The 57,671-nt window shown below is 40.8% G+C and carries 61 protein-coding genes (1 of these 61 only partly in view); 13 read left to right on the top strand and 48 right to left on the bottom strand.

Annotation, left to right across the window (positions count from 1 at the left end; genetic code table 11):
* Window positions 1–253: the 3' end of a YhgE/Pip domain-containing protein gene (locus LS684_RS09930; protein ID WP_233811420.1), read on the top strand. Its footprint begins 947 nt before the window's first position; 253 of the gene's 1,200 nt are visible here — the last part of the coding sequence; its start codon lies off the left edge, out of view; it ends in the stop codon at window positions 251–253.
* A gap of 369 nt (window positions 254–622) precedes the next feature.
* On the opposite strand, the gene LS684_RS09925 is transcribed toward LS684_RS09930, so the two are convergent.
* The 6 genes from LS684_RS09925 to LS684_RS09900 form a co-directional block, all read right to left on the bottom strand.
* Window positions 623–1,366, bottom strand: coding sequence for an amidohydrolase family protein (locus LS684_RS09925; protein WP_233811419.1), 744 nt, complete (start codon window positions 1,364–1,366; stop codon window positions 623–625).
* Window positions 1,367–1,625: 259 nt separating this feature from the next.
* Window positions 1,626–2,705, bottom strand: a complete 1,080-nt coding sequence (locus LS684_RS09920) for a GerAB/ArcD/ProY family transporter (protein WP_233811418.1) — start codon at window positions 2,703–2,705, stop codon at window positions 1,626–1,628.
* Between the two features lie 25 nt (window positions 2,706–2,730).
* A complete protein-coding gene (locus LS684_RS09915) occupies window positions 2,731–3,834 on the bottom strand; it encodes a GerAB/ArcD/ProY family transporter (RefSeq protein WP_233811417.1) in 1,104 nt (367 codons plus the stop codon).
* A 57-nt stretch (window positions 3,835–3,891) separates the two neighbouring features.
* Window positions 3,892–4,113 carry a hypothetical protein gene (locus LS684_RS09910; RefSeq protein WP_233811416.1) on the bottom strand — a complete coding sequence of 74 codons (222 nt, stop codon included), beginning with the start codon at window positions 4,111–4,113 and terminating at the stop codon, window positions 3,892–3,894.
* Window positions 4,110–5,288, bottom strand: coding sequence for a Ger(x)C family spore germination protein (locus LS684_RS09905; RefSeq protein ID WP_233811415.1), 1,179 nt, complete (start codon window positions 5,286–5,288; stop codon window positions 4,110–4,112). Before LS684_RS09905 ends, LS684_RS09910 begins: the two co-directional genes overlap by 4 nt.
* Before the next feature lie 269 nt (window positions 5,289–5,557).
* Complete coding sequence (locus LS684_RS09900; RefSeq protein WP_432418808.1) at window positions 5,558–7,135, bottom strand: spore germination protein; 1,578 nt, start codon at window positions 7,133–7,135, stop codon at window positions 5,558–5,560.
* A 348-nt stretch (window positions 7,136–7,483) separates the two neighbouring features.
* On the opposite strand from LS684_RS09900, the gene LS684_RS09895 reads away from it, so the two are divergent.
* On the top strand, window positions 7,484–7,720 hold the full coding sequence (locus LS684_RS09895; protein ID WP_233811414.1) for a hypothetical protein: 237 nt from the start codon (window positions 7,484–7,486) through the stop codon (window positions 7,718–7,720).
* Between the two features lie 407 nt (window positions 7,721–8,127).
* Here LS684_RS09895 and LS684_RS09890 read toward each other — a convergent pair whose 3' ends face one another.
* The 28 genes from LS684_RS09890 to LS684_RS09755 all read right to left on the bottom strand — a co-directional run bounded on the left by LS684_RS09890 (window position 8,128) and on the right by LS684_RS09755 (window position 33,447).
* The gene (locus tag LS684_RS09890) at window positions 8,128–9,630 is read right to left on the bottom strand and encodes a multicopper oxidase family protein (RefSeq protein ID WP_432418821.1); all 1,503 of its coding nucleotides are present in this window, start codon (window positions 9,628–9,630) and stop codon (window positions 8,128–8,130) included.
* A gap of 146 nt (window positions 9,631–9,776) precedes the next feature.
* Window positions 9,777–10,292, bottom strand: a complete 516-nt coding sequence (locus tag LS684_RS09885; RefSeq protein ID WP_233811412.1) for a hypothetical protein — start codon at window positions 10,290–10,292, stop codon at window positions 9,777–9,779.
* A gap of 42 nt (window positions 10,293–10,334) precedes the next feature.
* Window positions 10,335–11,279 carry an anti sigma factor C-terminal domain-containing protein gene (locus tag LS684_RS09880; protein ID WP_233811411.1) on the bottom strand — a complete coding sequence of 315 codons (945 nt, stop codon included), beginning with the start codon at window positions 11,277–11,279 and terminating at the stop codon, window positions 10,335–10,337.
* Window positions 11,272–11,778 (bottom strand): RNA polymerase sigma factor, encoded by a 507-nt coding sequence (locus LS684_RS09875; protein ID WP_233811410.1) that lies wholly within the window; start codon window positions 11,776–11,778, stop codon window positions 11,272–11,274. The genes LS684_RS09880 and LS684_RS09875 overlap by 8 nt, the downstream gene beginning before the upstream one ends.
* A 257-nt stretch (window positions 11,779–12,035) precedes the next feature.
* A complete protein-coding gene (locus tag LS684_RS09870) occupies window positions 12,036–12,488 on the bottom strand; it encodes a GNAT family N-acetyltransferase (protein ID WP_233811409.1) in 453 nt (150 codons plus the stop codon).
* A gap of 89 nt (window positions 12,489–12,577) precedes the next feature.
* On the bottom strand, window positions 12,578–13,306 hold the full coding sequence (locus LS684_RS09865) for a YwaF family protein (RefSeq protein ID WP_233811408.1): 729 nt from the start codon (window positions 13,304–13,306) through the stop codon (window positions 12,578–12,580).
* Window positions 13,307–13,572: 266 nt separating this feature from the next.
* On the bottom strand, window positions 13,573–14,052 hold the full coding sequence (locus LS684_RS09860; protein WP_233811407.1) for a hypothetical protein: 480 nt from the start codon (window positions 14,050–14,052) through the stop codon (window positions 13,573–13,575).
* Window positions 14,053–14,460: 408 nt separating this feature from the next.
* Window positions 14,461–15,516, bottom strand: a complete 1,056-nt coding sequence (locus LS684_RS09855) for a PAS domain-containing sensor histidine kinase (protein WP_233811406.1) — start codon at window positions 15,514–15,516, stop codon at window positions 14,461–14,463.
* Between the two features lie 15 nt (window positions 15,517–15,531).
* Window positions 15,532–15,990 (bottom strand): GAF domain-containing protein, encoded by a 459-nt coding sequence (locus LS684_RS09850; protein WP_233811405.1) that lies wholly within the window; start codon window positions 15,988–15,990, stop codon window positions 15,532–15,534.
* A gap of 12 nt (window positions 15,991–16,002) precedes the next feature.
* Entirely contained in the window at window positions 16,003–16,653 is a 651-nt protein-coding gene (locus tag LS684_RS09845) for a response regulator (protein WP_284701589.1), read from the bottom strand.
* 95 nt (window positions 16,654–16,748) lie between these two features.
* The gene (locus tag LS684_RS09840) at window positions 16,749–17,396 is read right to left on the bottom strand and encodes a sensor histidine kinase (protein ID WP_233811404.1); all 648 of its coding nucleotides are present in this window, start codon (window positions 17,394–17,396) and stop codon (window positions 16,749–16,751) included.
* Between the two features lie 89 nt (window positions 17,397–17,485).
* Window positions 17,486–18,793, bottom strand: coding sequence for a NarK family nitrate/nitrite MFS transporter (locus tag LS684_RS09835; protein WP_233811403.1), 1,308 nt, complete (start codon window positions 18,791–18,793; stop codon window positions 17,486–17,488).
* Window positions 18,786–19,073 (bottom strand): hypothetical protein, encoded by a 288-nt coding sequence (locus LS684_RS09830; RefSeq protein WP_233811402.1) that lies wholly within the window; start codon window positions 19,071–19,073, stop codon window positions 18,786–18,788. The genes LS684_RS09835 and LS684_RS09830 overlap by 8 nt, the downstream gene beginning before the upstream one ends.
* The gene (locus LS684_RS09825; protein ID WP_233811401.1) at window positions 19,060–19,371 is read right to left on the bottom strand and encodes a hypothetical protein; all 312 of its coding nucleotides are present in this window, start codon (window positions 19,369–19,371) and stop codon (window positions 19,060–19,062) included. The genes LS684_RS09830 and LS684_RS09825 overlap by 14 nt, the downstream gene beginning before the upstream one ends.
* Complete coding sequence (locus LS684_RS09820; RefSeq protein ID WP_233811400.1) at window positions 19,368–19,571, bottom strand: hypothetical protein; 204 nt, start codon at window positions 19,569–19,571, stop codon at window positions 19,368–19,370. The genes LS684_RS09825 and LS684_RS09820 overlap by 4 nt, the downstream gene beginning before the upstream one ends.
* Window positions 19,561–20,085, bottom strand: coding sequence for a QcrA and Rieske domain-containing protein (locus LS684_RS09815; RefSeq protein ID WP_233811399.1), 525 nt, complete (start codon window positions 20,083–20,085; stop codon window positions 19,561–19,563). Before LS684_RS09815 ends, LS684_RS09820 begins: the two co-directional genes overlap by 11 nt.
* A gap of 11 nt (window positions 20,086–20,096) precedes the next feature.
* Window positions 20,097–20,657 (bottom strand): 4Fe-4S dicluster domain-containing protein, encoded by a 561-nt coding sequence (locus tag LS684_RS09810; RefSeq protein ID WP_233811398.1) that lies wholly within the window; start codon window positions 20,655–20,657, stop codon window positions 20,097–20,099.
* The gene (locus tag LS684_RS09805; protein ID WP_233811397.1) at window positions 20,658–22,826 is read right to left on the bottom strand and encodes a molybdopterin oxidoreductase family protein; all 2,169 of its coding nucleotides are present in this window, start codon (window positions 22,824–22,826) and stop codon (window positions 20,658–20,660) included.
* Window positions 22,813–23,892 (bottom strand): hypothetical protein, encoded by a 1,080-nt coding sequence (locus LS684_RS09800; protein WP_233811396.1) that lies wholly within the window; start codon window positions 23,890–23,892, stop codon window positions 22,813–22,815. Before LS684_RS09800 ends, LS684_RS09805 begins: the two co-directional genes overlap by 14 nt.
* A 573-nt stretch (window positions 23,893–24,465) precedes the next feature.
* Complete coding sequence (locus LS684_RS09795) at window positions 24,466–25,260, bottom strand: MBL fold metallo-hydrolase (RefSeq protein WP_233811395.1); 795 nt, start codon at window positions 25,258–25,260, stop codon at window positions 24,466–24,468.
* 80 nt (window positions 25,261–25,340) lie between these two features.
* Complete coding sequence (locus LS684_RS09790) at window positions 25,341–26,018, bottom strand: Dph6-related ATP pyrophosphatase (RefSeq protein WP_233811394.1); 678 nt, start codon at window positions 26,016–26,018, stop codon at window positions 25,341–25,343.
* Window positions 26,019–26,299: 281 nt separating this feature from the next.
* Window positions 26,300–26,596 (bottom strand): DNA-binding protein, encoded by a 297-nt coding sequence (locus tag LS684_RS09785; protein ID WP_233811393.1) that lies wholly within the window; start codon window positions 26,594–26,596, stop codon window positions 26,300–26,302.
* Window positions 26,597–26,822: 226 nt separating this feature from the next.
* Window positions 26,823–29,960, bottom strand: coding sequence for an AAA family ATPase (locus LS684_RS09780; protein WP_233811392.1), 3,138 nt, complete (start codon window positions 29,958–29,960; stop codon window positions 26,823–26,825).
* A complete protein-coding gene (locus LS684_RS09775; RefSeq protein WP_233811391.1) occupies window positions 29,957–31,102 on the bottom strand; it encodes an exonuclease SbcCD subunit D in 1,146 nt (381 codons plus the stop codon). The genes LS684_RS09780 and LS684_RS09775 overlap by 4 nt, the downstream gene beginning before the upstream one ends.
* Window positions 31,103–32,353: 1,251 nt before the next feature.
* Complete coding sequence (locus tag LS684_RS09770) at window positions 32,354–32,554, bottom strand: cold-shock protein (RefSeq protein WP_233811603.1); 201 nt, start codon at window positions 32,552–32,554, stop codon at window positions 32,354–32,356.
* Window positions 32,555–32,753: 199 nt separating this feature from the next.
* Window positions 32,754–32,897, bottom strand: coding sequence for a YvrJ family protein (locus LS684_RS09765; RefSeq protein WP_233811390.1), 144 nt, complete (start codon window positions 32,895–32,897; stop codon window positions 32,754–32,756).
* A gap of 81 nt (window positions 32,898–32,978) precedes the next feature.
* Window positions 32,979–33,197, bottom strand: coding sequence for a DUF2922 domain-containing protein (locus LS684_RS09760; RefSeq protein WP_233811389.1), 219 nt, complete (start codon window positions 33,195–33,197; stop codon window positions 32,979–32,981).
* 31 nt (window positions 33,198–33,228) lie between these two features.
* Complete coding sequence (locus LS684_RS09755) at window positions 33,229–33,447, bottom strand: DUF1659 domain-containing protein (RefSeq protein ID WP_233811388.1); 219 nt, start codon at window positions 33,445–33,447, stop codon at window positions 33,229–33,231.
* Window positions 33,448–33,656: 209 nt separating this feature from the next.
* On the opposite strand from LS684_RS09755, the gene LS684_RS09750 reads away from it, so the two are divergent.
* A complete protein-coding gene (locus tag LS684_RS09750; protein WP_233811387.1) occupies window positions 33,657–35,309 on the top strand; it encodes an L-lactate permease in 1,653 nt (550 codons plus the stop codon).
* 50 nt (window positions 35,310–35,359) lie between these two features.
* Here the strand turns inward: LS684_RS09750 and LS684_RS09745 are convergent, their stop codons facing one another.
* The 4 genes from LS684_RS09745 to LS684_RS09730 all read right to left on the bottom strand — a co-directional run bounded on the left by LS684_RS09745 (window position 35,360) and on the right by LS684_RS09730 (window position 39,412).
* Window positions 35,360–36,262, bottom strand: a complete 903-nt coding sequence (locus tag LS684_RS09745) for a CAP domain-containing protein (RefSeq protein WP_432418807.1) — start codon at window positions 36,260–36,262, stop codon at window positions 35,360–35,362.
* 111 nt (window positions 36,263–36,373) lie between these two features.
* Window positions 36,374–37,324, bottom strand: a complete 951-nt coding sequence (locus LS684_RS09740) for an ArsA family ATPase (RefSeq protein ID WP_233811386.1) — start codon at window positions 37,322–37,324, stop codon at window positions 36,374–36,376.
* Window positions 37,325–37,336: 12 nt separating this feature from the next.
* Window positions 37,337–37,600 carry a cory-CC-star protein gene (locus LS684_RS09735; protein ID WP_233811385.1) on the bottom strand — a complete coding sequence of 88 codons (264 nt, stop codon included), beginning with the start codon at window positions 37,598–37,600 and terminating at the stop codon, window positions 37,337–37,339.
* 69 nt (window positions 37,601–37,669) lie between these two features.
* Complete coding sequence (locus LS684_RS09730; protein WP_233811384.1) at window positions 37,670–39,412, bottom strand: carbon starvation CstA family protein; 1,743 nt, start codon at window positions 39,410–39,412, stop codon at window positions 37,670–37,672.
* Between the two features lie 204 nt (window positions 39,413–39,616).
* On the opposite strand from LS684_RS09730, the gene LS684_RS09725 reads away from it, so the two are divergent.
* The 3 genes from LS684_RS09725 to LS684_RS09715 all read left to right on the top strand — a co-directional run bounded on the left by LS684_RS09725 (window position 39,617) and on the right by LS684_RS09715 (window position 41,765).
* On the top strand, window positions 39,617–39,988 hold the full coding sequence (locus tag LS684_RS09725; protein ID WP_233811383.1) for a phage holin family protein: 372 nt from the start codon (window positions 39,617–39,619) through the stop codon (window positions 39,986–39,988).
* Between the two features lie 254 nt (window positions 39,989–40,242).
* The gene (locus tag LS684_RS09720) at window positions 40,243–41,130 is read left to right on the top strand and encodes a hypothetical protein (protein ID WP_233811382.1); all 888 of its coding nucleotides are present in this window, start codon (window positions 40,243–40,245) and stop codon (window positions 41,128–41,130) included.
* Between the two features lie 224 nt (window positions 41,131–41,354).
* The gene (locus tag LS684_RS09715) at window positions 41,355–41,765 is read left to right on the top strand and encodes a vWA domain-containing protein (protein ID WP_233811601.1); all 411 of its coding nucleotides are present in this window, start codon (window positions 41,355–41,357) and stop codon (window positions 41,763–41,765) included.
* A 78-nt stretch (window positions 41,766–41,843) separates the two neighbouring features.
* Here the strand turns inward: LS684_RS09715 and LS684_RS09710 are convergent, their stop codons facing one another.
* Window positions 41,844–42,002, bottom strand: coding sequence for a hypothetical protein (locus tag LS684_RS09710; RefSeq protein ID WP_233811381.1), 159 nt, complete (start codon window positions 42,000–42,002; stop codon window positions 41,844–41,846).
* A gap of 716 nt (window positions 42,003–42,718) precedes the next feature.
* Here LS684_RS09710 and LS684_RS09705 point away from each other — a divergent pair.
* A complete protein-coding gene (locus LS684_RS09705) occupies window positions 42,719–43,924 on the top strand; it encodes an IS256 family transposase (RefSeq protein ID WP_233806036.1) in 1,206 nt (401 codons plus the stop codon).
* Window positions 43,925–44,349: 425 nt separating this feature from the next.
* On the opposite strand, the gene LS684_RS09700 is transcribed toward LS684_RS09705, so the two are convergent.
* Window positions 44,350–44,850 carry a DUF3267 domain-containing protein gene (locus LS684_RS09700; protein WP_233811600.1) on the bottom strand — a complete coding sequence of 167 codons (501 nt, stop codon included), beginning with the start codon at window positions 44,848–44,850 and terminating at the stop codon, window positions 44,350–44,352.
* Between the two features lie 424 nt (window positions 44,851–45,274).
* Between LS684_RS09700 and LS684_RS09695 the strand changes: the two genes are divergently transcribed.
* Complete coding sequence (locus tag LS684_RS09695) at window positions 45,275–45,709, top strand: hypothetical protein (protein WP_233811380.1); 435 nt, start codon at window positions 45,275–45,277, stop codon at window positions 45,707–45,709.
* 231 nt (window positions 45,710–45,940) lie between these two features.
* On the opposite strand, the gene LS684_RS09690 is transcribed toward LS684_RS09695, so the two are convergent.
* Window positions 45,941–46,198 (bottom strand): hypothetical protein, encoded by a 258-nt coding sequence (locus tag LS684_RS09690; protein ID WP_233811379.1) that lies wholly within the window; start codon window positions 46,196–46,198, stop codon window positions 45,941–45,943.
* Window positions 46,199–46,370: 172 nt separating this feature from the next.
* Window positions 46,371–46,520, bottom strand: coding sequence for a hypothetical protein (locus LS684_RS09685; protein ID WP_233811378.1), 150 nt, complete (start codon window positions 46,518–46,520; stop codon window positions 46,371–46,373).
* An 86-nt stretch (window positions 46,521–46,606) separates the two neighbouring features.
* Between LS684_RS09685 and LS684_RS09680 the strand changes: the two genes are divergently transcribed.
* The 3 genes from LS684_RS09680 (at window position 46,607) to LS684_RS09670 (ending at window position 48,213) form a co-directional block, all read left to right on the top strand.
* Window positions 46,607–47,131 (top strand): NUDIX hydrolase, encoded by a 525-nt coding sequence (locus tag LS684_RS09680; protein ID WP_233811377.1) that lies wholly within the window; start codon window positions 46,607–46,609, stop codon window positions 47,129–47,131.
* Between the two features lie 38 nt (window positions 47,132–47,169).
* Complete coding sequence (locus LS684_RS09675) at window positions 47,170–47,337, top strand: hypothetical protein (RefSeq protein WP_233811376.1); 168 nt, start codon at window positions 47,170–47,172, stop codon at window positions 47,335–47,337.
* A gap of 537 nt (window positions 47,338–47,874) precedes the next feature.
* Window positions 47,875–48,213: a hypothetical protein gene (locus LS684_RS09670; protein WP_233811375.1), complete on the top strand. Its 339-nt coding sequence runs from the start codon at window positions 47,875–47,877 to the stop codon at window positions 48,211–48,213.
* 76 nt (window positions 48,214–48,289) lie between these two features.
* On the opposite strand, the gene LS684_RS09665 is transcribed toward LS684_RS09670, so the two are convergent.
* From LS684_RS09665 to LS684_RS09645, 5 genes are all read right to left on the bottom strand, one after another.
* Window positions 48,290–49,897 carry a ribonuclease J gene (locus LS684_RS09665; RefSeq protein ID WP_233811599.1) on the bottom strand — a complete coding sequence of 536 codons (1,608 nt, stop codon included), beginning with the start codon at window positions 49,895–49,897 and terminating at the stop codon, window positions 48,290–48,292.
* Window positions 49,898–50,023: 126 nt separating this feature from the next.
* Window positions 50,024–53,215, bottom strand: coding sequence for a DEAD/DEAH box helicase (locus tag LS684_RS09660; protein WP_233811374.1), 3,192 nt, complete (start codon window positions 53,213–53,215; stop codon window positions 50,024–50,026).
* A gap of 56 nt (window positions 53,216–53,271) precedes the next feature.
* Entirely contained in the window at window positions 53,272–53,598 is a 327-nt protein-coding gene (locus LS684_RS09655) for an MGMT family protein (protein ID WP_233811373.1), read from the bottom strand.
* A 114-nt stretch (window positions 53,599–53,712) separates the two neighbouring features.
* Window positions 53,713–54,039, bottom strand: coding sequence for a rhodanese-like domain-containing protein (locus LS684_RS09650; protein WP_233811372.1), 327 nt, complete (start codon window positions 54,037–54,039; stop codon window positions 53,713–53,715).
* A 16-nt stretch (window positions 54,040–54,055) separates the two neighbouring features.
* Complete coding sequence (locus LS684_RS09645; RefSeq protein WP_233811371.1) at window positions 54,056–54,604, bottom strand: hypothetical protein; 549 nt, start codon at window positions 54,602–54,604, stop codon at window positions 54,056–54,058.
* A gap of 293 nt (window positions 54,605–54,897) precedes the next feature.
* Between LS684_RS09645 and LS684_RS09640 the strand changes: the two genes are divergently transcribed.
* On the top strand, window positions 54,898–55,383 hold the full coding sequence (locus LS684_RS09640; RefSeq protein ID WP_233811370.1) for a sigma-70 family RNA polymerase sigma factor: 486 nt from the start codon (window positions 54,898–54,900) through the stop codon (window positions 55,381–55,383).
* Window positions 55,384–55,773: 390 nt separating this feature from the next.
* Here LS684_RS09640 and LS684_RS09635 read toward each other — a convergent pair whose 3' ends face one another.
* On the bottom strand, window positions 55,774–56,709 hold the full coding sequence (locus tag LS684_RS09635) for a DMT family transporter (RefSeq protein WP_233811369.1): 936 nt from the start codon (window positions 56,707–56,709) through the stop codon (window positions 55,774–55,776).
* Window positions 56,710–56,922: 213 nt separating this feature from the next.
* On the opposite strand from LS684_RS09635, the gene LS684_RS09630 reads away from it, so the two are divergent.
* Window positions 56,923–57,480, top strand: coding sequence for a helix-turn-helix domain-containing protein (locus tag LS684_RS09630; RefSeq protein ID WP_233811368.1), 558 nt, complete (start codon window positions 56,923–56,925; stop codon window positions 57,478–57,480).
* Window positions 57,481–57,671: the final 191 nt, after the last annotated feature.

Raw genomic sequence — 57,671 nt, 5'->3', positions numbered from 1 at the left:
CCCATTACTGGCAATGGCACCTGAAATGATGTCAGCTTTTTATAGAGATTGGATCTATTCTTGGTTACCTATGCGGTTTATGACAGAAGGTTTGCGAGAATTATTCTATTTTGAAAATAGTTTATCATGGAATTCTCAAGTGGCTAGCTTGGTTTGGATTGGAGTCGTAAGCATGATCATCCTCCTCCTCTCCTCATTAAAGGGGTCAAAAGACGCACTAACATCACAACCAGCTTTAAAAACGAATTCATAAAACGAGGCTGGAACATAACTAAATGACTCCTTCTCAAAGATAAACAATGACTCTAATAAAATAGTTAGGTTGTAAAAACAAGTTCGTTCCGCCTGCGCTGCAGACACTCGCTTTCCGCGGGGAGGAATCTAAGTCTCCTCTCTGCGCTATGGTGTCTTCAGCTCCATTCCACTTTTATAAAAAATTTGTTTTCCGAACATACAAAACAGCCGGACTAGTAAAGGGGATAACTCCTGATCGTTCGGATAGATCATTGACTGAAATACGTATGTCCCAGCCTCTAATTTTCTCCATTAAAAATCGCAAGCAGTCTTACAATTCTTCGTGTCACATCAATTCCTCCATACAAGATGCTTCCATTTGGTGAGATTATTTGAAATACCATCTTAAGGCATTTGAGTAAAGGATTTTATCGGCTGCCTTTTGATCAAATAAATGCTGAACAAGTTCAATATCTGAATACAAAAAGGGACGCTTGGCTCTAGTAGATGGCAAATCTGTACCAAACATCAATGCATCAGGGTTTGTTGCATAAATCTCTGTTAAAGCCGATTCCACATTCAAATTCACTCGACCAAACCCCGAAGCTTTAACGCGAACGCCCTTATCAACTAATTTCAATAATATAGGCAAGCCTTCTTCAGACAAGCCTAGATGGTCAATGGAGATGGCTGGTAATTTCTCTATAACCTTGGAAACTTCAGCTAAATTAGCAGCGTCAATGTATAGCTCACAATGCCAGCCTACAAGATCAAATACTCTTCTTGCAAAAGAATCAAGCTTTGATATATCTTCAGAACCCCCACGTTTACAGTTAAACCTTACTGCTCTCACACCGTGATGATGGAGTCTTAAGATGTTTTCATCCCTCACATCATATGGAAGCTGTGTCACCCCACAAAAAGTTGGACCAAGTAGTTTTAGAGCATTCAATAAATAGGCTTGATCAAACCCTTGGAATGATCCAGAGACAATTGCTCCACCTAATACATTCAAATTTGCTGTTTCAAGAAGGTAATCTTTCAAGCCATACGATGGGGGTGTATAGCCTTGGTTTTCGATAATCGGAAAATCATCATCGATTATATGAAAATGTGCGTCAAATAGCCTCAATCTATCTCCCCCTCTTCTAACTCAAAGGTAACAAAGAGATTGACTAAATAAAATAACAGGTTATTTATCGTAAAGAATAAGCTATTCTTATAAATGGACAAAAATCCGCTTACAAAGTATATGAATTTGTTGGGAAATGAATGCAAAAATCGTTTCAACTTCCTTCAGCATCCTTAACACATTCCCAAATGTAAATGGATAGCTCCTGATGTATCTCTTTCGAATAATAGATGAATGTAGTTATTTGGTAAAATGGCTGTTATGTTTGTTTTTTCCTTAGAGATGCTATTCCAAGTATCAATAACGGGATTAAAAAGTACATTAAAAATCCCCAAAAAGGTAAAGAAACCAAATCAATATGATTGACGACCAGAGTATTGGGAAGTGACCAAAAGCTCAGTTCAAGAATTAAGATACCTAGTGGCCACACAATGGGTTTAAAATCCGATAAATGAAGCCATTGCGCAGTTGAAAGAGCCATAACATAATAAAACACGGTTATTTTTACAAATAGCCCCAAAATCCACATAGACATGATTATTGCATCCAAATTATCAAAAAAGTTAGCTATGTTCACTAAACGAGCAGTTGTTAGAAAGGGATATGCAGTTGAAAATTCCGATCCTAGGATGAAAAGAACTGTAAGGTTAGTAGTGACAAAAGTAATCAAAACAACGAAAACTGCTGACAACCCCCATTTTTTACCATGTTTTGCATCTGTTAAGTAAGGTAGGAAAAACAGCATTAAGAAGAATTCACCAAACCATTCTTGAGGAACGACCGCACCTTTTAAAGATGGAACAACCCCATTTTCCATAATAGGCAACAGGTTCCCTAATTCAAAGTGTGGAACTAGTAACAGGATAATAATAAAAATAGAAAAGAAAAAAACTGGAAAAATAATTTGTGAACATCTTGCGACTACTTCCACACCTCCCCTTACCGTAACAGCAGAAAGAACCAGCATTGAGATAATAACGACACTTATCGGTGTTTTAGGAAAAAACAATCCAATTAAAAACTCTGCATAGATTCTAGTAATATTTCCTGTAAACATAATAAATAGACAAAAGTATGAAAAGCCCAATAGCTTACCAGCCCATTTACCAACCGTTTGTTCGCACATTTGAAAAAATGTTTTTTCAGGAAAGAGCTTGTACAAGCGTATAACTATTATTACAATCATGAAGCCAATAATGGATGCCCATATAGGAGAAAGCCACATATCACTTTTTGCATACTTTGCAGTTAATCCAGGAACTGAAAGTATAGCAGTTGGAATAATTGCATGATACATCATAATCCCCATTTGGAATGCAGATATTTTTCCTTTCTCCATTTACAGGCACCCTTTCAACAATACATTAAGATAATAAAGAATTAGATTTGGACTTTCGATTACTCCTTATACTTGCGATTCCTACTATTAATAATGGAATTAATGTGAACATGATCATTCCCCAAAAGGGATTCACTGCAGTATCAAGTTGACTAAGTACCATGAGATTTGGAAGTGACCAAAAGCCCATTTCAATGATTAATATACCTATTGGCCAAATAATCGGTTTATAGTCAGATATATTCAGCCATTGAGCAGCCGATACAACCGTAACATAATAAAAAACGGTTATTTTCACAAACAGACCTAATATCCAAATAGCCATGATTAGAGCATCCAAATTATCAATAAAATTGGCTATGTTAACAAACCGTGCCGTTTCTAAAAAGGGATAAACTCCTCCTGTGTTTGGACCTAAGATAAAAAGGACAGTAAGGTTGATCATAATGAAAGTGAATAAAACAAACAGCACCGTGATGATGCCCCATTTCTTGTGCTTTTTTACATCGGATAAGTACGGAAGAAGGAATATGATGATGAAAATCTCCCCGAACCAGACTTGAGGAACAATTGCTCCTTTTAATGAAGGCAGAATTCCATTTTCCATGATTGGTAATACATTCAGTAGATGAATTTGTGGACTTAACAATATCATGATGATAAATATGGAAAAGAAAAAAATCGGGAAAATGATCTGCGCGCATCTAGCTACTACTTCTAGTCCGCCCTTAATTGTAATTGCGGAGAGGAACAGCATCGAAATGATGATTACACTGATTGGTGTTTTTGGGAAGAACACTCCTATTAAGAACTCTGCATATGATCTTGTGATTTGTCCTGTTACATATACAAAAAAATAAAAGTACAAAAAACCTAAAAGTTTTCCTGGTATTTTACCAAGAGCTTGCTCACATATTTGAGAATATGTTTTCTTTGGAAAAAGTTTGAATAAGCTCATTACAATCCATAAGGTTAAAAAGCCAATGGTGGATGCCCATATTGGAGATATCCATAAGTCAGTTTTTGCGTATCTTGCAGTAATACCAGGCACTGAGAGAATGGCAGTAGCAATAATTGCATGATACATCATGATTCCCATTTGGAAGGCAGATATTTTCCCTTTCTCCATATACGGGCCTCCTTTCATTCAAAAACGAACTTTCTACATACATAAACATGTTAAGGGTTAGGTTTCCATAAACCTCCCAAATGGTTTAAAGATATATTCCAATAATGTAACTGGCCCTGGTAAATTTGGAAGATCAAAGAGCGATAATATCCCTGCTGTAGCCAATAGAATAAAGAAAACCATCTTATCTTTTTTAGGATAGTTTTTCATTTTTCGCCTCTCTGATAACACAATTATTGCAATTACAACTATGGCTGCGGAAAAGTGACCCCATTTCATTCGTTTTTCACCTCATTTTCAGGTAAGCCGCCCGGAGTAGTAATATAGCCTGGTCTACGGATATATGCTTCTACCTGGACAACTACTTTCACTTCAGGAAAAACTTCATCCCATTGATCTTTTGCTTTTTTCCATTCTTTTGGATATTTGCGATGAAATTCAGTCGCAAAATCTACCACATCTGCGTTGAGCTCCTCTTGAAGATTAGTAATAGAAAGTTCAATCCGTTCCTTAATATTTTTTTGATAATCTTTCTCAATCTTTTCTATTATTTTTGGATTCGCTAGATTAAGATTCGTTTCATTTTGAACGACGTCCCCCTCTGTTTTTACCTTGACAAACATTATCCACTGGCCTTTTTTCACTTCCGGTGTTAGCTTAACACTCCCTTTAACTGGGGTAAGGGAAATTTCTCCTTCTTCCTCTTCCGGCTTAAATGAAATCGTATATTGCTTCATTTCATTTCTAATCCATAGAACACCTCGAGTTTTACGTTCATCCAATGTCCCAATTAGCCTATCTTTCTTTAGGACAGCTAATCCATCTAAATATGGGATAGTTTCTGTTTCTTTTTTTCCTTTTTCAGCAGGTAATATTTCTACTAGGGGAAGTGAAACAGCCTGAGACTCATTCTTCATAGCTATACCTAAATCATTTAACGTTATTCTCTGTCCCGTTTGAAAAGTAGATAGTTCTTTTAAAACTTCTCCAGAAAATCGTTCTAAAGGTGGAAGTAATCGTAAAACATCATGGGCCTCTCCCTTACTTATGTAAATATATGCACGATCACGAGGCTGGGGATGTCGACTTAAAAAGTCGTACGATTCTTGTATTCCTTTTTCAGCTAATGCTCTTCCAAATATAAATGTTTTACATTGTCCCCAAAAAATTCTACGAGGAAACTTCATTTGAAGCATAGAAACAGCATTTGCCAAATTCGAGCCGATGCCATCTCTAACAAATGTCGAATCCTCGCCTCCCCCCAACTCTCCTCCTTTTCCGAGAATCCGGGGGATAAACACTTGAACCGATACTTTTAACTGATTATCCTCGGTAAGATCGATAGCAGCAGCAGTTACAATCGCGAGATCATTCACTTCAATCCGGTCCCAGCACCCACTTAATAGTGGAGTGAAAAGGCAAATGCAAATAATTGGAATCAGATGCTTCTTCATATCGATTCTCCTTTGTTCTTCCAAGCAAGAGCATTGAATAATAATTGGTTTGGAACTCAGTAGTACCTTGACTACAAGGAAATAGTTGTATCCCTTATGTTTCTAGTTCAGAACGTGAAATATGATTTTCAGGGGAGAAAAATTCGATAGATACTTACATCTGTACTACCTTCTCCATATTCACATACACTCTTTATGGAAAACAAATAAATAAAAGAGTTACTCCACTTCACATTTCTAAGAATGCTTCATGTGATAACATAAGGGTGCTATTCTCCCCCTTGATTTGGATTTGGCTTCAAATCAGGAGCCATTCGATATTGGTTATAGTTTCCAGAAAAATGAGGACGCGTATTAAGTTTCCACCATGGGCCTCTTATGAGTGTATCTTTAAGTTCTTGACTCTTAAATGGAGCCAATGGAGTTAAATATGGCACTCCGAAAGAACGCAATGCTGCTAAATGAATAATAATAGCAATGATTCCCATCATCACCCCAAGGAGTCCTAAAGCTCCTGCCAAAAAGATAATTGGAAAACGAAGCAAACGAATACCAATTCCCATTGCATATCGTGGGATCATAAATGACGCAATTCCAGTAATCGCCACAACAATAACCATAGGGGCTGCCACGAGACCTGCTTGGACAGCTGCTTGTCCTATTACAAGTGCTCCTACTATACTGACCGCAGAACCTACCTGTTTAGGCAAGCGAACACCTGCCTCTCGCAAGGCTTCAAAAGAAATCTCCATCATAATCGCTTCGACAAGTGCTGGGAATGGAACGGCTTCACGTGATGCTGCCATACTTAGTAAAAGAGCGGTAGGGACCATTTCCTGATGAAAGGTTAAAATGGCGACATAAAGAGAAGGAAGCAACAGAGATACAAAGAGAAACAAATAACGAAGCCATCTAATCGCAGTACTAATTAGAAAACGTTGGTAATAGTCCTCATGTGATTGAAGCAACGAAAAAAAAGTGGTGGGAGCTATTAAAACGGAGGGTGTCCCATCAACAATGATCGCAACTCTTCCCTCTAGCAAATTAGAACAGGTAACATCAGGACGCTCTGTATTTAAAATTTGAGGAAAAGGTGAATACGGATTATCTTCAATAAATTCCTCTATATATCCGCTCTCCAATATTCCGTCTATATTGTCGGTATTCATTCGATTTATACGATTCTCAACCTCTTCAATCAATGTTTTATCTGCAAGACCTTCAATATATGCAATAACAGTTTTGGTTTTCGTATATTTTCCAATGATAATTTCCTGCATTTTCAGTGTAGGACTTTTAATTATTCGTCTGATTTGAGATTTATTCGTAATTATGCTTTCAGTAAATCCCTCTCTAGGACCCTTCAAGCCCACTTCTGCAGCTGGTTCTTCAATGCCCCGCTTCTCCCATTTGGCTAAAGAGAAGGAGAAACCCATACTCAGTCCATCACATAATAATATTGGGTTCCCGTTTGAAATGGAATCGATGCATGCTGAGAGCAGTGGTGTTTTTTGCAAATTGGAAACCGGAGTCTTTTGCTCGATGGTTTTCATAACTTCAGTTGGTGATTGAACTTTTGAGTTGATTAACGGATTCACTATTTGTTCATCAGCTGCTTCAGAATTTGTAAGCCCTTCGATATAGATTATATATGCTTGAATGCTTTCTCCAATTAAAAAAGGAAAGATGATTACATCAGAGCAATTGGCATATACAGAGCGTAAAGAAGCGATATTATCGTCAATTTGATTGGATAGATGGTCTTGAGATGCTAAAACACTCGTTTGAGATTGAGCGTCACTCTGTTTTTCTTTTCTATTATTGAAAAGCCTTCTAACACGACGCACTCATTGCTTCCTCCTAAAACTTTCTATTATTGAAGTTACTCTTAATTATTCGATAAATTTGCTAAAATTATGCACCTTAAGGAATATTCACCTAGCAGGAAGCAACTAGAGCGTTTCCTATTTATAATTAAAAACACTCCTCAAATAAAAAAACCGCTTTCTCGAAAGCCTGACTGAGAAAGCGGGAAGATATCATTGAGTTATGTTCTCGTGCTTTTGGTTATTTATCGTAAAAATAAGCTAATCTTCTAGATGGAAAGAACCCCAGCTACTAAGTTAATGAATTTGTTGGAAAAAAATTAAAATTATTTAAATATTTGGTATAATCTTTTTCAAGGGGGAATTTCTTTGAAAACAAATATGAAAGAAAAAGTGAAGACCATTCTGTTGTTTGCATTAATTATTTCTCTCGTCGGTTCATTTGTATTATTTTTTATTGGCTATTATTTGATTAGCTTCATTGCTATCGGCTTTTTTATTAGCTTAGCCACATTTTTAGGTCAGTGGAGCGCGGATAAAAGTGCAGATTATGTTTTCAGGATTGAGCATAGCAACAACAAAAATAAATGGAATAATAAATGGTAGACCTTCACTTAATAATCGTTTTTCTTAACATGACATATAAAATCCAACAATAAGTTGATACAAAAAGGCTATTTACTTAGAGACTGTTTTCTTATATCAGATAAGTTTCCCTTCATCATCCGAAGGCTAGCAGTTTGGATCAGCTGAATGCGAGGCCAGTGTGAATAGAGAGACACCATATGCGAAGCGAAAGAGGTCTCAGCCCACATGCGCCAAGCATGTATCTGGTGCGGAAAACCGCCGATGTGCAAAAACAACAATGGTATACGAAAACAGCCTTTAAAAAGGAAATGTATCTAGACCATCGATTAATTTCACCCTCCTATTCAGGGTACTTGAAATCTTAAATAGAATGAAGAAATAGCTAGAGAAATTTTTCTTACTAGCTCCTTCAATCACTCCCCGAATCATGGAATGACATAAAATGGGCGCATCATCTCATAATCCTCGTGTTCTAGAATATGACAGTGCCACACGTACAAGCCTGTGTATGGTCCGAACGGAACAATGATTCGCGTGATCTCATTCGGGTTTGCGCGTACCGTATCTTTCCATCCTCTTTCATTTGGATCAGGTGATCGACGTGGTCCTGTTGGAACAATTTTTCCTTCTTCTTCAAACCCCTCCACATCATATGGCTGACGATCAAGTATCTGAAAACGAACCATATGTAAATGAATCGGATGGGCTGCCTTTGTCACATTTACGAAGCTCCATATTTCCACGCCCCACAGCTTCGGAGTTTCAGAAATAGGTTCCATCCATAAACGATCATCTAACAAATGAATCGAACGACCATACGAATCTGGTCTGGTGTTTAATAATAGCTGTCTCTTCAAATGTGCCTGAGATTCTGTCAACTTTGGAATAAAGGATAGTTGGGTGGGGATCCTGTCATTTGTCTTGGAAGAAGAAAGCTGAGATTTCACACGAAATTGCATAATCATGCCTGTCGTAAGTGGATCTGGCTTGGTTCCTTGAGGGAATGGAGACTCCGCATCGTTTAATACGGTGATCCTTTCTCCTTTGGATGAGCTAAAGTCAACTAGTACATCTGCTCTCTCCGCTGGTGCAAGAAGGATATTTGTTATAGAAACGGGCTCTGCTAAAAGCCCTTGGTCCGTTCCGATTTGAACAAAGGGAACTCCATTTGAGAGAGAGATTCTATAAAAACGAGCATTTGAGCCATTTAAGATCCTAAAACGATACAACCGAGGCTCTACTTCCACGTATGGCCATACGTTTCCATTTACTAAGATAGTATCCCCAAAAAAATCAGGTAGAACAGATGGATTCACTTCAGGTACAGGAGGGTCCGGTTGAGAAGGATAAAACAGGCTCCCATCTGGATGGAATGAGCGGTCTTGAATGAGTAACGGAAGTTCATATGGGATGGTTGGCAAATCAAGCCGTTGTTCTTCCTCATCGTGAATAATATACAATCCAGCTAAGCCCGCATAAATGTTTAAGCGCGTGATGCCCATCGCATGATCATGATACCAAAGAGTCGTTGCATTTTGGATGTTGGGGTAAGTGTAAACCGCTTGTGTGAAATGGGTTCCGACTTTTTTAAATCCTTTTGTAAACCATGCTTCAGGATATCCATCACTTGCTGCTGGGGTTACTCCTCCATGGAGATGTACAACCGTTCGGACTTCTGGTTTGTCACGTTCCGCACCATGGACTGTCGTATCGACGGGTAGGATATGCTTTGGTGGAAGTTCGTTTGTCCATAGCACGTGAATCGGTTGATTTTTCCATACTCGAAAGGTAGGACCAGGAAATTCACCATTATATGTCCAAACCTTTGTTGGTGGTAAATCTCGATGGAGCTTTTTCATTATTTGGATCATACGAACTTCAAAAAACGGCTGATTGTTCAAACACGAAGATGGTACCATATGCTTCATAATCGGCAGAGGATCTACAAACTTTTCAAGCACGCAAGTCCCTCCTTTATGTGAAATACATCAACTACTATTACATCCTATTCGTTACCCTATCTGATTATCCACATAAGATTTCCTCGTTCTGTTTCAAATAGAATGCTACTCAGTTAGTTACTTTCCGCCATTAATTCTCCTTTCTCTTCATGATAGATTTTGTAGCTGATTTCAAGCATATGGTCCTTTGTCATGGTCACCTCACAATAATATGGAATCGCCTTTCCATACGCGTCAAGTGAAGGAATCTCTCTAAAGCTAAAGTACTCACCTGAACCAAGCATTCGAATAGCCGCAAGCGTCGTACGTCCAGAAGAATCAATATCAACCACACATTTTCCTTTGATCACAACATAATCCTTTAAGGCAACGTATTTTAAGCTTGGTAGAGTTGTAAATAATAATAATGCAGCCAAGATAATGATTCCGATAATTTTCCCCATTCTACTCATAGTGAAGTCTTTTTTCATATACATGGTTATGATGTGAATCAGCGCATATATGACGAACAAAACTCCGAGGGTAAGGATAAAATAATAGATGAATAGATCTTGATTGACCATGTGTCTTTCCCTCTCTTTTCTCAAATTATTCTTAGGACCATTTACTGACATCTTTCCAACTAACACTTAAGGGGCACTCCACTTACAGAAAGAATGCCCCTTACATCTCTAATAATTGTCTATAACACCACCAAGTGATGAAGCCGTTACAGCTGGGTTATTTATCCATTCCTTGATTTCGTCTTTCGTCCCATAAACGACAATCCCTATAATATCTACTTCGTCGATTTGATATTCTTTCATCTGATCGTAAGCTTCCACGTGTTCACTGTATATACTCGTTTTCAGAAGGCCTAGAAACTCATCATATTCAAATTCTAGATTCGTTAATGAGGTATAAGAGTCATTAAAAGAAAAGCCAAGCGCTTCCTTTTCCCTAATAGATGTTGCTGACCAATCGTATTCCTTCGCTTCCTGCTGAAATGCCTGTAGCTGACTTCTGCTATAGGTGTCAATCCAAAACCATGTCATCTTTGGAAGCGTCCGAAATGGAAGTTCACTTACCTTGTAGGGTTGATCGAAGGAAAGAGCAACTTCAAATATGTGATCCCCATCCATCCTTTGAATCAGATTTTCATCATTCATATATTTTTTATAACTGACTTTTGGATGAAAGAACAGCATTTCTTTCCACCCATTTTCCTTATAATTGAATTGCCAATCTTCCCCCGTGACTCCGATCCCCCCACCAGCGCCTCTTGAGATGATTAAGGATGGAATTAGCCCATAGAAATATTGTTTTTGATCTGTTACGATCGATTTGATTTTCATATCTTTAGAGATTTTATATTGGCTCGCCCCCCCTAATATTCCTATAGAATCCACCGTTTCACTGATATAGCCATTCGGAGTGCTTAATCGCACATATGCATCCCATTGCTTATAGGCTTTTTGGCTAAAATATACCGAGATGGCGAAATTGCCAATGCTTAGCAGAATAAATACCCCAATCGAAACGAATACAATTGTAAGTACCGACCTCTTTTTCCCTCTGTTTATTGCCTTCTTAATCTTCTTCTCGTCAAACAGGTTCTCTGTCCACTGGTCATCCATGAAGCTCCCTCCACTTCTTCTGAAACTCTTTTCTTGCACGAAATAAATAAGTTCGTACCGTTTCTTCCTTCAAACCAAGAAGAATCGAAATTTCCTTGTAGCTAAGTTCATAGTTATATTTAAATAATAGCAGCTGTTTATAGATTTCTTGAATACGATCTAGAGTGATAGTGATTTCTTGTTTCATTTCCCTTGAGATGACGCTTGCTTCCGTGTCTTGTTCGTTTGCAAAGTTATTCAAGAAACGATCATCATCGATCGACAGGGATGGTTCTTTTCCTCGTTTTTTAAATAGCTTTTTACATTCATTCATAGCAATGACAAAGATATAAGAGAGCGCTTTATCAGCCGGAACCCCGCTACGATAAGCCATATATTTCACATAACTTTCTTGAACAATGTCCTCTGCATCTTCATGGCTACACCCGGTTTTTTTTAGGTAAAAATAGATCATTTTTGCTTGCTTCTTATATACTTCTAATAGTAGCTCTGAATCCATGGCCCCCCCTTTCTAACCACCTTTACCATTAAAGAGTCATTTTTCTAAGAAAGGTTTACAGTCTAATCGAAATTTATTTCTGATTCTTTTTAAGTCTTTAACATTTTCCCACTAAAAAAACCTATCCTCCAATTGAAGAATAGGCTCAGTTCATCTGAACTAGTGATGAAAGAAGGATTCTTTCCCCTGCCTACCTGCGAAACGTCATCTTACTTTCGAAGGCAATGAGACGAATCCCTAGGTTACGGAGATCATGCTCATTCGTTCGTAAGCAACTTCTTTTCCAAAATAATTTTATGTAGCCCTTTTTCATCCGTATAGGTGTCAATGACATCAAATCCATACTTTATATTCAATAGGAGCATGTGCCGCCATTTATTCATTGTTTTCGTTCGCACAACCCTATACCCTTTTTCCTTTAAATAGTGATGCTGTTTCTCCATCAGCATGGACGCGATTCCGTGGGTTCGATAATCCGGATCCACTCCGCCTAGCCAACTATAAAAGGTTTGTGAATCCTGTTCATATCCAATTTTATATCCTATGACTTTGTTATTGTCCATGGCAATTAGAATCAATAATTTTGGTTTTGTTCCCATTTTTGTTTTCAAATCTTCAGTCGTTTCAAATATCAATTTATGTATCGCTACCAATTCATCGACTATATGATTATCTGGAAGTGTAGGATATAAGAAATATTCAACGTTCACCCAAATTCCGCCTCTCGAATTCCATGAATGTGTTTATCATCACTTGCATAAAAACCAATTCCCGACCTCTATTATTTTATACGTTAAGTTCAAGAGATGGTTTCGTCATTGGATCTTTTTCTAAAAAAATAAAATGGAAAGAACATCGCTGCGAATAGAATGAGGGCAATTGCTTCAAGTACTAGAATGTAATAGGGATATGGCCCCAAATAGTCGAGTAAGGAAGGATTCTCCGGCTTATGCGCAAGAAACATATAATTCCCATTTGTGATTCGATTCGCAATAAAGGCACAGGCAGCGCTGATATTAAGAAATGTAAAGGCTTGAATGAGGCCTTTTCCAGTTGGCCGATAGCCTTTAATGACAACATAAAAAAGAGCAATCAAAATGATCAATATATGTGTAGTGAAAAATTGAATAAACCGGAAATGGGGAAAACCCAAAAAAAGCTCTGGTGTAATTAACGCCTGGAGAGCTCCTGCAATGCCTACAAAATAGAGCAATTGAAAAAGCACCTTGGATTGTGTAATCAACAGCAGTAAAGCGATGATTAGGCTAATTGAACAGAGCTGGAGCGGCAGGGTAAATGAAAGATCCCACTCATCCCCGGACCATAGCCAAATATGATAGAAGGTTTCGAAGGTAAATGCGATACCAAACATACTCATACGCACGCCCTTTTCATGCGTCCGAATCCAAACCCGAAACACATACAAGGAGATGGAGAGAACGACAAAAAGCACTAATACAGCCATATGATAAGCAGAAAACCATTCAAATGGAAGTGATTCGTAATCATGACCAAGTAGTGAATACATGTTAATGGAACCCCTTTTACCTTATAGTTATTACCCATATCTTAACAGAAGAACGGATGTTTAGCTGTAATCAACAGGAGAAAATATCCCATTTGATTGAACTTTTATCTAAAGCCACTTGTTTGGATTGGAACAGAGGTGCATGAAACGACATGACTGTTCAGGAAGATATTTCGCATGGAGAGTATTTGGAATAGAAATAGGGATGGAAAGTACGTGCTCTCCATCCCTTTTGCGGCCATCCTCTAACTTGTCCGCTTACCTCATTATTTATTATTGTTTACGATTTGGTCTGTTAAATGCTTGATTTGATCATTATTTAGATCGCCTGTAGCTTGCATGGCAGTTGCCAGGTGTTCAAATGAGGCTTGGTTCTGTTCTTCATTTGCATGAACATGACTGGATGCTACAGGATTCCCACTCTTCTGATGCTCATCCATTTTCATTGCTGAATGCTTCGCTTTTTTCATCGCTTTGTATGTTAAACCAAGCTCGCTTGCAAACTCGGCTAACGCATTCATATTTGGCATAAACGACCGAGGAAAATCCGTCTTTTGAGCCATATTACGCAGCGGCTTCATCATTCGGTTATTACGGAATAGCACGGCGGTCAAAGCACTTAACACTACACTCACAATTGTAAATGTTAAAAAGCCATTATTCCGCTTTTTTTTGCCAAATAAACGCATGACTTGCTCTGGAAGTCTTGTATTTAGTAACGCAGATACCCATTGATAATTATTCAATTGAATGGCACTCCCCTTGTTCTATTTTGAAGGTACGATTGCTGCCTTCTCTACTCATAGGATGTGAAATTTGGGGAGAAATATGCTGGGATTTTCGTCAATTGATTGAATTTGCAAGAGTACCTGTGAATCGTGAAGTGCGATAAGATCATTTTGAGCGAAAATAAACAACTTCTGAGCGAAATATGGTCGAACATGAGCGAATTCTTGTGGAATCGGAGCGAAATCCGACTCAAAGGGAGCGATATTTACCTACAGAGGAGCGAACGCTCACAAATGGAGCGAACGCTCACAAACGGAACATTCCCTCACAAACGGAACATTCCCTCACAAACGGAACATTCCCTCACAAACGAATCCGTCGTTTTGTCCAAAAATAGCGAATACACAATAACGGCATCCACTTTTTTATAGAGGCATTTCTAAAATCACTTTTGTTCCTTTTTGAGGAACCGATTGAATGTCTAGTGTTCCCCCGACCGCTCGAATGCGTTCATCCATGCTGAAAAGTCCGACGCCTTTTTGGATGGTGTTTGGATCAAATCCGATGCCTTTGTCTTCAATAACGAGGCGAACACAACTGTCCATTTCACGAATGATTACTGACGCCTCATCAGTTTCTGCGTACTTCCGAACATTCGTCAATGCCTCTTGAATGACACGGTATATGGTTATTTCTTTCGTGCTATCCATTCGTGTTTGTAAATAACAATCAAAGTGAACGTCCATTCGGTAAAAATCATGATACTTCACTAGGTATGAGCGAATCGCGGGAACAAGTCCTAAGTCATCTAATACAGATGGGCGGAGCTCCCAAGAGATCTCTCTCACTTCCTTTATTAATTCCGTGGCTTCGTCCTGCATTTGCGTAAGTAACGGATGATCCATTTCCGCCTGTAATCGATTGATGGTAATCAAATGGCTGTATAAATTCTGGCCAATCCCATCGTGCAGCTCTCGTGATAAGCGTTTTCGCTCATCCTCTTGTACATCAATGATTTTCGTCATCATCTGCTGTAGCTCTGCTTCCGCTGTTTTCCGCTTTGTAATTTCGTAACGGATCGATAAATATTGATAGGGCTTCCCTTCTTCATTAAGAAAAGGAACAATCGTTGTATCTACCCAATAAATTGAACCGTCTTGTGCTCGGTTCTTTATTTCTCCTTTCCAGACTTCACCTGATGAAATCGTACGCCATAACTGGTGAAAAAAGGAGGGGGAATGATGGCCAGAATTTACAATCCGATGATTCTGCCCTATTAATTCATCTTTCCGGTACTTTGATATTTTACAAAACTGATCATTCACATAGGTGATTGTTCCTTTTGAATCGGTCATGGCTACAATGGATGAAGCATCAAGAGCAAATTTCAAATCCAGCAATTCTTTCATCGGCTGGATTGAATCAGGTGCATCCGCTTGAGGAAATGAACTCCGATCTAAATATCCGTTTGACTCGTTCATAGTCGTCTCCTTTAGTTAAAAATCAACTAGACCGCCAAGAAAGGTTTCAATTTGGTTAGCCACTTGGCTGACAAGGGATTGTTGGGATTCATTGAAAAGATGGGCTTCTCGTTGTCCAATTAATAAGACCCCTTTGGGAATCCCCTTTTGATTAAAAATCGGCACAGCATAAGACGATATGAGCTTTTCTGCTAGCATGATCGGGTATTCATTGGGCTTACCTAGAATCTGACTTGGGAAGCGTTCGACTGTCATCGGTCTACCAGTTGATATCACCCGACCTGCAATACCTTTTCCATATCTGACAACAATTCGCTTATATTTATCATTGCGATTTCCTACGGCGAAATGCCAGCCAATATCTGGACCGTTTGTATGCTGGAAGGCTAATCCGACAAAATCACATTTTACTTCAGTTAATAATTGCTGACATGCTTGAATGACAAATTGATATTGTGTTTGATTTTCCATCATCGAACCCTTCCTCTACATCCGATAACCAAGAAGGCCTTTTTTTAATGCATATTCAACAAGCTCAGGTCTTGTACGCATTTGTAGCTTTTCCATAATATTCCCTTTGTGTGTTTCAACAGTTTTCACACTGATAACAAGCTGCTCAGCAATTTCTTTATTGGCATACCCCTTGGCAATTAGCGTTAATACTTCTCTTTCCCTGTCAGACAACAATCGAAACGAATCATCATTCGTCCCTATGTTTCCGATGTATTCCTCCATTAATCGCTTCGTTGCAGATGGATGAAGATACGCGTTTCCATTTGCGACACTTTGAATTGCTTGAATCAATTCATCATGGGGAGCACTTTTCAGAATACAACCAGATGCCCCTGCATGTATGGCACGAAATAGATATTCTTCATCATCATGCATCGTTAAGATGAGAATTTGCGTTTGAGGAAGGAGTTTTTTCAATTCAGATGTGGCAGAAAGACCGTCCTTCCCATGTGGCATACTTAAATCCATGACAACAACATTTGGTTCGAACTCAAGTGCTTTTTGAATACCTTCATTCCCTTCAGAGGCTTCACCTACCACTTCCATTTGAGGATGATTATTTAACAGCATCGTTAGCCCCATTCGTACAACTGCGTGGTCATCCACTAATAAAATTCGAATCATGTGAAGCTCCCCCTTTGTCCTTTTTCACTCATGATCATTCATTGACAAAAATAGCGGGATCCCTCCCGCTATTCCTTAGTTAACTCGATAAACATTTAATAGGGAACAGTAAATTCTACAGTCGTTCCTGTCCCTTCCTCTGAGTGGACTGAACAAGATCCACCGATTAATAGCATTCGTTCTGTCATCGCAGCAAGTCCGAGTGATTTCTTCATGGCGTCAGGTACATCGAATCCACGGCCATAGTCTTCAATCTTAACTTTTAAGCAGCTTTCATTCCACTCAAATGTGATCCTGATTTTCAGCGTATCTGCATATTTGGCAATGTTCACAAAAGCCTCTTGACAGGCGCGAAATAAAGCAATGTTTTGTTTTTCCGTTAATTCTCCCATTATACCAGTAGATAATAGGTCTACTTCAATTCCGTACGTATGCGTATAAAGCTTAATATAATTTTTCAGAGCAGGAACAATGCCAAGAGTGACTAAAGTAGGTGGATGTAATTCCACAGACAGAAATCGAATTTCTTGAATCGTTTTCTCCAACAGCTGTTCCATTTCTTTCGCATAGCTTTTCATGCTTGGATTTTCAATCGACGATTCAATTAACTGCATCCCTGTCAGAACGCTATATAATGTTTGCCCTACCCCTTCATGTAGCTCGAGGGCGATCCGTTTGATCTCATCTTCATGGGAATCCATAATATACGTGTTGATTTTTTCTCTTGTAGGCAGAATATCCATTACTCTCCTCCTACCTTTTTCCTTCTATTTAAGTGCAGTGAGAGGTATCTTTGTGAGGATGATGATCCTCTTACTGCCTATTTTTTAACTTAAGAAGCTTGATTGGCACGAGCTTGTAATTGGGCTTTTCTTTGATAATAATACCAGTTTAACGCAAGTGATACGATATAAAAAGCGATAAAGAAATAAAATGCTGTTACAGGTGTTCCTGTTGTATTTACAGACCATCCAAATAGCTTTGGAATAAAGAAGGATCCATATGCCGCAAAGGCAGCGGTGAAGCCAAGAACAGGCGCTGCTTCCTTCACAGGGAAGATGTTTGGAATCATTTGGAAGGTAGATCCAGATCCAATTCCAGCTGCAAGGAATAATAATAAAAAGGATGCTAAAAAGCCAGAGAACAGCTTTTCGTTTGTGAAGTAGATAACACCACCTGCACCGATTGTCATGATGATGAGCGTCCACGCGGTGACAAGTGCTCCTCCCCATTTATCTGATATCCAGCCACCTACAGGTCTCGCAGCGGCGGCAAGTAACGCGCCTAAAAAGGCTAGCGATATATGCTCAGGGAATTGAGAACGAAGCAGCAGCGGAAAGGCAGCTGCATAGCCAATGAATGAACCAAATGTTGCCACATATAGGACCGTCATAATCCATGTATGCTTTCGTTTGACAATCACAAATTGTTCCTTAACAGATTGTGTAGCATTTGGAAGATTATCCATCCCAAACATAGCCGCAATCGTTACAATCGCAATTGGGATGACCCAGATAAATGCGGCATTTTGCAACCAAATTTCTTCTCCATTCGCTAGCACTTGACCTTCACCTACAAGAGCAAACGTGCTTGCGGCAATAATTAAAGGAGTGACAAATTGAACAACTGAAACCCCCATGTTTCCTAATCCACCGTTAATCCCTAAAGCTGTACCTTTTTCCTTTTTCGGATAAAATAAGCTAATATTCGAAGACGAGGAAGAAAAGTTCCCTCCTCCTAGTCCGCAAAGTGCTGCAAGCAAGAGCATGACACTATACGGCGTCTCTGGATTTTGAACAGCAAACCCGATACCAATCGCCGGAATGGCTAACACAGCTGTTGAAATAACGGTCCAGTTCTTCCCGCCGAATTTCCCGACAGCAAATGTGTAAAAGAAGCGCATCGTGGCACCAACTAAGCCTGGTATCGCAGCTAAGGTAAATAGCTGTTCATCTGTAAACCCAAAGCCGATATCATTTAAACGCACCGCAACTACTGACCAAATTTGCCATACAATAAAAGCAAGCATTAACGAAGGGACAGAAATCCAAAGATTTCTACGCGCATGTTTCTTCCCTTCTTTTTCCCAAAATGGTGGGTCTTCTGGGTTCCACTTTTGTATCCGTTTATTGTTATTCATGTGTATTCTCTACCTTTCTCATGACGTACTCTAGTTCACTACTATGGTCAAATGCAACCCACTCATTTTCCGTATGGGTGACTGTAGCCGTTACAGGAACAGCTACAAATTTGCCCTTGTCAAAATAGATGCGAAGATGGGTTTGATCAGGGCATAATCCAATGTTCTCAACCATTTTTTTCAAGGATGGGGCTTGATCGCCTCCTTGGTGGTCTTTAATTGAAACCTCAACAGGTGTTGACATAAATCCCTCTAGGTCCTTCAAATTAATGACTTCCACAGCTCTCGCACCCTCTTTTCGCTGGATAGATAAACATTTTATAGCCCTGTAAGTAGCTCCAAAAGTCATCTCCGCCTTGTTGTTCTAAATATGCGAGCGTCTCTTCCTCTGATTGCCAGCGGCTCATCCCTTTTACTTCTGCAACGACAATCTCCGCTCCATCCATACGTTTCTCTTCCAAATACCAATTCACACGAACGCCTTTAAATAACTCTGTTAGTATATCATGAATGTCCGAAGCAAAATGATCGGCCGCATCTCGAACAAACACAAAATCCAAATAAGTTTCGCTATTCATTTTACATCACGCCTTCTTAGCTTTTGGTCTCGCTTATAGATCATCATGGCGATTGGAAACAACAGGATATTAAGTCCAACAAATGTAAGAACGATGGTATAATTCTCATAATAATATTGGTGAACCATGTACTGGGTAAAAACAATGTTTAATAATAAAATGACACAAAGCATGATAACAGGAATGTAATTACGCTTCATAACGCTTCACCCTCACTGCATATACGGCATCATTTTCGACCTTCACTTGAATTTCAGGCAGTGGTCTTCTTGGAGGACCAGCTGTTGGCGCGCCAGTCGTTACATCAAATTTTCCGTGGTGACAAGGACAGATCATTTCGCCTTCCTCTTTTACCCAGAACACAGGGCAGCGGAGATGGGTACAGGCATTTTGATAAGCCACGTATTTTTCCTCAGATAACCGAATTAAGATGGCATCGTCATGCTCACCAGGAAACTTAAAGTCAACAGCTTCACCTATGCCAATTTTACTTACATCCGTAATTTTTTTATGCTGATATTCCTTATCGGAAAGTCCCATTAATTCCTTAGCCGCCACAGCCCCCCATGGCAGGGAGGAAACTGCAAAGACACCTGCAGCTCCTACGAGTGTTTTCATAAACCCACGGCGGTCTAATGTTCGTTCATGATTCCGCTGAATATTATGAGTATAGTTATCTTCATTAAATGGGATTTTGTTCTTTTGATCTGACATGTTCATCCCTCCTAGAACAGCTTTTGAATTCCTTGTAAAATACCAGGAAGATTCACTTTAACGTTGGTTTCTCCCTCTAGATATGGCATGCTAGTTACCCATTTGCCATTGTCTAGATTAAATTGCTTCTTCTTGTTTTCAATTTCTTCATCGGTTAACCATTGAAGCGTACCCGAAGGGCAAACACTCGCACACATCGGCGGAATTCCATCTTTCGTACGGTCAATGCATAGATCGCATTTGTACATTAAATTCTGTTCCGTATCGAATTTCGGGATTCCGTATGGACAAGCAATCGTACAGTTTTGGCATCCGATACATTTTTCGACTAGCGCAGAAAGAACAGCACCTGTTTCATGAATTTGAATCGCTTGAGCAGGACAGCTTCTTGCACATGCCGGATTTTCGCAATGAAGGCACATGAGAGGCATCGTTTGCCGGTTGACTAGTGGATTGACATCGTACACATAGTTACGATTTCGCTCCTCATGTCCACCACACTGTGTGCAAGCAGCGAGACAAGAACGGCATCCTATACAATTTTCAAGCTCTAAATATAGCCTCTTTTTCATTTATTGCACCTTCTTACTTTCAAGTTTTTCAATCTTAGCCGCGCATGCTTTAAACTCTGGCATTCTTGACATCGGATCTAAAGCTGCAATAGTTAGGAGATTAATTGAGTCATCATGCCCAAAGTGATACGGCACAAACACCGTGTCTTGACGAATTGCTTCTGTTATTTTCACTTTGTAGACGGTCTCCCCGCGGCGAGTTGCTAAATGTACTCGTTCTTCGTGAACAATTCCATATTGCTTGGCTGTCTCCGGATGTACCTCAACAAACGGCTCTGGACACATATCATGTAAAAACGGAATTCTACGCGTCTGGTTCCCTGATAAATAATGATAGACGACACGACCAGTTGTTAATCGAAGTGGATATTCGTCACAAGGCTCTTCAGCCGGTGGACGATAAGGAAGTGCGCAAATTTTCGCTTTTCCATCTGGATGATAAAATTTCTTATCTAGAAACATATGCGGTGTTCCTGTGTCTTCCTCATTTTTACAAGGCCAGAACACCCCATCTTGCTTGTCGATTTTCTCCCAGGTCGCACCAGAATAGTCGGCATTCCCACCTTTTGTTGCTTCTCGGAATTCATCAGATACGTCCTTCGCTGTTTTTAGATGGGAAAAATATTGACCTCTTCCAAGACGCTCTGCTAATTCAACTTGCATTTGCCAATCGGGCTTCGATTCCCCTAATGGCTCTTGGGCTTTATTGATTTTAATAATACGCCCTTCAATATTCGTAACGGTTCCTTCATCCTCCGACCATGTGACTGCCGGCAGTACGACATCTGCAAATTCAGCTGATTCTGATAGATAGAAGTCTGAACAGACCATAAAGTCTAAATTTTTCATCGCTTGGCGTACGAAGTTTAAGTTAGGTGCCGAAACGGCTGGATTGGAACAAAGTAAATACATTGCGCGAATCACCTTTTGTTCCATCAGTTCAAACATTTCGTAAGCTGAAACACCTGGCTTTGGCATTTCATCTGGGGTAATTCCCCAAATTTGACAAACTTCTTTCACATGCTGGGGATTCGTGATTTTTCGGTAGCCTGGAAGTAAGTCTGACTTTTGCCCATGCTCACGGCCACCCTGTCCATTTCCTTGTCCAGTGAACGTCGCTACACCTGACTTTGGACGACCAATCTTTCCAGTAATGAGTGCCATGTTTACATAACCGGAAACATTGTCTACCCCTTTATGTTGCTGTTCGACACCACGTGCAAACATGACGACCGCATTCGGTGCTTTTCCGTAGATTTCAGCGGCACGAATGATTTTTTCCGGTGCCACGCCTGTAATTTCACTCGTGTATGCCGGAGTAAATTCCTTAACAATCTCTTTCGTTTCTTCAAATCCGTTTGTATGATTCTCAATAAAAGCTTCATCGATTTGCCCATTTTCAATCAGTAAGTGAACAATTCCGTTAGCAAGGGCAAGATCTGTTCCAGGCTTAAGATCTAAATGAAGATCGGCTCTTCTCGCAATCGGTGTTTCCCGCGGGTCTACAACGATGATGTAGCCCCCTCTTTCTTGAACGTTCCAAATACGGAACATTGAAGTCGGATGACATTCAGCTGTATTGCTTCCTGCAATAAATAAGCAATCCGTTTCATGGATATCTGTCCATGGAAGCGTTGAACCACGGTCAACCCCAAAGGAACGAAGGAACCCACCAGCTGCACTTGACATGCAGAAGCGCCCATTATAATCAATGTAACGTGTCCCAAGTCCGACCCGGGCGAATTTACCTGTTAAGTAGCATTTTTCATTTGTCATCGATACCCCACTAAAAACCGATAGCGTATCTTTGCCATAATTCGCTTGAAGCTCTGTGAATCGATTCACAATCAAGTCGTATGCTTCTTCCCAGCTCGCTTCTCTGAAGCCCTCCTTCGTACCTTTTAAGGAGGCATCATCACGGATAAGAGGCTTTAATAGACGGTCCTTGTGGTTGGTTTGCTGATAGGCAGTTACCCCTTTAGGACACATCTTTCCTACCGTTACCGGCCAGTCATACCTCGGCTCTACTCCGATGATTTTATTCGTTGTTGTATTTACACGTAAATTCATCCCGCACTGCATCCCGCAATAGCTACAATGTGTTTTCACGAGCTTTTCATTTGGGTGAATTAAGTTCTCCACGTCTTTAAAGAATTTATCCCTTTGCATCTTGGTTTGCCTCCTTGACCTTCACTTCATGGGTAGGAAACCCTGAAAATTGAGCAATACGAAACTTTCTGCGACAAGGAAGACAAAGCTCAGCTAAGTGGAAGTCTTCCTTTTTAAATTCCATTTGATTTACACCAAGTACGCCTACAACATCTTTTGCTTGCTCTGTTGAAACATAGTGGCTTCCGCAAACCTTACATTCCTTCATCGACTGCTCTGCATAATGCTCGCGATAGTTCCGGGCAAATACACTTAGCGGGCGGAATGGAATATGTGCAAGCTTCCCAAACGGAAGATAAATTAATGTGATAATGACCCCGTACTGATGAATAAGTGACATCGCTGGTTGCCCTGCACCATGTAAAAACACGTTCATAAAGGTTAACGCTAACCCTGTAATACTGATAAATAGCAGTAAGTATAATGGTAGAAAATCGTACATGAATTTCTGTTCTGCTCTTGCCTGCATATTTTTCAAGCGGCGATACAATGCCATGCACACTCCGATGATGACCATAATTGCAGTAATATTTAGCGCATTATAGAAGAAGAAAGCAATCACGCCATCAGCTTTAACTGTCATTAAGTTGATCCCCATCCCAACGACTGTGTAATAACCATTGTCATCCATCGTGAAGTACATCCACCCAAACACAAGCGGGAAAGTCACTAGACAAGATAAGATGCAACCCCACCCGATCAGAATGTGCTGGGTCCATCGGTAAATTCCCCTATTCCAAATAAATTTGTAAACGGCTAGATGGTCAACCGACGTTTTAGCTGTCGATTTCCGGAATAAGAGCTTGATTCCTTTTTTAATAAAAATCTTTGTTGGTGGCCTTTCTCCCCAAGCAATGAAGCGGTAAAAAAAACCGCCAATAAATACAATAGTTCCCACCATATATCCATATAGGTTTAAGTCAATGTGGGTAAACATTCTCGTGCCAATAAAGGAAAGAATGACGAGCCCACAAACCGTTAGAAACATAGATTTCGCAAAATGTGAAGCAAATGCGTTGTTAATGGAATGCGATTGGTTTTTGTGATCTGATAGTTTGATCTCCATTCGAAGCTCCTCCTAGAAAAATAGTAAACTCTTATCTGATACTATTATTGTAGAAGAAGCGGCGGATTTATTTTATAGGGGAACTTCCCCATCCTCTAAGGAAAATTCCCCTATCTTGATTAGGGAGGGGAAATGTGATGGTTTAGATATCCATGAGAAAGGATAATAGGTATGAGGTGATTTTCGGTGAAAAGCTTGTTTTTTGAAGACATGGAAAAATAATATTGAATAGTTTTGGTCATTTTGACGGTTGATTTCTACTTCAGGATACTTCGCTTTCCAGGGGAGGGTGATGAGCCTCCTCGGCTTCGCTTGTGGGGTCTCAATTGTCCCACTGCTCCCGCAGGAGTCTACGCATCCATCCGTTTCTATCAACCTAGTGCTTCCAAACCTAAAATAATAGAGAAAATAACTTTTCCTTATTCTCAAATGGCTACTTCGGTGGTTATTCCCTCAGGTCATTCATTTACTAGTTTGCGTGAAAAGCACTTAGGCAATTTGTCTATAATCAATAGACCATAGACAAACTCAACGAGCTTCGTGTTTGTCTATGGTCTGATGAGATCCAATTCCTTATTCGGTTAATATAGAGCGAATGATGTGCTTCGAGTCGAACTCGCTGTTTGAGTATTGAATAAGCAGCGGCTTTTTTGGGAACAGCTGCTGATCGATTTCATCAACGGTCATTCCAAGTTGAAAAAGCTCTTTGACCGTGCCTGTTAACTCTTCTAAAACGGCTAGCTTTCGCTTGAATTTATCTTTGCCATCTGGGTGATAACCCGAATGAGCACAGTACATGTCTTGGAAATCATAGGTTAGTATTTTCCGAAGGGATGAAATCAGTACGGGAATCGATTCATCCCTCATGATTATTTTCGGCTTGGCTGACACATACAAATCACCAGAAAAGAGCTCTCCCGTATGCTTATTCAACAAGCATACATGGTTCTTTTCATGGCCAGGTGTATGAATCACTTCCCATGTTTCCTTCCTTGACTCAATCGTTTTTTGATACGGGCGGGCAGCAAACGGCTCCCTTACACCCCAAAGCAGCTTCCGATATTCAGGGTAACCGGCTTCTTGCAAACAATCATCTACCGAATGTTCATGAATGTAAATCGGGATTTGCCGATGCTTCTGGAGCCAAGCCGCTGTCCCCGTATGATCTTCATGATCATGCGTTATACTGACAAGCTCGACCCTTTGCTCCTCATAAAAAGGAATTAAGTTTGACCGTACCGATTGAGCCCCGGTATCAATTAACATTCCATCGACAAGATATTGAAAAACGCTCATAGAAAATCCGAGATAGGACGCCTCGCTTTTCACAGAAACGACATGGCTATACTGCTGTATATTAATCATCATACACTCCTTACTCATTTGGATCGTTTTTTCTTTCTTTTAAAAGCAATAAGATTTGGTCATTTCTCGCGATGATTTCCTCCTTAACGTTCAGCCAGTGAGCACCCAAGTAATTCCAGCTTGAACGTCGTTTCAAGAGAAATAATCTCTTCCTTTTCCCAGCAGATCCGCTTTGTAAAGAGTGGTCCATCATACACAAATGTATGATACTCTCCCGATTCTCCCATCGGACAAGATTTTGTCTCTTGAATGGCTTGAAAAAAGGAACGGTCGATCGTTCTTCCTAACCAACCTTCATCTAAAACATCCTCACGCACGCGAATGATTTTTGCTTGATAGCCCGTGTGTACAAAGGTTCTCAGCAATTCAAGAGCTTTCTCTTGTACGGTCCACAACGGGTATACAGCAGCCAATCCAGCCTTTTCAGCAACCTTTTCTCCCCATTCTCGGTGTCCGTCTAAATAGAGATCGCCAAAAGCAATTCCATCTAAATGATAAGTCGCTTTTAATTCCTTTAAGGTCACTACGAATTCTTCCGAGTATTTTTCATATGTACATGGAATAAAGTGGACAGGAATTCCAATCGATTCAGACTGAAGCCGGATCATCTCCATTTTTTCCCCGTGCCCAAAAGTCCTCCCTGTTTCGATCGGAACGGTAGTAATTAAGCAAAGAACCTCATCCCCTGCCTTCGTTAACACATCTAGCGTCAAACAGCTGTCCTTACCGCCACTCCATGACAATGCCAATTTTCTCCCCATAACGCTCTCCTTCGTTTTTCCTTCTATTTTAACACGTAATGATTCCGAATTGAATGAATGGAGAGGAAATATATTCCTCGAGTGAAGTTCTCTTTCATCGACTTATTCGTAAAAACTGTTGCTATAAAATGATAAAGGTCATTTTGGATTTTGCAGCGAACAGCATTTAATAACCATTCAACTTACACGAGCATGCTCGCAAAATCCACATCCAATTGACATGAAAAACGCTCAGAAATCGGTCAGAGCATTTTGGTCATTGCATGTCCGAAAAAGTAAGATTACTCCCCTAAATTCAATAACCATTTACGCAATTTTGCCTTTGGGTAGTACACTTTATGGTTTATAATCACGTGGGGAATGTCCGAATGTTCTTGTATTAAAGACTTTGCATCTTCTTTTGAGATTCCCATAAAATGATGTACATCATTTTCTCTGATTAGTTCGTGTTCGTCCTCTTCGTTCAATGAGTCTATTAAACTTTTGGCATGAGGATTTTTAAAATTCTTAAGACCATCTCCAATAAAATATCCTGCCGCTGCAATACCTGCGCCTAACAATAATAAATCCAATTCCATTATTGTCCCTCCCGAATTGTGATACATTATATACGATGAATGACCAAAAAAGTGTCAAAAATTTTTCCTTTATGAATCTAATAGTTGAAAATATTATTGGATTAGCTGCTTCCTAATCCCTAAATTCTTATAGGGAAAGTTCAACCGAATACCTAATCTCAACACTCTATGAACATAGCAAAAAAGATAGAAACAGCTCACAACAGCCATTTCTATCTTTTTTTGGTTAATTTAAAAAGTGAAATTCGGTCATGCTTCCCGATTGTGTGGCGATGACCTCTAGTCTAGCATCAATGCGCTCTTTAAGCTCGGGTACATGGGATATAATTCCCACTAGTCTGCCGCTGCTTTGGATATCAATCAGCGCCTCTATTGCTTGGTCAAGGGATTCGGGGTCAAGTGTCCCGAAGCCTTCATCGATGAACATCGTTTCCAGTGAGACTCCTCCAGCATACTGTTGAACGACGTCGGCAAGCCCTAACGCAAGTGACAATGCCGCTTTGAAGCTTTCTCCACCAGACAATGTTTTTACATGACGTTCTTGCCCTGTGTATTGATCAAACACGAGGAGCTCTAATCCACTTTGTACATTTCCCTTTGAGCGATCGGTTTTTCGGATTAACTCATAGCGCCCGCTTGTCATTTTTGATAAGCGGCCATTTGCCTCTCGTAAAATATCATCAAGAAATGCCGCTAGAACAAAGCGTTCAAATGTAATTCGATACGTATTCTGTCCCTTGGAGATTTCGTATAAGTGCCCAATCAATTGGTACCGATTTTCAAGGTCTTTCAACTGTTGGTTAATCCGCTCTATTTTTTCCTTCAATTCTTCGTTTTTGCGTTTAGCCATCAGCACATTTGTATAATTTTCTTGAAGGATGGCGATTTCGTCATCTAGCTCTTTTAATGCCTGCTTCAGCTTGTCCATGTCAGGTGCTTTTACATCCTTTAAAACCTCGGATAGGTCCTGATATCGATCGGAGACAGACCTGAATTCCTCCCGGTAATGACGAATGGCCTTTTCAAGTGCTGCCATCTCCGCCTCCGAACGCTTTGCATCCTTGTACGGTCCATATGTGTCAAAGCCCTGCTCCTTCATCATGATAAGGAATGTTTCCCGCTCCTTTTTCAGCTTTTCATCTATTATCTGCGCTTGTTGCTGCACGGTTTGGAGCCTAGCCTTTTCAGTAGAGCTGTGCTCCTTCGCTTCCTGGTAGTTGAGCTGTGCTTGTTCGAATCTTTTTTGAAGAAGCTCTTGATGTTGAATCGCATCTCTTAAATGCTTCTCGAAAGCACTTAATGATCGCAAATGCGCTGGAATAAGCTCAACCATTCGCGTCAAGGTTGTATTTTTTTCAGTAAACGAAATCGTTCGCTCATTGAACTCTTTCTGAAGAACTTCGAATTGAGAAGCGTAACTTTTTTTCTGCTCCTCGAAAGATGTCATTTCTTCTACTATTCGCTCTAGCCTTAGCTTTTCTTGTTTGATGTTGGATTGCTGTCTTTCGAGCTCTTTTAATTCAACTGAAATGGCATGTTGGATTGCCCCTTGCTCATCCTCATTGAAATTTGGGCGGCTCTCAGTAATTTCTTGAAAAAACTCTTGAACAATAGCTTGAAGGGATTGAACTTGTGATTGAATTTCATAGAAGCTAGATTCAGCCTTTCCTTTTTCGGCTTCTAATTGGGAAACATGCTCCTTAGCGCTTTTTAAATCATCTTCGGATGGGAGCTCAATCGACTGATCATGCGCCGGCTTTGGGTGATTGGCAGAGCCGCATACAGGACATGCCTCGCCATCGTGAAGCTGGCTCGCTAGAAGGGAAGCTTGTCCACTGAACCATCTTTGCTCAAGTGTTTGTAATGTATCTTTGCCATCCTGAAGACGAGCGTTTGTATGTTCCAAAAACTCTTTTCGCTTTTGCCGCTCTTGCTTGGCTGCACGGTAGCGAGATGTTTGCTGCTCGTATTTCAACAATCGCTCGTGCTCCCTTGCTAGCCTTTCCATTTTTCTTTCATTTTCAAAAAACGTGAGCTGCCCTTTTTCCAGCTGATTTTTCTCCGTTATGAGTGACTGTAGGCTCTCTTCAGCCCTTTTAGCGGCTTGTTCGGCTTGGACCATTTGCGCTTGCTTTCCATCTAACTGCTGCTTTAAGGCACTCACTTCCTGTTGAACAGTGGCAAATACCTCGATATCCTTTTGCAAGCTTTGGAGGTGGCTGACTGCTTCAGCCGCATTTCTTCGCTCGTCCTCCCGCTCTCTTTCATATGCTAGCAATTGCTCTTTTTCCTTAAGCAAGCTCTCCACTTGTTCGAGCTTGGCACGAATCTGTGCAGCATTTTCTTGGGTGTTGTCAAGGTCTTCCTTCAAGCGGTGACACAACGCTTCCTGATGCCCTAACACCGCCGCTTTTTGGGCGTGAACGATTTCCTGCTCCTTTTTCGCAAATTGCTCCTTTTGAGCCTCTAGCTCCTCCTTCTTTCCCTTTAACTGATCTAGAGTGGCCAGCTGTTTGAGGAGGTGTTCCGCTTCATAGATGTTCTGCTGCAGCCCATCTCGTTCCTTTTGTTTCTGCTTGGCTTCCTGTGATAATGCGTCAAGGGATTGATTCATCAAGTTCATCTCTTCAAGCAATAAAGGGAAAACTACGGTATCATTGACACTCCCTGCTTCAAGTTCACTTTTCAGCTCTTCCAGATGGGTGGCTACAATATTGCGTATGGCCTCATTCCGCTCATCTAGCTGCTGCTCGACTGTTTTTCTCAAGGAAGTGGCTTCGTCCTTAAGTTTCTCTTCAATCCTTTTATACAATTCGGTATGGAATAACCGTTGCAGAATGACCTCTTTGTCCTTACTATCAGAGGTTAGCAGCTTGCGAAATTCACCTTGTGGAATCATGAGAATCTGCCTGAACTGATTGCTGTCAATCAGCATAATTTCTTTAATTTTTTCATCGACATCACGAACGTTTGATGCAAGGAGCTGCTGCTTGCCATCTTCCTCATATAGGAGCAATTCAGCGGTTGCTCCAATCATCCGAAAGCCGTCGCCACGTTCCTTTTTCTTTTCCTGCTGAGGAGAGCGCTTAATGAAGTAGGTTTTATTTTTCAAAGAAAATTCGAGTGTAACCTCTGTTAAAACATCGTCTCTCGCAAATTGACTACGCAGCTCAGGGCCATTTCGGTCCTCTCCGCTTGCTTTTCCGTAGATCGCAAAGCTAATCCCGTCAAAAATCGTTGTCTTGCCTGACCCGGTTTTACCAGAAATCACAAACATCGTTCGATTTCCGAGCGAGGTGAAGTCAATCGTTTCTTTGGCCGCATAGGGACCAAATGCTTGCATCGTTAGCTTTAATGGCCTCATTTCGAATTTGCCTCCTTTACTACCTTTTCAATCACATCGATCATGGCTTGGCGCTTGTCTTCTGTAAATTCGGCCGTCGTCATTTCATGGTAAAATTGCTGGAACAAATCGATTTCTGATTTCTTCTCTTCCTTCACTGAGGTAAAAAAAGATTTATGCTTCTGATCGAGCTGGATGACTTTTCGCTCGAGATGAAGGACATTTGGATAGACTTGACGCAGCTTATTAATTGGGTCAATTAATGCCCCTTCATCTAACAGGTTGATTTTTACGTAATCTTGGAGATTTTGCTTGCCGTAGAAGCTTGGATCTAGCAGCTCCTCTAAATGGCCTTCTAGCTCTCTCATATCTTGCTTTGGCTTTAAGGAATGGTAGCGTATATCAAATGTGCCATTTTCCTTCATTTCTACGATGAAAACAGATTTCTTCTGCTTCGCTTCGGAAAAAGAATATTTTAATAGAGAACCAGAGTACTTTACCGTGTCGTGCTTAATTGCAGTTGGGCTATGAAGATGTCCAAGTGCAGTATACGAAAACGGCGCAAACAGCTCAGCGCCTACACAGCCTGAACCCCCTACAGATAGTGTCCGCTCCGAATCGCTTGTTTCTCCCCCTAATACGAAGGCATGTCCAACAAATACATTGGGTTCATTCGGATTCAGTGTTTCTTCCATTTTTCCAATAAGCGCCTTCATCGCATCTTGATGTGAATGAATGGAATCATCATCAAGCAAATGGCGCACGTAGCCAGGCTCGGCGTACGGAGTTAAATAGAAGTTCACACCATTTATATGAACCGGGCGAAAATCATTGGCAAGCTTTCCAGCTAAATAAAACTGGCTGTTTCGGTACCACGAGCTCCCGAACGATAGCCGCTCGGCACTATCATGATTTCCAGAAATAGCAACGACCGGTGTCTTCAGTTCGACATTGATCATATACAGAATTTCATCTAACAGCTCAACCGCATCGGTCGGTGGGACTGAGCGATCGTATAAGTCCCCGGCAATCACAACCGCATCAGGCTTTTCATCTTCTACTAGTTGAACAAACTGCTGCAATACCTCTCGCTGATCCTCGGTCATATACACACCGTGCACAAGCTTCCCCAAATGCCAGTCCGCCGTATGAATAAATTTCATGACACTCACCTCTCTACTCTTTATATAATGATTCTATCATTATACCAAATCAAAAATTTGAACGCGGGTTACAATTGTTGGGGATTTTTATGGAAGGTGGTGGTGATAGGAGTGGAGTGGATTTTGGTTTGAAGGCGAAATTGGCGAATGGTTTGGGTTCTGTATGAGCCGGGACTGTGTTGGGACACGGTAGACGAGTTTGCTTTGATTTTTGTCTGGACTGGACAGCGGTTTGGACAACTAATGCGCGTTTTCTTTGGCTGTTTGTTCGAGTTGGTCTCTGCTTCGGACACGCTAGCGACTTTTTCTTCGGTTCCTGTCCGAAGTGGTCCCTGCTTCGGACACACAACCGACTTTTTCTCTGGTTCCTGTCCGAAGTGCTGCCTGCTTCGGACACGCTAGCGACTTTTTCTCCGGTTTCTGTCCGAAGTGATCCCTGCTTCGGACACGCTAGCGACTTTTTCCCTGGTTCCTGTCCGAAGTAACCCCTGCTTCGGACTCACAACCAACTTTTTCTTCGGTTTCTGTCCGAAGTGCTCCCTGCATCGGACTCACAACCAACTTTTTCTCCGGTTCCTGTCCGAAGTGGTCCCTGTTTCGGACAAGCTAGCGACTTTTTTCTCTGGTTTCTGTCCGAAGTGATCCCTCGGACACACTAGCGACTTTTTCTCTGGTTCCTGTCCGAAGTGCTCCCTACCTCGGACTCACAACCAACTTTTTCTCCGGTTCCTGTCCGAAGTGCTCCCTACCTCGGACACACAACCGACTTTTTCTCTGGTTCCTGTCCGAAGTGCTCCCTGCATCGGACTCACAACCAACTTTTTCTCCGGTTCCTGTCCGAAGTGCTCCCTACCTCGGACACACAACCGACTTTTTCTCTGGTTCCTGTCCGAAGTGCTCCCTGCCTCGGACACACTAGCGACTTTTTCTTCGGTTCCTGTCCGAAGTGCTCCCTACCTCGGACACACAACCGACTTTTTCTCTGGTTCCTGTCCGAAGTGCTCCCTGCCTCGGACACACTACCACTTTTTCTTCGGTTCCTGTCCGAAGTGGTCCCTGCCTCGGACACACTAGCGACTTTTTCTTCGGTTCCTGTCCGAAGAGCCTCCTGCTTCGGACACACAACCGACTTTTTCGCTGTTCTCTGTCCGAAATGGCCCCACCATGATACACCATATCACCAACCTCCCAGGCACAACTAAAAGCAGCTCACCCTAATAGGTTGAGCTGCCGGTAATTGATCAAGATCAATTATGCTTTTTGTACGTTAGAAGCTTGTGGTCCACGAGCACCTTCAACAACTTCGAAAGTTACTTCTTGGCCTTCTTCTAAAGTTTTGAAACCTTCTGTTTGGATTGCAGAATAATGTACGAATACATCATTTCCGTTTTCAGCTTCGATGAATCCGAAACCTTTTTCAGCGTTAAACCATTTTACTTTACCGTTCATAATAAAGAATCCTCCTACTGGCTCGTAAAAGCCATGTGTAAAATTTTCACCTTTACACAACGTACATTAGTTTTACACAGATTGCTCATCCAAACAGATTTTGTAACTATTGAATAAGAACTTGCAATAAAAAATCTAACACGATGCATAACGGCTGATTCCACTTTAGCATTATTATAACCTGTTGTCAATCACTGTGATCTTATATTCTTTCCTTCATTCGCTCAGGTAGATTTTGAATCGATTGAACGACCACATCTAGTTTGGCTTCAATTCGATGAAGCAAATAGAGGGTTACAACGATTGGAAATCCAACTTCACTAATGAATGGAATCCATTGATCCACGGTACTTCCTCCTTTCTTTTTTCTCCTTTATTCAAAAACAAGGCTAGCCCCCAACCGGTTCGCTAGCCCTGATTTCTTACATTAAGCTAATTCATATTCTGTCACATTTCGTTCAATTACACGTGCACCTTTTGCTGAGACAAGTGTCCCATTATGACCTTCAAAGACGTTCGCTGCGATAATTTGATCCATCGCCTGCTTGACCGCCGAAGGATTAATCGGCTCAATAGGATTGTCAAACGTCAAATTCGATGTCTTTCCGTTGCTCGTGACAAATTGTAGCTCTAAAGACTTTGCCATGATTTCACCTCCCTTCTTTTATCTTTAGTGATTAGCCAATAATTTCGGATCGATCATCACGCTCTACAGAGAAAAGTGGATCTTTGCAAAGGGAAGCTATGGCTTGTCCCACAGCATGAAGCTGGTCAGCTGTAGCGGTCCCTTTTACATTGCTGTATGCCTTTGCTTTTAAAATCGGTTCACCTTTCTCATCCACTCCCGTTTCAAAGGATAATCGAAGCTTTGATTCCGTTAACATTTCTTGAGCCATGTGTATCACCTCCTTTCACCTTATATATATATCGAAGTGGGGAATAATGGACATGGGGAAAAGGAAAAATGTTAAAATAGGGAAAACAACTTCAAAAGTTTAAAAACTGTTCACTTATTGATGAATTTTCGTTTAAAGCTCTATGATATTCTTCTTGTAGAGCGTCAGGTCCTCTGACGTCATACCTTTAAAAAAGCTAGGTGATAATTATGAACATCTTACAGTTATTTACTGCTCTAACACCTATACTCGCCGTTTTCTTATTTTTAGTTATTTTTCGATTACCGTCTTCTAAAGCCATGCCAATCAGCTTTATCACAACAGCCGTCTTGGCGGTGCTTGTTTGGAAAATGGAGCCGATTCGCGTATTCGCTGCATCAATTGAAGGAATCATCGTCGCCATTTCAATATTATGGATTGTGTTTGGGGCGATTTTGCTTCTGAACACCCTGTCGTTAAGTGGGGCTATGGACACCATTCGCAATGGGTTTATGAATATCACTCCAGACAGGCGCATCCAGGTCATCATTATTGCTTGGCTGTTTGGTTCATTTATTGAAGGAGCTGCTGGCTTTGGTACACCATCTGCCATTGCTGCTCCCATCCTTGTTGCACTTGGATTTCCTCCCCTTGCAGCTGTAGTCACTGCACTTGTTTCCGACTCTAGTGCAGTTACATTTGGTGCAGTAGGAACGCCCATCAATGTTGGGGTGAACCAAGGACTTCAACAAGGTTCAGAAATTGCGCCACAGGTTGGACAATTTCTAGGCAATCAGCCGATGGAAACCTTCTTACAGACCATTTCGGAAAAAGCCGTTTTCTTTGATCTATTTATTGGGACATTTATTCCGCTGATTATCGTCATGATTTTGACTCGCTTCTTTGGAGAGAATCGTTCGTGGAAAGAAGGACTGGCTGCTTGGAAATTTGCACTTGTCGCAGGCTTGAGCTTCACAGTCCCTGCCTTTATTGCTGCAAATTTATTAGGTCCTGACTTTCCTTCTATGTTTGGAGGACTCATTGGGCTCGCGATTATCGTACCATTAGCGAGAAAAGGCATTCTTACACCAAAAGAAGGATGGGACTTTAAGCAAAAAACGCAGGATTCGGAAAAAGCAGCCTCTGACACGCCGAAAAAAGAAATGTCCCTGTTACTTGCGTGGATCCCATATATTTTAGTAGCCGTATTATTAGTTCTTACACGTCTAAAGGTGTTGCCGTTAAAAGAGCTTCTACAAAGTGTAAAAGTGGGAATAACCGATATTTTTGGGACAGGAATTAGCAGTCAGTTTGAGCCATTGTATTTACCAGGGACCATTTTCGTCATTGTCGTGTTGATGACGATGTGGCTTCATAAGATGAGCGGAAATGCGGTGAAGGAAACCTTTCAAACGTCTTTCAAGACACTTGCTGGCAGTGCAATTGCGCTTGGGACAGCAGTGCCAATGGTACGAATTTTTATCAATTCAGGGATTAACGAAGCTTCTCTGTTAAGTATGCCAATGGAGCTAGCCCTATTTATTTCAAATGCCGTTGGTGACGGCTGGCCACTTGTGGCTCCTTTAATCGGGGCTTTAGGTTCATTTATTTCAGGAAGTGCGACATTCTCTAATATGATGTTCTCACTTTTCCAGTTTAGCGTGGCTGAACAAATAGGCGCTGATCCAGGAACGATTTTATCTGCACAAGTACTTGGATCAAATGCTGGAAACATGGTTTGTGTACTTAATGTGGTTGCCGCCGCATCTGTAGTTGGTCTAGTTGGTAAAGAAGGAACCATCATACGCTTCACTTTAGGGCCGATGTTCTTTTATGTCCTCGCAACTGGATTATTAGCATTTGCTGCCCTGACTTTCTTTTAAGTGATAGGATATAGAAAAAAATCGGTAGAGGAATTCCTCTACCGATTTGTTTATTTTCCTATGAACATTTGTGTCCAGTAGTTGCCGTTTTCGATGTAGCCAACACCAATGTGGGTGAAGTTGTTGCTTAAAATGTTTTTACGGTGACCTTCACTATTCATCCAGGCTTTAACGACCTCTTCAGGTGTTCGCTGACCCATAGCGATGTTTTCTCCAGCTGACTTGTAGCTGACTCCAAAGTCTCTCATCATGTCGAATGGAGAACCGTACGTTGGGCTTGTATGGGAGAAGTAATTGTTCTTTTGCATATCATTCGATTTTTCTCTAGCCACATTACTAAGTGCGGTATCCGCTTTTAATGCAGGCAAGCCATTTTTTTGACGTTCTTGGTTGGTTAGCTCAATAACCTTTGATTCAACAGCAGAGATTCCTTTTTGTGTACCCGTATCAGCTTTTGGTGCAGGTTGCTCAGCTGCTGGCGTTTGCTGCTCGGCTTTTGGTTGCTGTGTTGGCGTTTGCTGTTGGTTTGGCTGAGTAGCTGGCGTTTGCTGCTTTGGTGTAGGAGCTGTAGCTTTTGGCTGCTCCATTCCACCTTGTTTCGTTCCACCATCAGATTGATATACCCAAACCTTTCCTTCTTTCGCAATTTTCCCATGTGGAAACTTGTTACTTGGAATCGTAGTGCTAAAAGAGTTTTGGTCTATCGTAATGTAGCCATTACTCATTTTTTGGATTCCTTCTGCTGGAGCTTGTCCTTTTTGCTGATTCATGTTATTCGTGCGGTTTTGTATATTGTAGCCATAATTCATGCGGCCTGGCTCATTTTGCTTGTAGCTTACATTTTGAATCGGATGATTTGTAGCTCCTCGATCCATTGCATCATCATTTGCTCCACAGGCTGCTAAAAGCAACATCATACTAGCTGATAAGACTGGCGTGAACCATTTTTTCATGTGCTTCTCTCCTTTGATTTCGATTTCCCCTTTATTATCATGCGTAACTCTCTCCTATCTATAAATGGGAAGTATTCGTGAAAAAAGCAAAGAATAGAAAAAACACTAGACTTAACTCCTAGTGTTCATCATCAGTCCGATATTTAATTCAGCTGCCATCAGATGGAGATGCTCGATTTGGGAAATATCATGGGCAAGAAGTGGTAGTTTGACTATCAGCTGCTCCGAAAACGATTGCTTAATATCATGAAGATAGGCTGCTTCATTTTCTCTCCTTCTCTCCATAAACGCTCCGTCTGCCGTTGAGGGAATAACTTTATTCACGATAATCGTTCGAACCTTTAGATCATAGCTCTCTAACGTATCAATCGCTTTTCTTGTCTCAAGAATCGGTAGTCGTTCTGCATTCAAAACAAAAAGAAATTCGGTTTGACTCGGATCAAGAAGCACCTTACGAACCTGTTGAAATTTTGATTTTCGTTTTTGTAGTGTTTCATATATCGGATCATCTAGCTCCTCTCCGTCATTCATCCACTCGGCACGCTGCTCATGGAGCTTTTTCCTTTTTTGAAGCATTCCATCAATCCAGACACCCATTAGTTCAGGCAAGGTTAACAATCGAATTGTATGCCCGGTAGGCGCTGTGTCAAATACAATGCTGTCATAGTGTTCTTTTTCTTCTAAAATAATCGAGGTAAGCTTGTCGAATAATGCAGCTTCATCTGCCCCTGGAGCTGCAGCAGCCAAGTCAATTTGCCTATGGACCTCATCAACCATAGTCGCTTTGACAAGACCCTTCAAATTCTTTTTTACCTCGTTAATATACCTTTTTGATTCGGCTTCCGCATGAATTTCGAGCAGGTCCAAGCCCTTCATTACATTCATCTTTTCCCCTTTTGCTTCTATATGAAATAAATCACCTGTATTATGGGCGGGGTCTGTTGAGACAAGCAGCACCTTTTGTCCTTGATTAGCTAACAGGTATGCGAGTGCGGATGAGGTTGTGCTTTTTCCCACTCCTCCTTTTCCTCCTATAAAATACACTTTCTGATGTAGATTCATTTCTTCCCCTCCTTAGCAGCATCGAATTCCATTTAATGGCGAATGCTCCATTCCCATTCGAACATGCCACTCATGAAACCGCTCGATTAAGTGCGGATACAGCTCTAATGTGTAAAAAAATGCTGGATTCGGGAGACCGAGCAGTTCTGATGCACATAGAAGCATAAAGAGATCTTCCTCATCTCGCAGTTCCCTTGCTAGCTCTAAACGATGTGGCTGCTTTAGAATTTCATCATATGTATCCATCACTTTCTTTATTTGCTCTAAAAACCTCATGCTCTCACCTCCATTCATTCGAGTTAAAAAAAACAGGGAGACCGGGAAGTATCACCGGTCTCTAGCCTGCTACATTTGTTGTGTAAAAGGTGGGTTATCTCTTTTATTCAGGGCAATAATTGCTTCAAGCATAATCCAAAACACAAAAACGAGGATCATCCCGCCTAAAATAAATAGAAGCATGTTAGCATCAGCGGTTCCAAGACCTGACCATGTAAAGACAACCTGCTGGATCATCGCCCAAAGCGTCATAAAGAATAAAAACACCATTGGAATAAAGGTAACTAAATAATTTCGACCTTGTCGCTTAAGCCAAATGGAAATGAGCAATAAGCTAATACCCGCTAGCAATTGATTGCTCGTACCGAATAATGGCCAAAGGAGATAGCCCCCAGAACCAAAGCCGTTTGGTCCTTTTGGCAATAATACAAGAGCCGCACTTGATACAACGGCAATTGAGGTCGTTACATGTGTCTTTGTTAACGGCTTAAAGTTGTACTCTTCTCCAATTTCAGCAATAATATAGCGCATTAATCGAACAGACGTATCTAGAGTAGTTGCTGCAAAGCTTACAACAATAACTGAAACAATGGTTCGAGCAATTTCTGCTGGAATCCAAACCCCTGTCGCTAACTGAGCCGCCCCATTAATAAAAGCTCCTAGGCCACCTGCACTTGCTGCGGCAAAGCTATCATAAGCTGCTAGGAAGTCCCCTTGCGTTGCGAAAACGGTTACAACGGCAATGATGGCAATTAACGCTAACGTACCTTCCCCTACTGCACCTAAATAACCAACAAACCTCGCATCTGTTTCTTTTTCTAATTGCTTAGAGGAAGTACCTGAAGAGACAAGACCATGAAATCCGGAAATCGCTCCACAAGCAATCGTAATAAACAAGAGTGGAAACCAAGAAACATCCGTTGCTGCTGAATTGGTCATCGGAGCTGTGATTTTCGGCTGTAAAAAGACAAGGCCAGCATATAAAATCACAAGGCCAACAACAAGTTGGTGTGAATTAATGTAATCTCTCGGCTGCAAGAGCTTCCAAACCGGTAAGGTCGAGGCAATGTAGCAATAAACCATTAATATGACAATCCATACAAAAAAGGACATCGATACCCCATCTAAACCAAATAGTACGTGCTGATCCGCACCACCGAAATATTTCACTAAGTCAATTTGTAATAACGGGATCTCACTTGCTAATACGGCTGTACCATACATCACAACGAGTGCAATAATGGACGGAATTAGCATTTCCTTTTTCTTTTTATAGACAGCATAGCCAATCCAAATGGCAAGTGGAATTTCAATGAATACTGGCAATACACTCGCAGGAAATTTAATAAATAAATTCGAAATCACCCAAGCGAAAACAGCATTCACCATTAACACCAAGATAAGAATGATAAATAAAAATAGCAATTTTGCTCGTTTTCCAATCAGCTTGCTTGTGATTGTACCAACGGATTGACCTTTGTTTCGTACAGATAATACAAGCGTACCGAAATCATGTACTCCCGCTGCAAAAACAGTTCCAAGAATGACCCATAAGAAGGCAGGGAGCCAGCCCCAATAGACGGCAATCGCTGGACCAACAATCGGTGCTGCACCTGCGACAGATGTAAAGTGATGCCCCCATAATATCACCTTCTTTGTTGGAACGAAGTCTACCCCATCCTGATATTGATGGGCGGGCGTCACATAGTTTGGATCTAACCGATAAATCTTTTCTGCCACCCACTTCGAGTAAAAACGATACCCAAGTGCAAACACTGTCATTCCAATGATGGCTAACCAAAGTGAATTCATTATTGTACCCACTTTATGACCTAGTCTTACCTTTACATCATAAAGAAGGTGTAAAATAAAAGTCAATATTTTCTAAATATTTCGTTTATAACTTTCTTCCGACAAATTCTCCCTTTTTTCGCCTCATTCCATGGCAAAGAAACAAGCGCAATCGGACATCCCTGCATACAATATATCAATTCAAATTGGAGGTGAAAAAAGAGCATGAATTTAATTGATTTTTTAAATGAGAATTATATTATGCTTGTACCAGCCCTATGGGTACTAGGGTTTGCCTTAAAACAAACACCGAAAGTCCCTGATTGGTCGATCATCTGGATTCTCTTCCTTGCAGCTATTATTTTGGGAAATCTTGCGTTTGGTTTTTCTTCTACAGGAATAATAAACGGAATCATTGCTGCAGGGGTTGCTGTTCTAGGTCACCAAATGTTTAAGCAAACCATTGGCTTCAAGCTAACAAACCACAAAATTCCTTTATATGATCAGAAAGAGCTTGATGACAATCGAAAGGAAAAGGCTCCAGAAGAAAACGAACCAGAGGAACACTGCCCAAACGAGAAAAAAGAATCGAGCTAAAGCCAGACTTTGGCTCGATTCCTATGTAACCACCTTAAACAGCGAAGTTTAAGGTAGCTTGCGAACCGTAAGACCATTTTTGAAGGGGAGGTCTTACTTTATCATATTATCCTTATTGGAAAGGTGTATGGACAAAACGACCAAGTTGTCTACCTAATTTTCATACATATTTTATTCGTGTTTTACAAATAATTTTTACATATAGGAACAAGTATCTATTTTTTTAAAAATTTCAATCCGAGGAGGGTCGTGAGTTGCCGAATCTATGGTGGTATCTTCTTGTAACAACCATTCCCTTCGCCCTATTTGTATATACCTTACGAAAACATAGTCCAAGGAAGGTTTGGGCCACCTATTTTTTTCTATCCGGTCTCTCCTTCATCCTGGACTTTATCGTCCTTATTCTTTTGAATGGATATGTATATCATCCAGGTGGAATCGACAATAACTGGTACGACTCTGTCCTTGGCTCTCATTTTTCTCAAGCATTTATTATTCCGATGATTGGAACCTTTATTGCTGCGTTTCAGCTCCGTTTTCGCTGGATTCTGGGAATCATTCTATTTTTAGTCGGAACTGAAGAATTGTTTAAGTTCTTACACATATACGAGCAATTTTGGTGGAAAACGTTTTTTACAGGAAGCTTATTATGCCTTGCTTTTCCAATTGGGAAAGTGTGGTATAAGGTATTAGCCTCCCCTCCTTTTTGGATTATTGGCTTTAATACCTTTCTCATGGTCAATACCCTGGTTAATTCACATAATTTCTATTTACTTCAGCTGTTCGATCATTTTACATTTACCCCAGGATGGTATGAAAATGAAACGAGAGATTCGATTGCAGGTAGTGCCCTATTCCTAGTTGGGCATGCACTATTTATGACGTTTGTCATTATCCGAAAGTGGAACATCCCCTGGATTGCTTTTGGCTTGCTATTAAACTTCTTGACGAACTACTTATTGATTAAGTTTGATCTGCTTCATTTAAAGTCGTACTGGCCGATCGTGTTATTTCAAATTGATTTTTTCATAACGATTTACTTATTTCGCTGGATATACTTGAAGATGTTCTACTCACATATGGGCAATGAGAAAGGCTGGAAGCGAATTTTGCTAAGAACAAAGAACCGAACACTGGTTTAACGCAGCGTAGTTTCGGGAAATGAAAAGCAATGAGACTTTTGCCTATTGCCTTCACTTTACCGGTGGAGGCATTTTTTTATCAGCCTCTCGCTTGAATAAGTGTCTTGCCTTCGTTCATTCGTATCAACATATCTGTGTAAATTATTCGTACGTTTTACGGCATATTACGTGTTCGAAGAAGCAGACTAACTATGGCTTGCTATTATTTAAAGGGAGTGGTTGGTTTGCGATTTGCGAAGAAGATGCTTGCGATGATCCAGGAACGACAGGAGAAAAAAGTGGCATTAGCGGTGGATACCTCTTCACAGGAGGTCCGAACGATATTAATTAATAACATCATCAAGCTATTTGAGCAAGTAAAACCCGATACGATTTTGGTTCAAGCCGATTTCAAAATCAGAAGCATTGGACCGGTCAAGTCCGACTCGATCACGTACTATTCCCACGGGAAATCGTCCTATACCCTCGTTCTGGAATGGGCAGAACAGGAGGAGATTGATACCTTGTTTTATATCACAGATATTACAGGGTTTATTGACGAGGAGCTAGAGAGTGTGAGCTATGAAATGTTCTGGCTCGTCCCTGACGACTACCTACCGAAATCTCCGTTTGGGAAAGCGATTAAGCTCGCGTAGGTGAGGTGCCTGCCCTTAGTTTGTTGTTGCATTGCCGTGCTGGGGGCAGGTATCATTGCTTTAATCTTTTTTCCCCTATCAAAATTCCGCTAATGATAGGAGCTCTCCCTTCCGAATGGCTTCAATTGTTCCTCTAGACGTATCAGCTCCTTCTTTACTAACTTTGATAACTGCTACTTGGGGTATGGCAACCATTCGAGGGTTGAGGAGACAGATGTGTACAAATAAGAGAATCAATAAATTCCCCTTCTTCGTTTTCTTCGCGAAAATCGTACATTAAAAGTTCTCATTCAGTGTCGGACGACAGGAATGCGAGAAAAGTGGGCTTCTGAGTCCGAAGTGGGGGCAACTTCGGACTCGATTCCGAGAAAAGCCTGTCTCCGTGTCCGAAGAGAGGGCAACTTCGGACTCGATTCCGAGAATTGCCTGTCCCCGTGTCCGAAGTGGGGGCAACTTCGGACTCGATTCCGAGAAAAGCCTGTCTCCGTGTCCGAAGAGAGGGCAACTTCGGACTCGATTCCGAGAATTGCCTGTCTCCTTGTCCGAAGTGAGGACAACTTCGGACTCGATTCCGAGAAATCCCTGGCCACGTGTCCAAAGAGGGGGCAACTTCGGACTCAAATCCGAGAAAAGCCTGTCCACGTGTCCGAAGAGAGGGCAACTTCGGACTCAAATCCGAGAAATCCCTGGCCACGTGTCCGAAGAGAGTGAAACTTCGGACTCGATTCCGAGAAATCCCTGGCCACGTGTCCGAAGAAGCTGCAACTTCGGACTCGATTCCGAGAAATCCCTGGCCACGTGTCCGAAGAGGGGGCAACTTCGGACTCGATTCCGAGAAAAGCCTGTCCACGTGTCCGAAGTGGGGGCAACTTCGGACAGGATTCCGAGAAATACGAGAGCGTATAAAATTTTGTGTAAATGGATATACTTTCCATTAAAGGAGATGGTCGTTTATGCAAAGTTTTCGAGATCTAACTGTAAGAGAATTAGCTAGTCAATGCCAAACTGTTGATGATATTCATATGATGATGAAAGAATTGTTTAGAGAAACACTTCAACAGGTATTTGAGGCTGAAATTGAGGAACATCTAGGTTATTCCAAGCATGATTCTTCTGGGAATAATACAGGAAATAGTCGTAATGGATATAGTAAAAAGTCGATTAAAACAAAGCTTGGAGAGACTCCTCTTAGTATACCTAGGGATCGAAAAGGTGAATATGAGCCACAGATTATCAAGAAGTATGAAACTTCTATCAATGGACTTGAAGATCAAATTATTGCTCTCTATTCTAAGGGAATGTCTACTCGAGATATCGAGCAACACATGAAAGATATCTACGGAGTCAATGTTTCACCAAGTTTGGTCAGTAAAGTCACAGATAAGATTTTACCCCTGGTCTATGAGTGGCAGTCTCGTCTACTAGAACCTGTTTATCCTATCGTGTTTTTAGACGCTATTCATTTTAAGGTAAAGCATGAAAATCGAATTGTTAGTAAAGCCGCATACACGGTATTAGGGATTAATACCGATGGTATTAAGGATATACTTGGAATCTGGATTGGTGAGGATGAGAGCGCTAGCTTCTGGCTGAATGTCTGCCAGGATCTTAAAAGCAGAGGAGTTGAAGACATTCTTATTGTTTGTAAGGACGGGCTTTCAGGCTTTTCTGAGGCGATTAGCGCTACGTTCCCAAAGACAGATATACAGTCATGTATTATTCATCAATTACGAAACAATGTAAAAGGTGTCCCTATGAAATACCGCAAAGAACTTATGGCTGATTTAAAGTTAGTTTATAAAGCGGTTACTTTAGAAAAAGCTGAAAGTGCTTTTCAAGATTTCAAAGAACAGTGGGGACAGAAGTATCCTGCAATTATTAAATCATGGGAAACAAATTGGTTGGAGTTAACTACTTATTTCTCCTATCCAGTAGAGATAAGAAAACTGATTTATACAACGAATACTATTGAAGCTTTCCATAGGCAGTTAAGAAAAGTTACGAAAACCAAAACAGCTTATCCAACAGATAATTCTTTACGTAAGATTGTTTTTCTGGCCACTATGGGGGTGACAGACCGATGGACTGTACCTGTACCAGGGTGGATGGAATGTAGGCAACAGTTTGAAATCATGTTCGCTGGTCGGCTTGGGAAATAAGTTCTGTCCTAGCATTCCTACGTATTAGGGCAATGCCTTAAGGGTTTATCGCTTTAGGTTCTCCCAAAAGGGAAAAAGAGAGGAAAATCCTCTCTTCCTTTTGTACAGAACCCCACTTGGTGCTCGGGTTGCTCCCCAGCATTGCCCTATCCCCCTAGTAGGTAAGATTATTGTTGACTATCAAGCACATGTTCAATCATTTACACAAAATAATTTACACTACCAGAAATACCTGTCCCAGTGTCCGAAGTGGGGGCAACTTAGGACTCGATTCCGAGAAATCCCTGTCCACGTGTCCGAAGAGGCCGCAAGTTCGGACAGAATTCCGAGAAAAGCTGGTCACAGTGTCCAAGAGCAAGTGTGTAAAAAGGAACTGACACATTAACTCCTCCCCTATTCAAAGTTCAAACACCTGCAATAGATTGTTAAACCTGTTTCACTCGGTAATAGCCTCTACAAAAAACGCTGTTAGCTGGTTTGATCATAATGAGAATGGAATTAATGAGATCTGAAGCGGAAATCAATGCGTTCAACCAGCCCACAAATAGAAGGAGAATTTTTACATGATCGGTTACAAAGAAGGAAAGTAGGACAGGTACAACCGATAATGCAATAAAAGGTAAGCTCATAAAGATCAAAAACCTAGCTTTCGAGAGAGTGGCATTTGTATGGATCCAAAAGAATATTCCACTAAATGTTAGACTCATATCTCCTTTCCGATAAATGACCAAAAAATGTAAGGATTCGTGAATGATGAAAGTTAGAATACCTATTAGGATGAGTATTACAATACTTAAGCTCGTGAATTCTGTTGGAAGGAAGCTTGGTATCAGTAGAATGATGAACTGTAGGAGGTATACTAGCTTCATAAAGTGATGACGAAACCATTCTTTTTGAATAAATGGAGTCCATTCTGACAAATCCATCTTTTTCTGCGGCAAATGACGAAACCATAAAATCAATAGCCTTCACCCTCCTAAAGTGCCAATCTTAGTAACCTGCTCATACATATTTTAGTTATCCGATGGCAGCTGCCTTCTATTGCAATTACTGTTATATATCTTACACAAATGCTAGTGCGTGAACACTTTGCGACATGGGATTAGACACTTCTTTTTTTACCAATATTTCACTATTCACCGTCTTAAACCCTTCCTCGTTTGAAAAAAATACATTCCCTACTATCCAGCTGAGGAAAAAGTTTCACACTAGTTTTAGCAAGTGATTCTGTAATACAAAGAGGACCCAGATTATTACTGGTCCTCTTTGCTTTGAGTCTAAAGTCTTTACTGTTCGCTTTAATCCACATAATTTTTTCTAACGCAGAAAATAATAACCATATGAGGTGATATGATGGTAATTCTTAACATGTTGATTTCATTGAGTCTATTTTGCAACTTAGGAATGATTCAAGCAAACAACCAAATGACGGTACCTCCACCAAAAGTAATGAAAAGTGCTTATACAAACATTCCTGAAACGAACAATTGGGTTATTATACCAAAAGGAGTTGACGAAATAACAATCTATGTAGAAGCCGAAAATGCAGAAACTGTCCTCTTTTGGCTCATACCTACTGGCACTCAGACATGGTGGGAAAGAAGTCTTATTGGTTATGCGATAAATACTGAAAAAGAAGCTATTTTTAAGAGTCCACAAACTTTTTCAATAACATGGAAAATCGACAAGCCTTTTCTTCATGACCACATAGAAGTCCAGCTTATAGGAATGAATGAAAGTACTAGTGGTGGAAGCATAAACATTACCATGGATAGAGATAAATGAATATATAACTATCTACTTCATCAGCGTCTTCAAACCTTCTCAATAAAGAACTCGTTATTTAGCCCTGGAAAAGGAGATGCTTTTCTACCCGTTATTTAAAAAAATCAAGTATAGATCATCACCATAACCTCTTTTAAGTTCCATTTTTACTTTGCTGTCTTCAGCAATAACGCACTAAGCCCTTTATACATGGAGGTTTCCCGATATTGTATCCTTCAATTTTGTAAAATGTTATCTAACACTCTTCTCATAACCATAGATGATTAATCCACAAAACAATGCACACCCAATAAATGTAAGCACATAATAAAGCGGCGAGCCTACCATCCTTAAAGCGACTTCATTTTGAAGTGTGTCAATACTTTCCCATTTATGCGCAATATCGGGATGATAATTCAGCGTTTGAATATATCCAACTACAAAAGTACCACCTATATAGAGTACATGAATGACAAAGGAAAGAACGAATGCTTGAATAATAGTCTTCAAATCCTCACACAACCTTTCATATCCTTAGCTTCTATAATAAACGGGAAAGAACGAATCGGAAAACGCAACTTTATTGCTTATCTCACATACCAGTCATCTACCATTTATTAGGAAAGAAGGAAAAATTAATTAGCTAACGAAATCATACCAAATGGAGGTAACATAAGATTACTTATATCGTTAGAAATATAACAGTCTTTGTTGGGTTGCCTCTTACCATTTGGAACTTAGCAACGAAAAGAAAGGACAACGATAGCCCGCCAAAGATCATTAAACCCAAATTCTCAGAAGTTGACGCCATTGTAACTGGTTTACGTGTCATTATAACGTGGTCCCCCCCCCTCCCCCTGCACACCAGGTGTCAGATACAGTATCTTTATAACAATAAAGTCTAAGGAGCTTTTAATCATGGGCATGTCTACCTATTATAAGAATCTTCGAGAAAAGGTTGGAAGTGATTTCCTATTCATGCCAAGTGTGACTGGAATTGTTCGGAATGAATTAGGAGAAATTTTGTTACAGAATAAAGGAAACGGTGAAAAATGGAGTCTTCCCGCAGGTGCCATCGAGCTTGGAGAAGCTCCTGCTCAAGCAGTTGTCCGTGAGGTTTGGGAGGAAACAGGATTATATGTTGTCCCTATAAAGCTTATTGGAGTTTTTGCAGGCAAAGAGTATCGTTATCAGTACCCGAACGGTCATAAAGTGGAATATACTATTTTTATATTTGATTGTGCTGTACAAGGTGGCTATATTTCACCGGTAGATGAGGAGACTGCTGAGCTACGTTATTTTCACCCAAAAGTAATGCCTGAGCTCGCATTACCTTATCCTAAACATCTATTTACACAAAGAGGCTATAATGACGAAATATATTTTCAATGGAATGATGAATGGGTAAAAGAAATTTCAATTGATAAAGGATCAACCATCTGACATTCCAGTTGATTGGATAGTTTGAAGGAGAAAAAAGAATGTTCATACGAATGGCAGTCGTTTTATTGATGGCATTATGGCTGGGGTATCGATATTTTGTTACAACAACTATGACAAGTGAAGACTTAACCATAAGTATAATTACTTTTGTAATTGTTTGGTTTAGTCTCAATTATTCTATAGAAATAAAGGCCGTTCTGAAGTGAACATTTGGAAAGAATGATGGGTTATAAAGGAAATGCCCTCCTCCTCCCCGCGTTAACGTTTCACCGCACCGGGGGTCTGACCCCTTTTAAGAAAGGTGGCATGTATGTGCTTAAATTTATAAGGAAATCATGGAAAACTAAATATATGTTTCTTTTTTCCATGATGTTTCTTTGGAATACATTTTATGACTTCTTTACTGAAAAAGAGTTTAATGTACTTTTCAATTTCATTCGTTCATGCGTATTTGTTTTAGTATTTTCTTTTGGACAACTGATTGCTAATAGTAAAGATACTACTAAAATAGATGAGTAGATTATTAGACTATAAATAGGTTCAGTGCGCTAATCGGATAAAAACGAAGAAATCTTTAAAAAATGTGGTTTCCTTGTTTGTTTACTAGGAAGTTTTGTAGAATAATACACTTATTGCAAGCTCCGCGAAACTAGTGGATCGGATCCTTCTCACTTGGTTTTTTATGGTAAAATTACTTATAGAATGATTTTAGCTATTGTTTCCATGAGTGGAGTTGAGAATGTTTGATTAATATGAGGATTCGCATAGTATTAGCAGGTGGGTTGCTCGTCATATTTATCCTAGTGCTTCTACAATATAGTTTTCTAGAAACAATTGCCCTTAAGCTTACGATCATTAGTTTATTGGGAATGTCGCTTACCATACTATTCACTTTTTTCACAAAGCTATGGTTACATTTTATTTTTTTGAATGTATCATACTTTTTCATGAATGTAGTCATCTATGTTTTTTCAATTACAAACAAAACAAAGCACTTTCATCTCATATTTATCATTGCTATTGTTATCTATACCATCCGCATTGTGATTGCTGGGTGGACGAAGGAAAATAAGCTAGACTGAGTTAACTCAATTCAAATGAGGGGTCAGACCCCTAAAGTGCGTTAACGCTTCACCGCACCGGGGGTCTGACCCCATTTTATACCTGTATGATAATTGGCAAAATCATCGGCTTCCGTCTTGTTTGACTGAATACGTATTGGCCGATTGACTTCTTCACTTCTTGTCGTAAGGCTTTCCAGTTGTTTTGGCTTCTTTCTTCTGAGTCGTTTACGGCCTTTTTGGCGAAACGGTTGACCTCTTGAATTAGTTCTTCCGCATCTCTTACATAGACAAAGCCCCTTGAAATGGTGTCAGGACCTGAGATTAGCTTTCTTTCAGTCCTGCTCATCGTTAGGACGATTACGAGCATTCCGTCTTCGGATAGCTGCTTGCGATCGCGGAGGATGATTTCGCCAACGTCCCCTATTCCGACTCCATCAATATAGGTATTTCCTGATGGAATGCTTCTCGTTTGACGAGCGATTTTATCTTCCAAGTCAACGACTTCTCCATTTTTTAAAAGAAACGTGTGACCTTTCTCGACACCAACGGCTTCTGCTAGCATGCGATGATGATGGAGCATACGGTATTCACCGTGAATCGGGATGAAATAGGTAGGCTTCATTAAGGTAAGCATAAGCTTTAAGTCCTCTTGATAGCCGTGCCCGGATACGTGCATCCCCGTTGAAACGCCTGATCCATAAATGACTTTTGCTCCGAGCATAAATAACTGGTCAATGATCTTGGAGACGCTTCGTTCATTTCCAGGAATCGGACCAGCTGCTAAAATAACGAGATCCTCTGGCAAAATTTCGATTCCACGAAAACTGGAAGTGGATAGCCGTGCGAGTGCGGCGAGCGGCTCTCCTTGACTGCCGGTACAAAGGATTGCGACACGCTCAGGTGGATAGTCATGCACCTCATTCGGATCAATGAGCATCCCGTCTGGTACTTGAAGATAGCCTCGTTCCATTGCGACTCCAATTACATTTACCATGCTTCGACCGAGGAGGGCTAGCTTCCGGTTCGTCTTTTTAGCAGCATCGACGACCTGCTGGACCCGGTTCACATTCGACGCAAATGTAGAGACAATGACTTTTCGCCTTGCTTTCATAAAGGCGTCTTCCATATGCTCAGCTACAATTTGCTCGGAAGGAGTAGCACCAGGACGTTCCGCATTCGTACTTTCTGATAAAAGAAGAAGCACACCCTTTCGGCCAATCTCCGCCATCTTATAAATGTCGGCTGCCTCGCTATTAGCAGGCGTTAAGTCAAACTTGAAGTCACCTGTATGGACGATTGTGCCCTCAGGTGTATCAAAAACAACTCCCAAACAGTCTGGGATACTATGATTCACTTTAAAGAATGAGGTGTTCATTTTTCCAAAAGTCAAGGTGGATTGGGAATCAATTTCGACAAGCTCCGTCTCCCCCAACAGCCGATGTTCCTGAAGCTTTAGCTCAATCAACCCAAGCGTAAAACGGGTGGCATAGACGGGCACATTCATTTTTTTCAAGAAAAACGGAATGCCACCGATATGGTCCTCATGTCCGTGGGTGACGATCAGTCCCTTGACTCTCTCTTTGTTCTCCTCTAAATACGTCAGATCAGGAATAATTAAGTCAATTCCTAACAACGTTTCATCTGGAAATTTATTGCCGCAGTCGATGACAACCATCTCATTGTCACATTCAATTCCATACATATTCTTGCCTACTTCGTGTAGTCCACCTAAGGCAAAGACGGATACATTAGCCGCCAAGGCAATCTCCTCCTAATGAAAAATAATAGGAATAGTATGCCCTGCCAGTTAAACCAGAATGCTAAATCACTAAACTTTATCGGATAGTATTTCTTTTAATTCCTCATCTGTTATGGAGACATGTGCGGATCCAGATGCATCAATGACTTCATCAATCAAGTCCTTCTTCTGCAATTGCAGCTTGTTGATGCTCTCTTCTATGGTTCCTTTTCCGACGAGCTTGATCACTTGAACAGGATTTAATTGCCCCATCCGGTGAGCACGGTCCATTGCCTGTTCTTCTACCGCAGGATTCCACCAGATATCGTAGAGAATGACTGTATCCGCTCCTGTTAGGTTAAGCCCAGTTCCCCCTGCCTTCAAGCTTATTAAGAACACGTCTGCTTCCCCATCATTGTAGCGGCGGCAAAGGTCTACACGCTCTTCTGAAGGTGTTTGTCCATCTAGGTAAAAATAGTCCCCACCTTCCTCTGCTAATCTTCTGCCGATCAGCTGAAGCATCCCTGTAAACTGTGAGAAGACAAGCACTCGCCTTCTTGAATGCTGCGCTTCCTCTAAGAGATGAAACAGGTGCTCAAACTTGGCAGAGCTTCCTTTGTAGCCATCAACAAAAAGCGCGGGATGGCAACAAATTTGCCGAAGTCTAGTCAGACCTGCTAGAATTTTGATCCGGTTTTTGCGAATGGTGTCCTTGTCTAGATGCTTTAATGTTTCCTCGCGAAGCTTCGCTAGATAGGCAGCATAGAGCTTCTTTTGCTCTGGGAATAATTCGATATATTCCATCGTTTCGGTTTTTTCAGGTAGCTCGGATAAGACGTCCTCCTTTAGACGACGAAGGAGAAACGGACGGATTCTTTTCCCGATCTCTTTCCTGGTCAGGTGACTATAATCATCAAACCGCTTGAAAAGCTGAGGAAACACAACATGGAAAATGGACCATAGCTCTTCAAGTGAGTTTTCAATCGGCGTTCCTGTCAGTGCAAACCGATGTGGACTCTGTAATTTTTTCATAGCTCGCGCCGTTTGTGTCGCTGGATTTTTAAAGGCCTGCGCTTCATCGAAAAAGATGGTGTGGAATGTTTGAGTCTCGTACCACTTTAGGTCCCTTCGCACGAGCGGATAAGAAGCGATCAGAACATCCATGTTCGAAGACACACGCTGTAGCTGCTCCCGTTCGGATGGGGAGCCATCCATTACAATTGCCTCAATTTCAGGCGAAAACTTCATCAATTCATTTAACCAATTGTACGTTAAGGAGGACGGACAAACGATCAGAACAGGCTGCTTATTTTTTCGAATGGGCTCAAGCTCCGACTGAATGTACGCAATGCTTTGCAGCGTCTTTCCAAGCCCCATATCATCACCGAGAATGCCGCCAAACCCATAGCTAGCAAGCGTCTTCATCCACTGATACCCTTGGATTTGGTAGTCCCTTAAAGTAGCTTGTAAGCCTGAGGGTAGCTCATCGACGAGTCTTCCGGGATCAGATAAAGCATCAAGAAAGGCGCGAAATGATGGATCATACTGAAAGAGCTCTTCATCTCCTTTATGAATCGAAGACAGTCCCTCAATGATAGGCAGGGATACGCCAGTGGAGAGGTCTGCCGTCTCAGCTGGCAGACCATGAATAAATTGATGAACCTCTTGAAACTCCCTTGTCTCAAGGGATAACAGCGAGCCATCTCGCAATCGATAATACTTGCGTTTTTCTTGTAATGCATGGAGAATATCGCGAATTTGCTTTTCTGGGATGCCATCCATTTCAAACGTAAACTTGAGCCAATCTGTTCGTTCTTTATGTACCTTCACGCGGATTTTCGGCTTAGCTGACTCGCGAAAAATCCGATTTCTTACCGCTGTTGTTGCATAAATTTGCATCAGCTTTTGCAGCTTTGGCAGTTGATAAACAAGAAAATCAAATTCAAGCTCTTCATTTTGCAGAAAATAACCACCCTCGGTTTGAGCAAATTGACTTTCCTCCATGATTTCAATCACCGCTGCTTCCTTCTCTAGATCACGCACAACGAAAGCGGCACCCTTACGTTCCTGCTCTTCTAACGGATGGAGAACGATCTCTCCATATTGAAACTCAATCGCAGCGAGCAGACGATTTTTGATTCGATCGAGATAAAGCTTCGCCACTAGAGGCGTTTTCATAAACTCCTTGCGAATGTGGGGAGCCAGCTCTACCCTCCCAAGCCTCTTTAAGCCTGGAACAACCTTGTCCATGACATACGGAAGCTGCTCACGCATAATCGGAATTTCATCTGTCTTGGAATCCACTAGCATTTTTTTCAGCTCATATAAACGCTGACAATCATCTTTTGGTAAGTGAACGATTTTTCCGCGTGAAAGGACGGAATGGTAGCCATTCATTACGACCATCCCTCTTAGCCCGATCACTCGTAGACGAAATTCACTGCCCTGCTCGGTCATATGAAAGGACAAGGGCAGCGGATCAATTGAAGAAGCGATGCCTTCCATACTCATTCCAGACACACGGAGCTCGACTTCTTCAGCCTGCTGGAGAGCTGATAGAAGCTTGCGAAAATAGGACGGAAGGATCATCAGCTGGTGGGGCGAGATGATTACAGAGTCACCTTGAAGCAACTCCTCATCGTTGCTCATTTCGAATAACAGCTGAACGACTTCATCTGAATTTCTGTGAAGGCAGTAATTCTCAGGCTGATAGGTAAAGGATGCTGACACCTCAACCGGTTCCCCGTTCTTTATTTGATGTAAAAATGGCCGGATATTGGTAATCGGCACCCCATTTAAGACAATGCTAATCCCCAGTAGATGATCATGGGTACCATACGGAACAGGCTCACAAATAAAGGCAACTGGAACTGCCTGTCTCGTTTCAAAATGTAGGCGGTGGGCAGTTGGTTGTTGACGTGAACCCCCTCGAAACAGACTCATCAGCCCTTCTGTTAACACATGTTGCGAAGAGATGGTTTCTGTTTGTGGAGAATGGTTTCGCTTTCGATCAGCAAGGGACAGTAGCACAGCTGCAATATGCTGACATTCCTTAGTAAAGGATGTCAGCTTCGGACACGTGCAGCTCGCTTCAAAACGACCGTCTGGATGACTATTTACCATTACCTCGAACGGCTCTTTTCCTTCTACTATACCTCGGCAGCTGGCTTCATCCACGAAATCTAACTGGACTTTTCCGTTGCGAACATAAGCATCTCCCCGTTTAAAGGAGACCTCACCACATAAGTCCTTGATGATTTGATCGTTCAATTTGATATTCATGGCTCGTCCTCCTTTCTACTGAGAAATCACTGGATTCAAATGATTAATAGTTTATTTTATAAAAATTCTCCTCCATTGATAGGCTCATAAAGATTTGCTTGTAAATCGACGCGATTCGGAGCAAGGAAAATGACTCCTTCCTGCTCGAGTGCCTGCTTTTGTCTTTGAAAGCTCTGAGGGTTGGTTAGGGCAATTTCTCCCTTAGAATTGATGACCCGGTGCCATGGGAGTTGATGCTTTTGACTCATTGAATGCAATATGCGGACAACCTGTCTTGCCCCACGAGGACTACCCGCTAGTCTCGCAATTTGCCCGTAGGTCATGACCGAACCAGCAGGAATTTGTTGAATCATCCGCACACACCGCTCTGTAAATGGTTTCATACTCACGCTTCCTTTAGAATCTCAAATTGAATTTTCTTTATTGTACCATGAATGAACAGCTGTCAGCTTCTGCTGGCACATGAGAAAAAGAGCCGGCAAACGGCTCTTTCTGGTTTATTTTTGTTCATGCCAAGCGGTTAAACCGCCTGCGAGCACCTTCACCTGATAGCCTGCATCTGCCAAGAGAGCCGCACATTTAGCAGCAGAATTGCCTGTCGTGCACGTAACGATTAGTTCCGTTTCCTTTGGTAGATCTAAATCCTCCATCGATGTTCCTTCACGATGAAAAATCTCTGTCTTATGTATGTGCTGTACATTGGCATGTGGATGGCTTAAATGTCCCGCCTCAAATTTCTCTTTTGCCCGAACATCTACAATAATTACGTCCTGCCCTTGTTCCAATTGGTCCTTTAACTCTTTCGCTTGAATGGTCGATAACATGCAACCACACCTTTCTTTATCCGTTATTCGTAACTCCTAAGAGATCTTTAATCAAGTCGACTGCCCATAGGAAACCGAGCGTACTAAACCAAACGGCAAATGGGAAGATCAAGCTTTTGACCGCATGCATAATCGTATACGATTCTTCCCTTCGACGCAGCAACCGATCGGTTACAAAAAATAAAAACGCAGCGGATAGACTGTAAAACCATAAAACGATTCCAAAAAGAAGATGAAACAACAATGATAAATAGGGTTCAATTGGAGGATTTTCTGCTTTTCGAGTCAGAAATCCGCTGATGGCATCACTTAGCATCGAGGTAAGCACGCCGTACACAAGAATCACCGGAAAACTATACACCAAATACATGGGAGTAGTATGGAGAAATCCCCAAAAATAATCGGAGACAGAGCTGATTTCTTCTCCAAATGGATTCGGTACGACAAGCCCTAACAGCACGGCAAAAATAGCCCCCGAAATAGACGCAGCGATTATTTTTCTTGTGAAAATAGTCAACACCTCTTCAAGTACAAGTATGTCAATAGATTGGGTGGATAGAATCATTATAGCTTATTTTCCAATATGATGGGAATGTTAACTCGAATCGTATCCCCCATATTTAGTTTTAGGACACTAATAGTCAGAAAAACTTGTCATCTCGATACATCTTATAGAGAAACAGTCGTTTTGTCACCGTTTACCAGTGAATTCATCTTTTTCACGCCCTCTAGTCCATTTTGCGAACATCCTTTGATCGATCTTTCAATTATTGATTTTAGACGGCGCTTCATTTGCGAGGTATGTTTAACTTACCCGGGAATACAAGTGGTAAGCGCGCTTTCCTAGAAGGGATTCAAATGGAAAGCTTTGAAGAGGTAAAGGACAAATATGAACGGTTGATCTGGAAAATCATCCAAACGCTACACATTTACAAGAATAAAGAGGAATTCTATCAAATTGGGCTCATCGCCCTTTGGCAGGCCCATGTACGGTATAATGCGGAAAAAGGGAGCTTCTACATCTATGCCTACTCGTTTATTCGCGGCAAAATTCAAACGCAAATGTCACGGCAAAATCAATTTGATGAACGCAATATCTTTCCCACGGAAGAATACTTGGAGCAGATAGAAGGCGACAACAATCAACACTTTTTAGAAGAACACTACATTTTATCCCTTTGCGAACACTTAACGGCGAACCAAAAGAAATGGGTGCTATACACCGCCCTTCATGATCTGTCCATCTTCGATATTGCGAAAAAAGAACACGTCTCCCCCTCTGCCGTAAAAGCCTGGAGAAAAGGAGCGAAGGAAAGGCTAAGAGGACATTTAGTTCAAAATTAAACGATCACCAACCTACAGAAAAGAGCCTACCAGTTGCAATCGTCATTTCAGACGATGGCTTAGGAAGGCTCTACTATTATATTAAGGTGAATATAACCACTATATATGATGTTATTGAAGTGTTATTATAGTACCTCTTCTAATACTGATCGTTACAGAAAAACAGAGCTTACATAACGCGGGAAGTTCTGTTTTTGTGATTTATTATCTATTAAAGGAACTTGTTTTATGAAAACTCGAACTCAAGATATATAGCTATATTCTTTTATGTAAATACCGTTAAATTTGTTGTCAACTTGAATTTCCCCCTTGACAAATAACTCCACTAACAGCTTATTCAAAGGTAAACGGAGGTACCGGTATAAAGTCTGGTCTATTTGAACTTCCCATTTACATATATGATTCGTGCTTTACCTTTTCCATTTCTTGTTTTTTCTCCCCTTTTTTCTCTCTATTTTTCAATAAATACACTCCGGCCAGGATCACGAACATTCCCCCCCAATCACTAGCTGTAATCTTCTCACCAGCTATAAATGCTCCTATAAATAGGGCAACGATCGGAGGTATATAAGTAACCGTAGAGGCTACGACTGCCCCCAGGTGATTTACAATGGTATAGTATAAAATATAAGCTAGACCTGTTCCAATAAAACCAAGCCCAACAATGACACCTATAAGCGCTGGGGTACTTTCTCTTATAGCATCTATGCTTGTAAAATCAGTCCATGTGGAAATCGTAAGTAACGCGAAAATCATTTGATAACTTGTCAACGCAGCTGTGGGGATCTTAACGTCAGAAAGAAATTTTTTGGCATATACAAAAGAGATTCCAACGCTCATTGAGCCTATGATCATAGATACCACCCCATTTACATGTAAGCTACCGTCTCCATTAACCCAAGGCTTAGCAATTATGATAACTCCGAGTACCTCAATTAGAATACCTACTACTTTTCTTCCGTTTATTTTTTCTTCTTTTAGAAGAAAAAAGGTTACAATAGTAGAGAAAATTGGAATAGAACCACTAAGAGCCCCCGCTATTCCCGAACTTAGAATAGAAGTTCCTTTTGCGAAACAGAAAAAGTATATTGTCGTAGCTAGTAATGACATGACAAAAAAATGATGACTATTTTTAAAATGAGACCATTTAATTTGTCTCTTTATTAGAGCGTAGACAATAACTGGAAAAACACCTGCCAATACTCTTAAGAATACAATTTGTGATGGATTAATTAAGGCAGCAGCCCATTTCATAAAAAGAAAGTTTGTTCCCCAAATTATTCCTAGTAAAAGATAAGGCAAAAAATATATATGAAGTCCTTTCATATCAATCACTCCTTTACACTAAAATAATGATCATTAGACACTTTAATTGAGTAAAATGAGATTGATGGAATGAATTATTACTCGATCCACATTTCCTTCAGCAGAAAAGTAAATGTATGATGTGATATAATATAGTGTGCAAAATGTTCATTATATCGTTTGTTTATTATATTGTACGATATGGACAATATAATGTAAATAGGAGGATTTTAAATGGAACATATTCATGGTGTTATCTCGAGTAATTTACAACTAATTAGAAAAAAAAGGAAAATGAGTCTTGAGGATTTAGCAAATTGTTCTGGTGTAAGTAAGAGTCTGCTGAGACAAATAGAAAAAGAAGAATCTAATCCAACCATTTCTACACTCTGGAAGATTGCGAATGGATTAAAAATCCCTTTTACTTCGTTAATTCAGTATGAAATCCCTGACACAGAAATCATAAGGAAGAGCGATATAACTCCGTTAACGGAGGGAGATGGGTTGTACAGGTTATATCCAAACTTTTCATATGAAGATCAGAAACCTTTTGAAATGTATTCTGTAGAATTAGAATCAAATGCAATTTTAGCGGCCGAGCCCCATCCCCCAAATTCCATTGAATGTATAACCGTAGTAAATGGCTCATTAACAATAACAATTGAAAACCATAAGTATTCTATTCAAGAAGGCGACTCTATTAAATTTCGAGGCGATCTCTATCACACTTATATGAATGAGACCAACGAAATCACAAAATTATCTATGGTAATTTACTATCCAAAAAAGTAAGCAGCCTGTCTATTGACAAGCTGCTTACTTTTTTCAAAACTGATCATTATTAAGAAGCTAAATCTCACACAAATCTGTTCCGTTAGTGAAAATATTCTTTTGTTTTTCCAATGGAACTAAATTCAATTACATATGAAGGAAGGAGCTTTTGCGAAGAACGGACTAGCAAGAGATATCAAAAGTATATTTGC

Source organism: Cytobacillus spongiae, from assembly GCF_021390075.1.
This window is presented reverse-complemented; position numbering and strand designations above follow the sequence as displayed.

Bases quoted from the DNA above. Each gene is read 5' to 3' on its own strand.
- LS684_RS09820 (WP_233811400.1), bottom strand. From the start codon at position 19,571: ATGAAGCGTAATTACATTCCTGTTATCATGCTTTGTGTCATTTTATTA.
- LS684_RS09635 (WP_233811369.1), bottom strand. From the start codon at position 56,709: ATGAAAGGACTTCATATATATTTTTTGCCTTATCTTTTACTAGGAATA.
- LS684_RS09815 (WP_233811399.1), bottom strand. From the start codon at position 20,085: ATGTCAGATCAAAAGAACAAAATCCCATTTAATGAAGATAACTATACT.
- LS684_RS09800 (WP_233811396.1), bottom strand. From the start codon at position 23,892: ATGGAGATCAAACTATCAGATCACAAAAACCAATCGCATTCCATTAAC.
- LS684_RS09730 (WP_233811384.1), bottom strand. From the start codon at position 39,412: ATGAATTCACTTTGGTTAGCCATCATTGGAATGACAGTGTTTGCACTT.
- LS684_RS09855 (WP_233811406.1), bottom strand. From the start codon at position 15,516: ATGAACGAGTCAAACGGATATTTAGATCGGAGTTCATTTCCTCAAGCG.
- LS684_RS09645 (WP_233811371.1), bottom strand. From the start codon at position 54,604: ATGATTCTATCCACCCAATCTATTGACATACTTGTACTTGAAGAGGTG.
- LS684_RS09735 (WP_233811385.1), bottom strand. From the start codon at position 37,600: ATGAGGTTTTTAGAGCAAATAAAGAAAGTGATGGATACATATGATGAA.
- LS684_RS09795 (WP_233811395.1), bottom strand. From the start codon at position 25,260: ATGATGATTAATATACAGCAGTATAGCCATGTCGTTTCTGTGAAAAGC.
- LS684_RS09745 (WP_432418807.1), bottom strand. From the start codon at position 36,262: ATGAAAAAATGGTTCACGCCAGTCTTATCAGCTAGTATGATGTTGCTT.
- LS684_RS09850 (WP_233811405.1), bottom strand. From the start codon at position 15,990: ATGATGGAAAATCAAACACAATATCAATTTGTCATTCAAGCATGTCAG.
- LS684_RS09760 (WP_233811389.1), bottom strand. From the start codon at position 33,197: ATGGCAAAGTCTTTAGAGCTACAATTTGTCACGAGCAACGGAAAGACA.
- LS684_RS09740 (WP_233811386.1), bottom strand. From the start codon at position 37,324: ATGAATCTACATCAGAAAGTGTATTTTATAGGAGGAAAAGGAGGAGTG.
- LS684_RS09685 (WP_233811378.1), bottom strand. From the start codon at position 46,520: ATGACACGTAAACCAGTTACAATGGCGTCAACTTCTGAGAATTTGGGT.
- LS684_RS09700 (WP_233811600.1), bottom strand. From the start codon at position 44,850: ATGGATTTGTCAGAATGGACTCCATTTATTCAAAAAGAATGGTTTCGT.
- LS684_RS09780 (WP_233811392.1), bottom strand. From the start codon at position 29,960: ATGAGGCCATTAAAGCTAACGATGCAAGCATTTGGTCCCTATGCGGCC.
- LS684_RS09650 (WP_233811372.1), bottom strand. From the start codon at position 54,039: ATGTTATCGACCATTCAAGCGAAAGAGTTAAAGGACCAATTGGAACAA.
- LS684_RS09695 (WP_233811380.1), top strand. From the start codon at position 45,275: ATGATGGTAATTCTTAACATGTTGATTTCATTGAGTCTATTTTGCAAC.
- LS684_RS09905 (WP_233811415.1), bottom strand. From the start codon at position 5,288: ATGAAGAAGCATCTGATTCCAATTATTTGCATTTGCCTTTTCACTCCA.
- LS684_RS09630 (WP_233811368.1), top strand. From the start codon at position 56,923: ATGGAACATATTCATGGTGTTATCTCGAGTAATTTACAACTAATTAGA.
- LS684_RS09865 (WP_233811408.1), bottom strand. From the start codon at position 13,306: ATGTATTCACTACTTGGTCATGATTACGAATCACTTCCATTTGAATGG.
- LS684_RS09655 (WP_233811373.1), bottom strand. From the start codon at position 53,598: ATGAAACCATTTACAGAGCGGTGTGTGCGGATGATTCAACAAATTCCT.
- LS684_RS09665 (WP_233811599.1), bottom strand. From the start codon at position 49,897: ATGTATGGAATTGAATGTGACAATGAGATGGTTGTCATCGACTGCGGC.
- LS684_RS09725 (WP_233811383.1), top strand. From the start codon at position 39,617: ATGAATTTAATTGATTTTTTAAATGAGAATTATATTATGCTTGTACCA.
- LS684_RS09840 (WP_233811404.1), bottom strand. From the start codon at position 17,396: ATGGATATTCTGCCTACAAGAGAAAAAATCAACACGTATATTATGGAT.
- LS684_RS09775 (WP_233811391.1), bottom strand. From the start codon at position 31,102: ATGAAATTTATTCATACGGCGGACTGGCATTTGGGGAAGCTTGTGCAC.
- LS684_RS09835 (WP_233811403.1), bottom strand. From the start codon at position 18,793: ATGAATAACAATAAACGGATACAAAAGTGGAACCCAGAAGACCCACCA.
- LS684_RS09675 (WP_233811376.1), top strand. From the start codon at position 47,170: ATGTTCATACGAATGGCAGTCGTTTTATTGATGGCATTATGGCTGGGG.
- LS684_RS09755 (WP_233811388.1), bottom strand. From the start codon at position 33,447: ATGGCTCAAGAAATGTTAACGGAATCAAAGCTTCGATTATCCTTTGAA.
- LS684_RS09825 (WP_233811401.1), bottom strand. From the start codon at position 19,371: ATGAATAGCGAAACTTATTTGGATTTTGTGTTTGTTCGAGATGCGGCC.
- LS684_RS09680 (WP_233811377.1), top strand. From the start codon at position 46,607: ATGGGCATGTCTACCTATTATAAGAATCTTCGAGAAAAGGTTGGAAGT.
- LS684_RS09920 (WP_233811418.1), bottom strand. From the start codon at position 2,705: ATGGAGAAAGGAAAAATATCTGCATTCCAAATGGGGATTATGATGTAT.
- LS684_RS09910 (WP_233811416.1), bottom strand. From the start codon at position 4,113: ATGAAATGGGGTCACTTTTCCGCAGCCATAGTTGTAATTGCAATAATT.
- LS684_RS09785 (WP_233811393.1), bottom strand. From the start codon at position 26,596: ATGGAATTGGATTTATTATTGTTAGGCGCAGGTATTGCAGCGGCAGGA.
- LS684_RS09790 (WP_233811394.1), bottom strand. From the start codon at position 26,018: ATGGGGAGAAAATTGGCATTGTCATGGAGTGGCGGTAAGGACAGCTGT.
- LS684_RS09875 (WP_233811410.1), bottom strand. From the start codon at position 11,778: ATGGATTCAGAGCTACTATTAGAAGTATATAAGAAGCAAGCAAAAATG.
- LS684_RS09845 (WP_284701589.1), bottom strand. From the start codon at position 16,653: ATGATTCGAATTTTATTAGTGGATGACCACGCAGTTGTACGAATGGGG.
- LS684_RS09705 (WP_233806036.1), top strand. From the start codon at position 42,719: ATGCAAAGTTTTCGAGATCTAACTGTAAGAGAATTAGCTAGTCAATGC.
- LS684_RS09805 (WP_233811397.1), bottom strand. From the start codon at position 22,826: ATGCAAAGGGATAAATTCTTTAAAGACGTGGAGAACTTAATTCACCCA.
- LS684_RS09660 (WP_233811374.1), bottom strand. From the start codon at position 53,215: ATGAATATCAAATTGAACGATCAAATCATCAAGGACTTATGTGGTGAG.
- LS684_RS09640 (WP_233811370.1), top strand. From the start codon at position 54,898: ATGGAAAGCTTTGAAGAGGTAAAGGACAAATATGAACGGTTGATCTGG.
- LS684_RS09880 (WP_233811411.1), bottom strand. From the start codon at position 11,279: ATGGATGACCAGTGGACAGAGAACCTGTTTGACGAGAAGAAGATTAAG.
- LS684_RS09810 (WP_233811398.1), bottom strand. From the start codon at position 20,657: ATGAAAAAGAGGCTATATTTAGAGCTTGAAAATTGTATAGGATGCCGT.
- LS684_RS09890 (WP_432418821.1), bottom strand. From the start codon at position 9,630: ATGAAGCATATGGTACCATCTTCGTGTTTGAACAATCAGCCGTTTTTT.
- LS684_RS09750 (WP_233811387.1), top strand. From the start codon at position 33,657: ATGAACATCTTACAGTTATTTACTGCTCTAACACCTATACTCGCCGTT.
- LS684_RS09915 (WP_233811417.1), bottom strand. From the start codon at position 3,834: ATGGAGAAAGGGAAAATATCTGCCTTCCAAATGGGAATCATGATGTAT.